This window comes from Arthrobacter sp. M2012083, from assembly GCF_000281065.1.
Taxonomy (GTDB): domain Bacteria; phylum Actinomycetota; class Actinomycetes; order Actinomycetales; family Micrococcaceae; genus Arthrobacter.
Map to the genome: position 1 here is coordinate 57,672 of NZ_AKKK01000011.1, position 57,671 is coordinate 115,342.

The 57,671-nt window shown below is 62.6% G+C and carries 49 protein-coding genes, 1 tRNA gene, 1 other RNA gene and 1 pseudogene (1 of these 52 only partly in view); 27 read left to right on the plus strand and 25 right to left on the minus strand.

Going from position 1 to position 57,671, the window contains the following annotated elements; translation table 11 throughout:
- Positions 1-28: 28 nt before the first annotated feature.
- The 4 genes from A477_RS0107140 to A477_RS0107155 all read right to left on the minus strand — a co-directional run bounded on the left by A477_RS0107140 (position 29) and on the right by A477_RS0107155 (position 4,634).
- Positions 29-1,363 (minus strand): extracellular solute-binding protein, encoded by a 1,335-nt coding sequence (locus tag A477_RS0107140; protein ID WP_017198334.1) that lies wholly within the window; start codon positions 1,361-1,363, stop codon positions 29-31.
- A gap of 202 nt (positions 1,364-1,565) precedes the next feature.
- The gene (locus A477_RS0107145) at positions 1,566-2,567 is read right to left on the minus strand and encodes a LacI family DNA-binding transcriptional regulator (RefSeq protein ID WP_026005418.1); all 1,002 of its coding nucleotides are present in this window, start codon (positions 2,565-2,567) and stop codon (positions 1,566-1,568) included.
- Between the two features lie 157 nt (positions 2,568-2,724).
- Positions 2,725-3,516, minus strand: coding sequence for a TIM barrel protein (locus tag A477_RS0107150; protein ID WP_017198336.1), 792 nt, complete (start codon positions 3,514-3,516; stop codon positions 2,725-2,727).
- Complete coding sequence (locus A477_RS0107155) at positions 3,513-4,634, minus strand: Gfo/Idh/MocA family oxidoreductase (RefSeq protein ID WP_017198337.1); 1,122 nt, start codon at positions 4,632-4,634, stop codon at positions 3,513-3,515. The genes A477_RS0107150 and A477_RS0107155 overlap by 4 nt, the downstream gene beginning before the upstream one ends.
- 111 nt (positions 4,635-4,745) lie before the next feature.
- Between A477_RS0107155 and A477_RS0107160 the strand changes: the two genes are divergently transcribed.
- Together A477_RS0107160 and A477_RS0107165 are read left to right on the plus strand one after the other, a co-directional pair.
- Positions 4,746-5,753 (plus strand): LacI family DNA-binding transcriptional regulator, encoded by a 1,008-nt coding sequence (locus A477_RS0107160; RefSeq protein ID WP_017198338.1) that lies wholly within the window; start codon positions 4,746-4,748, stop codon positions 5,751-5,753.
- 25 nt (positions 5,754-5,778) lie between these two features.
- Positions 5,779-6,501: a TetR/AcrR family transcriptional regulator gene (locus tag A477_RS0107165; RefSeq protein ID WP_017198339.1), complete on the plus strand. Its 723-nt coding sequence runs from the start codon at positions 5,779-5,781 to the stop codon at positions 6,499-6,501.
- Here the strand turns inward: A477_RS0107165 and A477_RS0107170 are convergent, their stop codons facing one another.
- Both A477_RS0107170 and A477_RS0107175 read right to left on the minus strand, forming a co-directional pair.
- Positions 6,502-7,149, minus strand: a complete 648-nt coding sequence (locus A477_RS0107170; protein WP_026005419.1) for a LytR C-terminal domain-containing protein — start codon at positions 7,147-7,149, stop codon at positions 6,502-6,504.
- Positions 7,150-7,171: 22 nt separating this feature from the next.
- Entirely contained in the window at positions 7,172-7,471 is a 300-nt protein-coding gene (locus A477_RS0107175) for a type II toxin-antitoxin system VapB family antitoxin (RefSeq protein ID WP_011773432.1), read from the minus strand.
- A gap of 146 nt (positions 7,472-7,617) precedes the next feature.
- Here A477_RS0107175 and A477_RS0107180 point away from each other — a divergent pair, with 146 nt between their 5' ends.
- Together A477_RS0107180 and A477_RS0107185 are read left to right on the plus strand one after the other, a co-directional pair.
- On the plus strand, positions 7,618-8,538 hold the full coding sequence (locus A477_RS0107180) for a Cof-type HAD-IIB family hydrolase (protein ID WP_017198341.1): 921 nt from the start codon (positions 7,618-7,620) through the stop codon (positions 8,536-8,538).
- A gap of 67 nt (positions 8,539-8,605) precedes the next feature.
- Positions 8,606-10,195 carry a stealth family protein gene (locus A477_RS0107185; protein ID WP_502685502.1) on the plus strand — a complete coding sequence of 530 codons (1,590 nt, stop codon included), beginning with the start codon at positions 8,606-8,608 and terminating at the stop codon, positions 10,193-10,195.
- Here A477_RS0107185 and A477_RS0107190 read toward each other — a convergent pair.
- From A477_RS0107190 to A477_RS0107205, 4 genes are all read right to left on the minus strand, one after another.
- Positions 10,173-11,174: a phosphodiesterase gene (locus A477_RS0107190; protein ID WP_017198343.1), complete on the minus strand. Its 1,002-nt coding sequence runs from the start codon at positions 11,172-11,174 to the stop codon at positions 10,173-10,175. The two genes, A477_RS0107185 and A477_RS0107190, sit on opposite strands and share 23 nt — an antisense overlap.
- Before the next feature lie 141 nt (positions 11,175-11,315).
- A complete protein-coding gene (locus A477_RS0107195; protein WP_017198344.1) occupies positions 11,316-11,798 on the minus strand; it encodes a glutathione peroxidase in 483 nt (160 codons plus the stop codon).
- Positions 11,799-11,920: 122 nt separating this feature from the next.
- Positions 11,921-13,525: a M23 family metallopeptidase gene (locus tag A477_RS23850; RefSeq protein WP_017198345.1), complete on the minus strand. Its 1,605-nt coding sequence runs from the start codon at positions 13,523-13,525 to the stop codon at positions 11,921-11,923.
- Between the two features lie 155 nt (positions 13,526-13,680).
- Entirely contained in the window at positions 13,681-14,076 is a 396-nt protein-coding gene (locus A477_RS0107205; protein ID WP_011773425.1) for a MarR family winged helix-turn-helix transcriptional regulator, read from the minus strand.
- A 97-nt stretch (positions 14,077-14,173) separates the two neighbouring features.
- On the opposite strand from A477_RS0107205, the gene A477_RS0107210 reads away from it, so the two are divergent.
- On the plus strand, positions 14,174-15,616 hold the full coding sequence (locus A477_RS0107210) for an MFS transporter (RefSeq protein ID WP_017198346.1): 1,443 nt from the start codon (positions 14,174-14,176) through the stop codon (positions 15,614-15,616).
- Positions 15,617-15,659: 43 nt separating this feature from the next.
- On the plus strand, positions 15,660-16,580 hold the full coding sequence (locus A477_RS0107215) for an oxygenase MpaB family protein (RefSeq protein WP_017198347.1): 921 nt from the start codon (positions 15,660-15,662) through the stop codon (positions 16,578-16,580).
- Between the two features lie 712 nt (positions 16,581-17,292).
- Here the strand turns inward: A477_RS0107215 and A477_RS22755 are convergent.
- From A477_RS22755 to A477_RS22165, 3 genes are all read right to left on the minus strand, one after another.
- Positions 17,293-18,345 (minus strand): CU044_5270 family protein, encoded by a 1,053-nt coding sequence (locus A477_RS22755; RefSeq protein ID WP_017198348.1) that lies wholly within the window; start codon positions 18,343-18,345, stop codon positions 17,293-17,295.
- Positions 18,332-18,907 (minus strand): RNA polymerase sigma factor, encoded by a 576-nt coding sequence (locus tag A477_RS0107225; protein ID WP_044568479.1) that lies wholly within the window; start codon positions 18,905-18,907, stop codon positions 18,332-18,334. The genes A477_RS22755 and A477_RS0107225 overlap by 14 nt, the downstream gene beginning before the upstream one ends.
- A 911-nt stretch (positions 18,908-19,818) precedes the next feature.
- Positions 19,819-21,543, minus strand: coding sequence for an IS30 family transposase (locus A477_RS22165; protein WP_017198351.1), 1,725 nt, complete (start codon positions 21,541-21,543; stop codon positions 19,819-19,821).
- Positions 21,544-21,617: 74 nt separating this feature from the next.
- Between A477_RS22165 and A477_RS22170 the strand changes: the two are divergent.
- A pseudogene (locus A477_RS22170) lies at positions 21,618-22,194 on the plus strand (recombinase family protein).
- 407 nt (positions 22,195-22,601) lie between these two features.
- On the opposite strand, the gene A477_RS0107245 reads toward A477_RS22170, so the two are convergent.
- Positions 22,602-26,075 carry a bifunctional proline dehydrogenase/L-glutamate gamma-semialdehyde dehydrogenase gene (locus A477_RS0107245; RefSeq protein ID WP_017198352.1) on the minus strand — a complete coding sequence of 1,158 codons (3,474 nt, stop codon included), beginning with the start codon at positions 26,073-26,075 and terminating at the stop codon, positions 22,602-22,604.
- Between the two features lie 123 nt (positions 26,076-26,198).
- Between A477_RS0107245 and A477_RS0107250 the strand changes: the two genes are divergently transcribed.
- The gene (locus A477_RS0107250; RefSeq protein WP_017198353.1) at positions 26,199-27,128 is read left to right on the plus strand and encodes a LysR family transcriptional regulator; all 930 of its coding nucleotides are present in this window, start codon (positions 26,199-26,201) and stop codon (positions 27,126-27,128) included.
- Between the two features lie 46 nt (positions 27,129-27,174).
- On the opposite strand, the gene A477_RS0107255 is transcribed toward A477_RS0107250, so the two are convergent.
- Positions 27,175-27,259: transfer RNA gene (locus tag A477_RS0107255), tRNA-Ser, on the minus strand.
- Positions 27,260-27,565: 306 nt separating this feature from the next.
- Here A477_RS0107255 and A477_RS0107260 point away from each other — a divergent pair.
- From A477_RS0107260 to A477_RS0107275, 5 genes are all read left to right on the plus strand, one after another.
- The gene (locus tag A477_RS0107260) at positions 27,566-27,889 is read left to right on the plus strand and encodes a YqfO family protein (protein ID WP_017198354.1); all 324 of its coding nucleotides are present in this window, start codon (positions 27,566-27,568) and stop codon (positions 27,887-27,889) included.
- Positions 27,890-27,977: 88 nt separating this feature from the next.
- An RNA gene (ffs, locus tag A477_RS22945) (signal recognition particle sRNA small type) lies at positions 27,978-28,074 on the plus strand.
- Between the two features lie 33 nt (positions 28,075-28,107).
- A complete protein-coding gene (locus tag A477_RS0107265; RefSeq protein WP_083848031.1) occupies positions 28,108-31,227 on the plus strand; it encodes a DNA polymerase III subunit gamma and tau in 3,120 nt (1,039 codons plus the stop codon).
- A 33-nt stretch (positions 31,228-31,260) separates the two neighbouring features.
- Positions 31,261-31,860, plus strand: a complete 600-nt coding sequence (recR, locus tag A477_RS0107270) for a recombination mediator RecR (protein ID WP_017198356.1) — start codon at positions 31,261-31,263, stop codon at positions 31,858-31,860.
- A gap of 36 nt (positions 31,861-31,896) precedes the next feature.
- The gene (locus A477_RS0107275) at positions 31,897-32,502 is read left to right on the plus strand and encodes a dihydrofolate reductase family protein (RefSeq protein ID WP_026005422.1); all 606 of its coding nucleotides are present in this window, start codon (positions 31,897-31,899) and stop codon (positions 32,500-32,502) included.
- Here the strand turns inward: A477_RS0107275 and A477_RS0107280 are convergent.
- Both A477_RS0107280 and A477_RS23275 read right to left on the minus strand, forming a co-directional pair.
- On the minus strand, positions 32,417-33,568 hold the full coding sequence (locus A477_RS0107280; RefSeq protein WP_017198357.1) for a hypothetical protein: 1,152 nt from the start codon (positions 33,566-33,568) through the stop codon (positions 32,417-32,419). The genes A477_RS0107275 and A477_RS0107280 overlap by 86 nt on opposite strands.
- Positions 33,569-33,739: 171 nt before the next feature.
- Entirely contained in the window at positions 33,740-33,907 is a 168-nt protein-coding gene (locus A477_RS23275) for a hypothetical protein (protein WP_017198358.1), read from the minus strand.
- A 71-nt stretch (positions 33,908-33,978) separates the two neighbouring features.
- Here A477_RS23275 and A477_RS0107290 point away from each other — a divergent pair, with 71 nt between their 5' ends.
- Together A477_RS0107290 and A477_RS0107295 are read left to right on the plus strand one after the other, a co-directional pair.
- Positions 33,979-34,497: a DUF427 domain-containing protein gene (locus A477_RS0107290; RefSeq protein WP_026005423.1), complete on the plus strand. Its 519-nt coding sequence runs from the start codon at positions 33,979-33,981 to the stop codon at positions 34,495-34,497.
- Between the two features lie 145 nt (positions 34,498-34,642).
- The gene (locus tag A477_RS0107295) at positions 34,643-35,989 is read left to right on the plus strand and encodes an aspartate kinase (RefSeq protein ID WP_026005424.1); all 1,347 of its coding nucleotides are present in this window, start codon (positions 34,643-34,645) and stop codon (positions 35,987-35,989) included.
- A gap of 69 nt (positions 35,990-36,058) precedes the next feature.
- On the opposite strand, the gene A477_RS0107300 is transcribed toward A477_RS0107295, so the two are convergent.
- A complete protein-coding gene (locus A477_RS0107300) occupies positions 36,059-36,658 on the minus strand; it encodes a TetR/AcrR family transcriptional regulator (RefSeq protein ID WP_017198361.1) in 600 nt (199 codons plus the stop codon).
- Between the two features lie 136 nt (positions 36,659-36,794).
- Between A477_RS0107300 and A477_RS0107305 the strand changes: the two genes are divergently transcribed.
- The 3 genes from A477_RS0107305 to A477_RS0107315 all read left to right on the plus strand — a co-directional run bounded on the left by A477_RS0107305 (position 36,795) and on the right by A477_RS0107315 (position 41,026).
- Complete coding sequence (locus A477_RS0107305) at positions 36,795-38,075, plus strand: MFS transporter (RefSeq protein WP_044568482.1); 1,281 nt, start codon at positions 36,795-36,797, stop codon at positions 38,073-38,075.
- A complete protein-coding gene (locus A477_RS0107310; RefSeq protein ID WP_017198363.1) occupies positions 38,076-40,571 on the plus strand; it encodes a beta-glucosidase family protein in 2,496 nt (831 codons plus the stop codon).
- Positions 40,572-40,726: 155 nt separating this feature from the next.
- The gene (locus tag A477_RS0107315; protein WP_011773410.1) at positions 40,727-41,026 is read left to right on the plus strand and encodes a DUF4193 domain-containing protein; all 300 of its coding nucleotides are present in this window, start codon (positions 40,727-40,729) and stop codon (positions 41,024-41,026) included.
- 105 nt (positions 41,027-41,131) lie between these two features.
- Here A477_RS0107315 and A477_RS0107320 read toward each other — a convergent pair whose 3' ends face one another.
- The 3 genes from A477_RS0107320 to A477_RS0107330 form a co-directional block, all read right to left on the minus strand.
- Positions 41,132-41,527, minus strand: a complete 396-nt coding sequence (locus A477_RS0107320) for a LapA family protein (RefSeq protein ID WP_017198364.1) — start codon at positions 41,525-41,527, stop codon at positions 41,132-41,134.
- A gap of 189 nt (positions 41,528-41,716) precedes the next feature.
- Entirely contained in the window at positions 41,717-41,947 is a 231-nt protein-coding gene (locus A477_RS0107325; RefSeq protein WP_044568518.1) for a hypothetical protein, read from the minus strand.
- Positions 41,948-42,042: 95 nt separating this feature from the next.
- Positions 42,043-42,267 carry a hypothetical protein gene (locus A477_RS0107330; RefSeq protein WP_026005425.1) on the minus strand — a complete coding sequence of 75 codons (225 nt, stop codon included), beginning with the start codon at positions 42,265-42,267 and terminating at the stop codon, positions 42,043-42,045.
- Between the two features lie 116 nt (positions 42,268-42,383).
- Between A477_RS0107330 and A477_RS0107335 the strand changes: the two genes are divergently transcribed.
- The 4 genes from A477_RS0107335 (at position 42,384) to A477_RS0107350 (ending at position 44,820) form a co-directional block, all read left to right on the plus strand.
- Complete coding sequence (locus tag A477_RS0107335) at positions 42,384-42,863, plus strand: MarR family winged helix-turn-helix transcriptional regulator (RefSeq protein ID WP_017198367.1); 480 nt, start codon at positions 42,384-42,386, stop codon at positions 42,861-42,863.
- Between the two features lie 91 nt (positions 42,864-42,954).
- On the plus strand, positions 42,955-43,476 hold the full coding sequence (locus tag A477_RS0107340; protein ID WP_017198368.1) for an SSI family serine proteinase inhibitor: 522 nt from the start codon (positions 42,955-42,957) through the stop codon (positions 43,474-43,476).
- On the plus strand, positions 43,463-44,401 hold the full coding sequence (locus tag A477_RS0107345; protein ID WP_192811987.1) for a 3-methyladenine DNA glycosylase: 939 nt from the start codon (positions 43,463-43,465) through the stop codon (positions 44,399-44,401). Before A477_RS0107340 ends, A477_RS0107345 begins: the two co-directional genes overlap by 14 nt.
- Positions 44,402-44,430: 29 nt before the next feature.
- Positions 44,431-44,820 carry a hypothetical protein gene (locus tag A477_RS0107350; RefSeq protein ID WP_017198370.1) on the plus strand — a complete coding sequence of 130 codons (390 nt, stop codon included), beginning with the start codon at positions 44,431-44,433 and terminating at the stop codon, positions 44,818-44,820.
- 87 nt (positions 44,821-44,907) lie between these two features.
- Here the strand turns inward: A477_RS0107350 and A477_RS0107355 are convergent, their stop codons facing one another.
- Positions 44,908-48,084 carry a S8 family serine peptidase gene (locus A477_RS0107355; protein ID WP_502685501.1) on the minus strand — a complete coding sequence of 1,059 codons (3,177 nt, stop codon included), beginning with the start codon at positions 48,082-48,084 and terminating at the stop codon, positions 44,908-44,910.
- 274 nt (positions 48,085-48,358) lie between these two features.
- Positions 48,359-51,346, minus strand: a complete 2,988-nt coding sequence (locus A477_RS0107360) for an exo-alpha-sialidase (protein WP_017198372.1) — start codon at positions 51,344-51,346, stop codon at positions 48,359-48,361.
- Between the two features lie 196 nt (positions 51,347-51,542).
- Here A477_RS0107360 and A477_RS0107365 point away from each other — a divergent pair, with 196 nt between their 5' ends.
- Positions 51,543-52,481: a phosphoglycerate dehydrogenase gene (locus tag A477_RS0107365; RefSeq protein ID WP_017198373.1), complete on the plus strand. Its 939-nt coding sequence runs from the start codon at positions 51,543-51,545 to the stop codon at positions 52,479-52,481.
- A gap of 128 nt (positions 52,482-52,609) precedes the next feature.
- Positions 52,610-53,554, plus strand: coding sequence for a manganese catalase family protein (locus A477_RS0107370; RefSeq protein WP_017198374.1), 945 nt, complete (start codon positions 52,610-52,612; stop codon positions 53,552-53,554).
- A 69-nt stretch (positions 53,555-53,623) separates the two neighbouring features.
- Here the strand turns inward: A477_RS0107370 and A477_RS0107375 are convergent, their stop codons facing one another.
- On the minus strand, positions 53,624-53,914 hold the full coding sequence (locus A477_RS0107375) for a DUF1540 domain-containing protein (RefSeq protein ID WP_017198375.1): 291 nt from the start codon (positions 53,912-53,914) through the stop codon (positions 53,624-53,626).
- Between the two features lie 159 nt (positions 53,915-54,073).
- Positions 54,074-54,259, minus strand: coding sequence for a hypothetical protein (locus A477_RS0107380; protein ID WP_017198376.1), 186 nt, complete (start codon positions 54,257-54,259; stop codon positions 54,074-54,076).
- 278 nt (positions 54,260-54,537) lie between these two features.
- On the opposite strand from A477_RS0107380, the gene purS reads away from it, so the two are divergent.
- The 3 genes in view from purS to purL are tightly spaced (at most 1 nt apart) and all read left to right on the plus strand, a layout consistent with a single transcriptional unit that may run on beyond the window.
- On the plus strand, positions 54,538-54,789 hold the full coding sequence (gene purS / locus A477_RS0107385; RefSeq protein ID WP_011773385.1) for a phosphoribosylformylglycinamidine synthase subunit PurS: 252 nt from the start codon (positions 54,538-54,540) through the stop codon (positions 54,787-54,789).
- Between the two features lies 1 nt (position 54,790).
- Complete coding sequence (gene purQ / locus A477_RS0107390; RefSeq protein WP_017198377.1) at positions 54,791-55,573, plus strand: phosphoribosylformylglycinamidine synthase subunit PurQ; 783 nt, start codon at positions 54,791-54,793, stop codon at positions 55,571-55,573.
- Positions 55,570-57,671, plus strand: the 5' portion of a protein-coding gene (gene purL, locus A477_RS0107395; protein ID WP_017198378.1) for a phosphoribosylformylglycinamidine synthase subunit PurL. The gene runs 208 nt beyond the window's last position; the window shows 2,102 of its 2,310 coding nt (coding positions 1-2,102); its start codon is at positions 55,570-55,572; its stop codon lies off the right edge, out of view. The genes purQ and purL overlap by 4 nt, the downstream gene beginning before the upstream one ends.

Here is a 57,671-nt window from a genome sequence, read left to right on the forward strand (position 1 = left end):
CCTATGTCGCTCGGTGCTCTGGTGCCGGTCAGACCGGGTTGGGTCGGGATAGAAGATCGTTGGTGCGGGCCACAAAGCCATCCCAACCTGTGACTGCCTTATCGCGTCCCAGAAGCACGTTCTGGATGTGCTCGGCAAAGTAGGTCTGCCAGTCCGAGCCGGAGCCGCTGAACCAGGCCTCGGGATCATAGGCGATGATGTCCGCGGCGTTGGCGTAATGGACCTGCGGCGTGAGCTCGCGGTAAGCCGGCGATTGAATGACGGGTTGGAAGGCGGGGATGTGGCCTGCCTCGGCCCACAACAGCGAGCCCTTCAAGACGTCGCTAACAAACTTGTACGCATCCTTCCGTTGCTCTTCATCAACGGCGAGCTGTCGTGGAAGGACAAAGGAATGGGAATCGGCATAGGAAGCGGGCGTTCCGTAGAGAGTGGGGATGGTGACGGCGTCAACCGGCAAGTTGGCTTTCTTCATGGTGGGCAGTTCCCAGCCGCCGCTGAAGAGCATTCCCGAATCACCCCGGACAAACTCTGCGATGCCGGTATTGATATCACCGCTCTTGGCCGCGATGGTGTCGTCGAAGAGTGACGCCATGAACTCCAAGGACTCGATGGCGGCATCGCGGTCAGCCTCCATGGGCTTGCCGGGGGTCAGCACAATCTCCGCCCCGTGCTGCTTGTAGAGCGTGTAGAACAGCCGCCACATCTGCGACCCCAGATTCAGGTAGCCGAAAGACAATCCGTGGGCCTTGGTGATCTTTTGCATCTCCAGTGCCATGGCCTTGAACTCTTCAGGGGAGCTCACCTCCTGCAACCGGCCGTTGCTTTCCAAAAGCCCGGCCTTGCCGGCTACATCAGTGTTGTAGAACATGATGAACGGGTGCGAGTCCAAGGCCAGGGAGAAGACCTTCCCACCCTGCTGTCCCTTTTCCCAGATGCGCGGGGCGAAGTTCTCCGGGGTGATGCCGTTCTCCGCCAGCAATCCCAGGTCCCACGGCTCAATGAGGCCGCCCGGGGCATATCCGGGGACCCTGCTGGCGTGCATGATGGCAACCTCTGGTGGCCGTCCGCCTGCAGATGCCATGGCGAGTTTGGTGTAGTAGGGCGGTCCCCACGCCAGCACGGTGGGATGGACCTTGAAACCCGCGTTGGCTTGATTGGCGTTCGCGATCATGGCCTGCATCTTGGTGCCGTCACCTCCGGAGAGGAGATGCCAAAAGTTGATGGTCTGCCTTGATGCGGCTCCGGCGGGTCCGCCACAACCGGTGAGGCCCGCGGTCAGAAGGCCGCCGCCAAGTAGCGCTGATCCTGTCAATAGCTGTCTCCGGGACAAACTTTTCCCGGTCAAAGATTCAAACTGCTTCACCCGTCACTCCTTTGGATGGGTCCGCTGAAAGGTCACTGCTTCACTGCAAAGTCCGGTTCCGGTGCATCTCCACGCTCGGGTAAAGGTTGGCCCTGGGGTGACGCGAGTCTCACATTACATCGTTGTAATAGGGAGGGCAAGAGAAATTGTTAGCGCACACAATTTAGGTGCAAGCTCAGGATCCAGTCCTCCGGTGCTGTGTTCAGGCTCTGCTGCTGTCCCGCTCCACGATGGTGTACTCAATTTCAACCAACCGTTGCCCATGGGCCCTGTCGGACATGCGCTCGGTCAACAGGCGCATGGCCTCCGTGGCAATTGCACGCTTATCGAAGGAAACAGTGGTTAGCGAAGGTACCGCAAACCGTCCGTCGATCACGTCGTCGAAACCGGCCACTGCGATGTCATCCGGAACGTGCACGCCCCTCTTCCACAAGGTATTCAGGGCGCCGATAGCCATGGAGTCGGTGAAACAGAACAGCGCCTCAGGTAAGGGGTTGGCGTCCAGATACTCTGCCAGCGATACGGCGGCAGAAGCGGGCGTCCAACTGTCGCAGGAAATCAGCAACGACTCATCCTGGGCAATTCCCAGCATCTGGAGTGCGGCCTTATAGCCGTCCGCGCGTTGGATCGCCGTGGCGGATTGCCTTCCGCGATTGACACCCAGAACTGCGATGCGCCGACGACCGGGCCTGGCCAAAGCGAGGGTCATGTCCCGCGCCGCCGCGAAGCTGTCCACAAAGACGCGGTCGGCCAGCCGCTGCGTGACTTCGCCCAGGAGAACCACCGGAGGCAGCGCGACGCCCACCTGCACGGCACTCTCCTTGAGCACCACGGGATTGAGAATCAGTCCGTCGATCAGGTTGGCCCGCGCCCGTGTCATCAACTCATGCTCACGGTGCGGGTCGGAGCCGGTTTCCTCGATCTGCACGCTGAAGCCTTGCTCATGGGCAACTTCCACAATGCTTTGGGCAATCTCCGCAGAGAAGGGAGTCGCCAGATCCGGTAGCGCCAGTCCAATAACACCCGAACGGCCGTTGCGCAGTCCGCGCGCCGAGAGGTTGGGGACATAATCCAGCTCCGCCATGGCCTGCTCAACCCTGAGCCGCGTGGGGCCGCTCACCGGTACGATCCCATTCATAACGTTCGATACCGTTTTAGGTGAGACCCCTGCACGGCGCGCTACGTCCTTGACCGTTGCGCGCAAGACGCCCCCTAGCTGCTGTTGACCCGGCGCTGCCGGTTGACCGGGTTTCCTTGATGCTACGCGAGTTTTCGTCCTTGGACGCAGCCCACCCGTGCCCCCTGCGGTCAACGCAAAAGCTCATGGCACCAGCCCGGGAAAGCATGCCTACCGCTCGTGGCTAGCTGTCAAAGGCCGCACGAAAAGCAGCCAGCGCGGCGTCCCCTGCTTCCAGGCCGGCTCCTCCGGCGGCCTGCGCTTCGAGACCGACCACCCCCTGGTATCCGGCCGCCTTAAGCGCAGTCGCGATACCTCGGTAGTTGATTTCCCCTGTACCGGGTTCGCACCGGCCGGGGACGTCGGCCACTTGTATTTCCCCTATCCAAGGCAACGCGGTACGGATAAGTTCGATCAGGTTGCCCTCGCCAATTTGGGCGTGATAGAGGTCCAGCATCATCCTGACGTTGGGGTGGCTTACCGCGGACACCAGCGCCAAGGTGTCCTTTGCACGTGCCACAGGGATGCCGGAGTGGTCCAGCACAGTGTTCAAGTTCTCCAACGCGAAGACCACTCCGTACTTCTCGCCCAATGCCGCCAGGCGTTCGAGCGTGCGCCGACCGGTCAGCCACATGTCGCCGGTGGATCGGTAAACGGGGCGGACGGCGCGGCCGCCTTCCCCGAGCTCTGCAGGGTGGACCACCATACGCTCGATTCCAAGTTCAAGCGCGACAGGAATCAGTTTCTCCGCCGACGCCAGTACCTCATCGGCACTGCCGGGATCGGTAAGGCTACCGCCGAAATAGCCGCTCATCGACGAGAACCGGGCTCCTGTTGCTGCCAGGGCCGCGATGTCCCGATTTCGGGTGTCCCACAACTCCACCTCGAAGCCTTGCTCATGGATCCTCTTCACGCGCTCCATCAAGGGCAATTCGCCGTAGAGCATTTCAGCGCAGGCAGCCAAGCGGAAGCTCATGCTTCATCACCTACGGTGTGCAATGCGGGTTCGGCTGGGCGCAGTGCGGCAATACTTGCCACATCAATCGGCAGCCCGGATTGAACTGAACGGGAGGCGGCAAGGGCCACGGCCAAGGCGTTCCGCGCGTCGGTTCCACCGGCGGCTTGGGCGGCGGGGGCCTGGGTACCGTCACGGTCGGCCATCACGGAGTCCACAAAGTGGGCGAGTTCAGCCGTATAGGCATCGTGAAAGAGGTCCACGTTCAGGCGGACGGTGGACGCATTGATGCCGGCGGCGGTATAGCTCATGGCCGTACTGGCCTGCGGGCCTCCCGCCGTCACCATTCCGGCAGAGCCAAAAACTTCTCCCCGCACGTCGTAGCCGTAGAGCGCGTTGAAATTGGCCTCAGCAACAGCGATAGCTCCGTTGCTGTAGGTCACAGTGACCACAGCGGTATCCAACAGCCCACCGTCTTTTGCTTCAGGAGCCACCAGCGCGTCAGCCACAGCATGAACACGAACGGGGACAGCCCCGGGGTTCAGCCAGTTCAAGGTGTCGAAGTCGTGAATGAGGGTCTCCACAAAGATGGTGCCCGGCGGAATCCGCTCCGGATTGGCAATCCCGTCCGCAGTGCCGGGATCGCGGGTCAGGGACCGCAGCAACTGCGGGGTTCCTATGGCACCGTCATCAATGAGCCTGCGGGCGGCGGCAAAGTCGCTTGAGTAGCGGCGGTTGAAGCCGAACTGGACGATCACGCCCGCGGCCCCTGCTGCGTCCAGTGCCTCATCAAGTTCTTCCACGGTGCGGCCGCCCGGTTTCTCGCAGAAAGCGTGCTTACCCGCCCGCGCAGCCGCGGCGACCAGCCCGGCATGAAAGCGCGCAGGCGCGGCGATAAGAACAGCATCCACATCAGGATCATTCACCACATCTGCCGGGTCACTGCTGATCTTGGCAACGCCGAGGCGGCCGGCAAGTGCCTCGACCGCTGGAAGGGCAGGATCGGCGATCGCCTCAAGCCGGGCATTGGGGATACGGTGCGCAACGGACTCAGCGTGGAAACTTCCGATCCACCCCGCTCCGATCAGTCCGATACGAACCGGCCGGTCTTCGGTGACCGGGCGCTGAAGGTAACCCATGGCAGCTCCTGAGATAGTTCTTCTTCTAGATCGTTCTAGTCGCACTATCCTGACATGTCGTTCGGGCTGCGTCTAGATCGTTCTATAGACTGTTTGGACCCAGGAGGAAATATGACGGAATTGCAGCGCCGCCCCACCTTGATGGACGTAGCCGAGGCCGCCGGCGTCTCCCGCGCCTTGGTTTCCATCGTTATGCGGGGTGCACCGGGCGCCGCGGAATCAACGCGGCAAAGAGTTTTGGAGGCCGCCCGCCAACTCGGATATAGGGCAGACTCCCGGGCAAGGCTACTGCGGAGCAGCAGGACCAAGCTCCTGGGTCTCATCTTTTCCACCTCACACCCCTTTCACGCGGAAATAGTGGATGCGGCGTACGCTGAAGCCTCCGCCAGGGGCTATGAAATAGCCCTGAGCGCGGTAGCGAACGGCAGGCCCGAGGCCCGCGCCATAGAAACCTTGTTGGATGTCGGCGCCGAGGCATTGATCATCATTGCCCCCACCCTCAGCGTGGATGACCTCGCACTGCACGCCCGCCAGGTGCCGGTGGTGAGCCTCCTTCGCGACAACGTGGGAGACCTCGTGGATTCAGTCAGCAGTGACGATGACGCAGGCATCGCGATAGCCGTTGACCACCTGGTGGGTCTCGGTCATCGCCGGATCGTCCACGTCGACGGCGGCGCTGCCGTCTCGTCGGACAGGCGCCGGGAGACCTACCGCTCGGAAATGATCCGGCACGGGCTCCAAGCTGTGGTTGTTCCTGGTGGTCCTGGAGAAGAGGACGGCATGGGAGCAGGGCGGATTCTTCAGGCGAATCTGCCCACGGCTGTTATCGCCTTCAACGACAGGTCGGCCCTCGGCATCATGGAAAGCTTCAGGGCCGCCGGAATCAGCATTCCCGCAGATGTATCGGTACTCGGCTATGACGACAGCCACTTCGCCAAGCTCAGCTTCGTCCAATTATCCTCCGTCAGCCAGGACGCTCCGCTCCTTGCCGCCGCCGCCGTTGGCCGTGCCGTGGACCGAATCGAAGGGGAAAAGCTGCCGGGCAGCGTGGTCCGAACGCCGCATTTGGTCCTCCGCAAAACCACAGCCCGGGCACCTGCAGAAACTCGCACCTCTTAGTGACAGATCACTGTAAAGTGTCTATATGCCAAGGATCACGGCCGCCACGAATGCTGCCCAACGCGCCGAGACCCAACGTCGGATTTTGACCGCTTTTGGAGAGCTCCTCTTCACCCATGGCCTCCCGGGACTCACCATGACGGATGTCGCCCGGCACGCCGGCGTGGGACGTACCGCGGTCTACAACTATTACGCGGATATGGAGCAACTGCTCATCGCGTACGCCTTGGACGAGACAGAGCGTTTCATCGTGGACCTCCGCGATTCATTGGCTGCCCTGGAAAACCCCGTTGACAGGCTTGCCCTCTATGTCCGGGCCCAGGTGGAGGATCTCAGCCGCCGCCACTTGCCGCCAGGACCGGCCATGGCCGCCGTCCTCTCCCCAGGTTCCTTCGCCAAGCTCGCCGACCATGTGGGCGACCTGAACGTCCTGCTTCAGGACATCCTCCAGGACGGCGTGGAGCAGGGCTACCTTCCGGACACCGACGTCGCCCAGTTGGCGCGGCTCATTCACGGAACGCTTTCCGCCAGCGCCGCACGACGCAACCGAACGCCCGACGGCGAGACTCCCCCGCCGCCGGCCTCCGACGACGTCGAGCTTCACAGCGCCTCCGAACTTCACTCAGCCCTCCAAGTTCACACGGCGCAAACGGTGCGGTTCATCCAACTGGGCGCGGGAGCCCGCTTCGACGAAGCCGGCAAGCCGATGCGCCTGGAATCGCCGGCCCACGACGTCCTCGCCAGCTAGCTACTGATCCGCGGGTAGCGTGGGAATGATCGGCCACTTGGAGTTGTCCGCAATGCGCAGGTCCTCACGCGGGCACTGCAGCGTGCCCGGGGTCTGGTCCACCAACTGGGGTTCCACCAAGCCTTCGAAACCGGGCGTCAGGATGACATCCACGGACTCGTCCTCACGGTTGTCTTCGAAGTAGTCCGTTCCGGCAAGGTTTCGCTGGACGTTGAACGCCGCGGCTTGGCCCTTGACCCCGGAGACCACCACGCCAATGCCTGAGTAAGCGGTGTCGCTGTTGTCCACGGAAGCCACCTTGTAGCCACGCGCCGTGAACTGATCAGCAACCGTACCGGCCAGCCCGGCGCGCGAGGTGGCATTAAAAACGTTGAGGGTGACGGTCTCGTTCGGGACGTAGTCGAACGTGGTGGCGGGGCAGAGGCTGGTGGGCGCTTTGCTGGCAATCGAGCTTGGAACTTTGACTACCCCGTTCATGATCGCCCAGGCACCCACGGCTCCGGCCGCTATGACGCCAACCAGCAGTACCAGGACTATTCCGTGGAACAGCCGCCGCCGGAAGCGGCCCTTGTGCGCCTGGGCGTCCTCGGCAAAGGTTGCCCGAAGCTCCGGGCCCGTCACTACATGATGGCCGTGGAGCTGCGTCACATCTTTGGGACGCCTGCGCTTGCTAGCCATCGATCACCAATACACGTGCGTGAATGGCCGTCCGCTGGTGGAGTGCCGTGCGGACGGCCCTGTGAAGCCCGTCCTCGAGGTACATAACGCCTTGATACTGGACGACGTGCGGGAACAAATCACCGAAGAAGGTTGAGTCCTCAGCCAACAGTGCCTCCAGGTCCAGGGTCCGTTTGGTGGTAACGAGTTCATCGAGGCGGATAGGACGCGGGGGCAGGGCAGCCCAGTCCCGCGGCGCAGAGTATCCATGGTCAGGGTACGGGCGTCCCTCGCCCACAGCTTTGAAGATCACTCTGCAAGCCTATGGAAGAAGCCGCGCTAACGGAACTTGTGACCGGCAGCACAGGCACGTTGTAGCCAAAAGGTGACTAACGTGCGTTTGGGTGTCACAGACGTCATAGCTGTGTTGGGAACCGCCCGGACTGACAGAATGGGGTCATGACTCAACCGTTCCAAGGTACTGACCGGACCGCTGCCCGCGCCACGCCCGCTTTGGCGCTGCTGCTGGATGTCGATGGCCCTATCGCCAGTCCCGTAACGCGCGACGTCAAACCGGACATCATCGCGGACATGGTTGCCCTGGCTTCGGCCGGGATCCCCGTCATCTTCAACACGGGCCGCTCTGACGCCTTCATCAGCGAGCAAGTCATGGAACCAATGATTGCCGCGGGCATGCCGGCGGACACTGTCATCCACGCTATTTGCGAGAAGGGCGCCGTGTGGTTCAGCTACACAGCCGAAGGCCCTGGCCCCATCCACGTGGACCACGAACTCGCAGTTCCCAAGGCCTACGGCGACGATATCCGCAGGCTTGTTGCTGAAGACTATTCGACGCACATGTTCTTCGATGAGACCAAGCGCGCCATGGTTTCCGTGGAGCAGCACCTGGATGTGGCCAGCGAGGACTACTTGGCCGAGCAGAAACTCTTCGACGCCGATGCCCTGGACATCATGGGACGCCACGGCCTCAACGCGGCCATTCTGGACCACCACGCACCCGGGTCCGATGACACCGCGGATTATCGATTGGACCCCACCATCATCTCCACGGACATCGAATCGGTCCGGTTGGGCAAGGACCTCGGAGCCAGTCGCGCAGTGGAACTCCTTGCAGCCCAAGGCATCACTCCGCTCTCCTGGCGGACGGTGGGTGATTCACGCACGGACTACGCCATGGCAGACTGGCTTCACCACAACGATCACGATGTGAAGCACGTGGACGTCCGGCCCGCAGACGGCGTACCGGTGAAGCCCTACACCATTTTGACGGCAGCCGACCTTGAACTGGCGGATGACGTGATCCACGACGACGCCGGCGGCGCTTTCCTTCGCAGCTGGCGCGAAGCCCTTTCGATCTAAGTACCAGCGCATCATAGTTTTACAGTCTTAAAGCACCCTGCACCGCAACGATTCCGGAGATACAGCCATCACACAAGCACAGGTCGATCCGATTTACCACGGCAGCCCGTCCATCGAAGAGGACACGATTGCTGAGGCGATCTCGCCTGCCGTCGTCGCGCATCTTAGGCACAGGTCCGACGTCGTCCGTCACCGTGGGCGGTACGCCCTGGTCAACGGCGACCTGACTCCGCAACAGGCCATGGTGTCCGATCTTCTGGCTGTCAGGGCCGCTTTGGACGCTGCTGGTATCGATTTCATCCTGGTGCGCGGCAATGATGAGCGGCCCGTTATCGCCGTTGACTGGGAGTCACGCAAGGAGGTTCGCGAGGCACTGGTCACGGCCTTCCGGAATGAGCCTTTCTATTCCATGACCGTGGACGCCAAGAAGAAAACCTCCATGTTGGTGGCGGACGGCGATCTCACGGCTAACCGAAAAGCCCGCATCTTCCGCTTGTACCGGCCGCGCGTCGAGATCGGCGGCGGCCTCTGGTACGGCCCGGCCTTGGGCGTGCAGCTTGAGCTGTGGCGGTTCGAGGGCGATCATTTGGAACTCCCCGTGGAGAACTCCCTGACCCGCCGCACCATGCTGCGGCAAGACGCGGTGCGCGGCACAGTCCAGCGGCATGGCCTCTCCTGGCCCACCATCGAGAACATGTTCGCTGACCATGCCAGCGACATCGACTTCGATATCGACATCGTCTTCTCGTGGGTGGATGGCAGCGACCCCGAATACATCGCCAGGAGGCGCGCCCAGCAGGCCGAGGCTGTCCTCGGCGAGGGCGACGACCATGAGGCACGCTTCCGGCAGATCAACGAGCTGAAGTACGCGCTGCGCTCGGTGCACATGTTCGCTCCCTGGATCCGGCGGATCTTCATCGCCACGGACTCCCCCGCACCGGAATGGCTGGCCGACCACCCGTCGGTGACCATTGTCCGCAGCGAGGAGTTCTTTGCCGACCCCTCCGTGCTGCCCACCCACAATTCGCAGGCCGTGGAGTGCCAGTTGCACCACATCAAGGGCCTTTCAGAGCACTTCCTGTACTCCAATGACGACATGTTCTTTGGCCGCCCTGTGGGCCCTGACATGTTCTTCACGCCCGGTGGCATTACCAAGTTCATCGAAGCTGACACCCGCATTGGGTTGGGCGAGAATGACGCCGAACGCAGCGGTTTTGAGAACGCAGCCCGTGTGAACCGCAAGCTGCTGTGGGAGCGCTTCGGCCGGATCACCACCCGTCACCTTGAGCACACGGCCGCCCCGCTGCGCCGCAGCGTGGTGGCGCAAATGGAGAAGGAATTCCCGGCCGAGTTCGCAAAGACTGCCGGCAGTCGTTTCCGTGCCGCGGACAACATCTCGGTGACCAACTCGTTCTACCACTACTACGCCCTGCTTACCGGTCGCGCGGTCACGCAGACCAGCGCCAAAGTCAGGTATGTGGACTCCACCATGTGGGCCGGACTGCACTACCTGCCAAAGCTCCTGGCCAAGCGCCACATGGACTTCTTCTGCCTGAACGACGGCAGCTTCCCTGAAGTCGAGGCAAATGAACGAGCCGACCTGGTGACCGACTTCCTGGAGAAGTACTTCCCCGTCAAGGCACCCTGGGAGAAATAAGGCCGCCTGGAGAAGCAGCACCACCGGGAGAAACGAGCGGGAGCGACGAGGTGTGCGTGCCCGGCGAAGTGTGGGCCCCCACCCGGGACTCGTGCGGAATGCGGATGCCGGCCGCCGCCAGGCGCCGCTGAACCTCGGCTGCATCCAAGGGCTCGCCAACCGTGACGCCACCGGACATCGGAACCACGGAGTGCACGATCGTGTGCTCGTATACGTGGATCATGTTGTAGGACTGGGCTCCGTCCCGGCCGCGCTGCCCGCCGGCGCGCACCGCCAAGTCCTGCGTGTAACAGGTAGCAGAGGCGACCGATACCGGGATGCCGGCGAAGCTCGCCGTCGTGGAGTAGTGCAGGTGGCCACCCAGGATGGTGCGGACGTCTGTGTTACGGACGACGGCGGCCAGTGCGGCTTGGCCGCGCAGCTCCACCAACACGGCCAGGTCCTGCACGCACGGGACAGGCGGGTGATGCAGGGCAAGGATGGTGCCGTCCGGGGCCGGCGTGGCCAGTTCAGAGGCCAGCCACTCCAGCTGGGATTCTGATAGTTCGCCGTGGTGGTGGCCGGGGACCGTAGTGTCCAGGGTGATGATGCGGAGTCCGTTGACAAAGTAGCTACGGTCCACAGGGTCTTGTGGCTTGCTGGCCGCGGAGGCATCGGCGAATGCTGAACGGAAGTTTGCCCGGTTGTCATGGTTGCCCATGGCCCAGATGGCTTTGGCTCCCAGTGACGCGCACAGGGGTTCAATCATCTCGCGGAGTTGCTTGTAGGCTTCCAACTCGCCCTTGTCGGCGAGGTCTCCGGTGAAAATGATGGCCTCGGGCCTGATCCTGGAGGCGATGATTTGCTCGCAGATCTCGTGGAGCCTGGCTGCACTGTCCACCGAGCCGTGGAGCGTGCCCGGACCACCCACCAGGTGAAGATCGCTCAGGTGCAAAAGCACATGACCTGGTTTGGGGTATTCGGCCTCGATGAGCTCCATAGCTTCGCCTTAGCGTTTGGTGGGAGACGGCGCCTCCCGTGTCAATCCAGTAGTCCCAATCCAACCAGACAACAAGCCAACAACTGGCTAACTTCCGGCGGAATGTTGGAAAATTACTTTCTCCTTTCGGGATCGGTGGCCTTATGCCAGTGCTTCTTCCACTGCTTTTACAAGGTCTTCGGAGTCAGGCTCCACTGCGAATGGGAACCGTGCCACGAGTTCGCCCCCGCGATTTATGACGAACTTCTCGAAGTTCCATTTCACCTTGGCCGGCTGCCCGTCCTCGTCCCGGGCCAGCTCCGCGAACAGGGGATGCTGTTGCTTGCCAAGGACGTTGGCTTTGCTGGTCAGCGGGAAGGACACACCGAAGTTACGTTCACAGAACTCGGCGATTTCCTGGTCAGCGCCGGGCTCCTGCCCACCAAACTGGTTGCAGGGCACGCCGAGGATTTCCAAGCCTTGCGCGCGATACTTGCCGTAGAGCTCTTCCAAGCCAGCATATTGGCGCGTGTAGCCGCATTCTGAGGCGACGTTCACCACCAGGACCGCTTTGCCCTCGAACCGGCCGAAGTCGGCTTCGGTGCCATCGTTGAAGGTGAGGGGAATGCTGTAAAGGCTGGACATGGGATTCGCTTCCTGACGACGTCGTCTGGCGGGTTTGCCGCCATCGAGCTTACGGGAGCTGGCTTGGGGCCGCGAAATGCAGGGTTATCCGGCGTTTCACGTGCCTTGGGCGTGTATCCGGCTTAGGGTGCCGGGAGGATCAGCGTGGACAACGGCACGATCACACCATCCGGCCGCTGGACCAGGTCCGGTGCGATCAGGATGTATCCGGGCGGAAGCACCACCATCGGGAGCGACGTCGGAAGGACGGCCACCGGGGCAGGCGCAGGGGCCACGGGAGGTGCAGGAGCCGGCGTAACGGGCGCTGGTGCCACTGCAACTGGTGCAGGTTCCACAATTGCCGGCGCCGGAGCCGGAGCAACTGGCGCCGGTTCAACGACTGCCGGCGCCGGAGCGGGAACAACCGGAGCCTGCACGAGCGGAGCTGGCTCGACAACCACGGGCTCGACCGGAGCCGGTTCAACAGCTGCCGGCGGCGGGGCAATGGCCGACTGAAGGGTCGGTGCCACCGGGGCCGTCGTCAGCGTCGGCGGGACGGTACTGGTTTCCGGGGTACTTGTCGACGGCGATGGCGTGGCGGTGCCAGTCGGCGTCGGCGTCGGAGTCACAGTGGTGGTCGGCGTGGGTGTCGGCGTAGCAGTGGTTGTCGGCGTTGGCGTCGGCGTGGCCGTCACGGAAGGTGAGGGCGTCGGCGTCGTGCTTGGAACCGGCGTCGAGGTGGCTGGCGGGGTGATGTAAGTTCCCCCAGGGTTGCTCGGCGTAGTGGTGACGGGAGGAGTGGTGCCGGACGGGGCCGGCGGTGGAACAGGAAGCGGTTCGTCGTGTTCGTGCTCTCCACCAATGACAGCCCGGTTGGTTCCATCCGATACAGGGACGGCCCATTGGGGGGTTCCCGAAGCGCCGTTTCCAACACCGGGCTGGTAGTTCACCATGGCGATGGTCTGCAGCGGATCAGTCTGCCGAATGGACAGCAGTGTCCAGTTCGCGGGGTCGGTATGGAGACCGTTGACGATCGTCTCGAAGTGAAGGTGGCATCCTGTGGACCAGCCCGTGGTCCCAACCTCTGCGATGACCTCTCCCACCCGCACCGATTGGCCCTGCGTGACGCCGATTGCCTGGAGATGGTTGTACGTGGTGACCAAGCCGTTGCCATGCTCGATTTCAACCCGGTTGCCACCGCCCCACACATGCCATCCCACAGCCCGCACCACGCCGGCGTCTGCGGCGTAGACCCGCGTACCGCAGGCGGCTGCGTAGTCCTGGCCCCAGTGGAACTCTCCTGCCAGGCCCGTCAAGGGACTGTAGCGGTAGCCGTAGGACGAGCTCTTATTAAGGACCTCAAGCGGTGAATAAAGACTGCCGGCAGGCGGCCGGGACAGGCCTGCTGAGGCAACGGTAAGGCCTGTGGAACCGTCCTTGCTGACGGTTCTTACGAGGGCTCGGTCGAAGTAGACCATAGGCGTGCCGGGGATCTGCTCGGGGGGCTCCGGCATAGAGTCGATGACCAAGGTCTCGGCATCCGGCGGCACCAAGGTGCCTAGCGCCGTTGGTTCCACCACCCCCTGCGCCAGCGCTCCGCCAACGGAGCTGCTGGAGACGGAATTCAAGGGTTGGAAGCCAAACGCAAAGAAAGCCAGGACGGCGAGGCTTCCCGCGATGAGTACGCGATGAAAGCCGACGGCGCGGATCAAATCTACTGCCCGGTCTGATTCATGATGCTTGCCCACAAAACACTCCCCAAAGCCAGCGGCACCAAACCCCAGCCTGGCGTGCAAGCACCATTGTTGCGGGAATCTTGGGAGAAATAAAGGCTTCCCGGGTGCCATCTACCGAAAGGTTGGCTCAGTTTTGCCTCAAGAATCTTGAGCTTTGTTTTCGGGGGCTAGGAGCCCAGGTTTTCCTTCAGCAGGGCACGGTGTTCGACGGCGGCATTGGCGTGGAGTGCACGGCCCGCCTCAGTCAGTTCCAGGAAAAGGGAACGGCGGTCGTCTGCGCAGGTTTCGCGGGACACCAGGCCGGCCTTTTCCAGCCGGTCCACCACCTTTGAGACAGCACTCTGGGTCATGGGGGTCCGCTCCCCCAAAGCCTTCATCCGGCACGCAGACTCTTCGCTTTCGGCAACGAGGTCCAGGATTTCAAACTCGTTGAGGCCAATGTCGAACTTCGCTTCGAGGGCGCGGTCAATTGCTCCTGCGGTACGGAAGTAGGAGTTCTGGATGCTGCGCCACTGTTCCACCAATTGGCGGTCGTGCAGTTGACGGTCACGCGTCGTTGCCATGTCCCGATTCTAGTTCATGACGGCGTTAGAATCCACGTCATAATATTCTGCATCATATTCCTTGTCATTGAATGACGTGTCATGTAGATTCACATCCATGACATCACCCACCACCCTCAAAACCTCAACTGAGCCGCCTTTGGTTTCAGCCGTTCACTGGACGCGTGCCCAGTGGCTGCTGCTCATGGTTGTGTGCACCGTCCTGGCTTTGGACGGGTTGGACGTCTCCATGGTCGGCGTTGCCTTGCCGTCCATCGGACAGGAACTCAATCTGGGTACCGACTCCCTGCAGTGGATCGTTTCCGCCTACGTCCTGGGCTACGGAAGCCTCCTGCTCCTCGGTGGCCGTCTCGCCGATCTGTTGGGCCGGCGTCGAATCTTCCTCATTGCGCTGACCGTATTCGCCGCGGCGTCCCTCCTTGGCGGGCTGGTGGACGATCCCGCCATCCTGATCGCCACGCGCTTCATCAAGGGACTTGCCGCTGCCTTCACCGCACCCACAGGGTTCTCCATCATCACCACCAACTTCGCCGAAGGCCGCGAGCGCAACAAGGCGCTGTCCATCTTCACCACTTTCGGCGCCAGCGGCTTCTCGCTGGGCCTGGTGGTGGGCGGCCTGATGACCAGCCTCAGCTGGCGTTGGACGTTCCTGGTCTCGGTGCCCATCGCCGTCGTGGTTGTCCTCCTGGGCATGAAGTTCATCCCGAAGGACAAGCCGTCTGCGGAGAACAGCGGGCACGATATCTGGGGTGCCGTGACCCTGGCGCTGGGCATGCTCGGCCTTGTGTACACCTTGGTTTCAGCACCGGAGCAGGGCTGGGGATCTGTGGCAACAATCGCCGGATTCGCAGTTTCCATCGCCGTGCTGGCAGCCTTTGCCGTGATCGAGAACAAGGTCAAGCATCCGCTGATCCGCTTCAGCATCCTCAAGGAGGGCTGGGTGGCCAGGGCCAATCTCAGCGCGGTGGGATTGTTCGGCTCCTACCTCAGCTTCCAGTTCATCGTCACCATGTACCTGCAGTCCGTGCTGGGTTGGACGCCGCTGGGAATGGCGCTGGCCCTGCTGCCGGCAGGTCTGTTGGTGGCTACGAGTGCGCCGTTTGCGGACCGTCTCATTGAAAAGTTCGGGGCCACGCAACTGATTCTCACCGGGCTCACGGCCCTTGGCCTGGGCTACGTCCTGTTCCTCCGGGTGGGCACCACACCGAACTACGTGCTGGACATCCTGCCGTCCGTGGTCCTCCTGGGCATCGGGTTCGCGCTGGCTTTCCCGTCCATCAACGTCCAGGCGACTGCCGGGATCAAGGACTCGGAGCAGGGGCTGGCCGCCGGTTTGATCCAGACAAGCACCCAAGTGGGCGCCGCCCTGGTTTTGGCGGTCACCACAGCGCTGGTCAGCGGCCACGGTCAAGCTGCCGGGACCGTAAGCGCCCAAGCCATGCTGGAACAGTACCGTCCGGGCCTCATCCTGAGTGCCGCCGTCGCCATCGCCGCCTTGCTGGTTGCGGCAGCACCGTCGCGGCGCCGCGTCCGTTCCTAACCCCGCGTTTTTCCCCTGTACACAGGCGCAATTGCGAGGTCTCATGGGATCTATGAGGAACTACCTCACGGAGTACAGGCATGAACTGCAGCGCACCTTCACGGGAACGTCGGGCACGCCTCCGGAGTGGGTGCCGCGCCTCGCAGAAGGAAACGACGCCGGATACCACCTGCCGGGGTCGGCGGTCTGGGCGGTGCACGGCCATGTAGCCACCATCGTGGCCGGGATCCGGGTCCTGCTGATGCAGGCCCTGCATCCCGGCGCGCTGGCCGGAGTTTACGAGCACTCAGGCTTCCAAAAGGACCCTCTTGGACGGTTGGCGAACACGGTCCGATGGATTTTCACGGTGACCTACGGATCCACGGAGGCCGCCGCGTCGGCAACTGCCGTGGTCCGCAAGATCCACGAGCGCGTCCGGGGAACCTACGTGGACGGAAGCGGTGTCCTGCGGGAGTACGCCGCCAATGATCCCGAACTCCTCCGTTGGGTCCACGTCACCTACGCGGACTCCTTCCTTACCGCCAATCGCATCTGGGGCCGACCCATTCCGGGTGGGCCGGACGCCTACGTTCGCGAGTGGGCAGCTGCCGGGCGGCTTATGGGAGTTGAGGATCCACCGCTCACGGAGGCCCAGGTCCGGGAAGAACTGGAAGCCTGGTACGCCTCGGGGGTACTTCGGGCTGATGAACGGCTTGCCGAAACAGTGTCCTTCATCCGGCATCCCCCACTGAGCCCGCTCCTCAAGCCCGGCTACACCATCCTGTTCGCGGCCGCCGTCGCCAGCCTTGAACCCAAGTACCGCGAGATGCTCGGTATTCGCCGAGCCGCGATTGGTCCGGTTCCCCTACCTGTCATCACCGCTGCCCGGGCTGTGCTGGGGATGGTCCGGTTTGCGCTGGGTTCGCACGGGCCAAGCGAACAAGCCGCGCGAAGGCGGCTGCGAAGGCTGGGTTACGCGGCCTGATACCCCCTGCCGCCCGGCTTCTGGATGAACCCATGGCCCTCGGTGTGTCCGGGTGCAGGAAACGCTTCGGGACGTCAGGTCATCCGTTGCCTGAGGGCACGGGCTACCTCATTCGCGGGTGCACGGATCTCAGGCGTAGGCAGCTGAAAGAGTGCGTCGGTGATGAAATCGTGCCCACGGGAATCCACCCCAATGTCTTCGCGCCCTTGCACTTCCCCGCCTATTCTCACTGCCGCTGATGGTGTGGAGCTTATCCGGGACTAGTGGGAATCCTCGGGAGACGGTGGCTGACTAAGCGCGTTTGCTAGCTCGTACAACCAAAATGAGATGTCCTCTTGCTTACGCCTTTTGCGCTATCAAGAGGACATCTCATTTTTACACTCTCAATTCGCAGCGGAGATTTGGGAGGCTGATTGATGTTTGCCTGGTTCAGATAAGTTGCATCGGGAGACTCTGATAGCGCGGCTGCTGCTACAACGGCAACGTCAAATGGCGTCAGGGAGAGATGGAGGGTTTGCTTACTCCTATCGGATTTTCGCAGGGCCGGTCTCTGTTGGTGGTTCGCAGAGTAACCATATTCGGGCAGCCCCTGTCCCCGGTGGCAATAGATGGGCATCGATCCTACTGAAGGGACTGTTCGCCTCAGTCCCTCCAAGTGGTGCGGTCATCCCCCAATGGCGACCGCTGCGATGTGCGGCCAGCTGGCGCGAGCCTAGGGAGCGACGTCCACTACGGAGGTCCTCAGCGAGGTCCACGTCGTGAGGGTCCCAGCAGGATATCCGGGGTAGTCCTTGAAGAGCACGGTTTGTTCCCCGATAACCAGACCCGAAGCGGGATCGATGACAATGTTCGCTCCAGTTACCCCGCCTGATGATGCGATACCGATGGCGATGCCGGTGCGGCCGTCGATCATTGCGTGCCTGTCGGTAACCGTAACGCCCTGGATTAGAGCAGCTGCTTTGTACAGCGCAGCGCGCAAGTCCGCCGGAACGACTCCTGTCTGCAGTCCATCCGCGATTGCCGTGAAAGCCTCACTGTCGGGGGACTTCCCGGTGCCTTTGGTTCGTTCGTAGATCAAGTCCAGGAGAGCCCGTGGATCCCTAGGGAGACTCGCGGCCTCCTTTAGCGGCGTGCCGACGATGACGGTCGGCTCTTTCCCGTAGAAGACACCTCCCGGGGAGCGCAGAATCCCGACGAACTCAGGTTGACCATCCGACTCGGCTCCCTGAGCCTTGACGATCTCGTCCGGCAGAGCTTTGGCTTCCTCGTTCATCGAATCCAGAATCATGCCTGGTTCCCGGTTCCAGACCCATACGTCTGACTTGTCGGCTGGCACATACATCTGACTGGTCGAGGTCTCTTGCCATCTCACCTGGCTTAGATCGGCAGCCTGCCCGCCCGTTCCAGAGACCGTCTTCGTTGCGATCTTCAAATACTGGCCAGGTCCCACCACAGGGTCGGACGTTTGAATGGTTGCAGCAGCGGCGTTGTTCAGCACCTCGGCCGCCTCAGCTGTGGCTCCAGGACCTCCAGGCCTGATGACATCGACCAAGACGATTCCGCCGACCAACAGCGCGGCAGCGGCAGATGCGAAAAGGGCCCGGCGCCGGAACCGGATAGGCGAAACGGTGGCTTTCCGCTGAGGTGCTGAAGCGACGGACGCTTGCACTTTGGCCATGACTTTCTCCCTGCCTCGGGCCAAGGCGGCTGCCGGCGCTGAGCCGACATCGCTACGCATCTCGCGGAGCAGCTCAAGGTCGTCCATAGTGATTCTCCGTTTCAGTAAGTCTTTCAAGGTTGAACTGGGCTCGAATTATTTGCCGCGCACGGTTCAAGCGGGAACGAACTGTCCCCACCGGAACGCCGGTTGCCTGGGCTATACCTTCGTAAGTCAGGTCAGCCCATGCGTAGAGCAACAATGTTTCCCTGTCGATCGCAGCCATATCCCGGAGGACTTGCGCAATTTGTCCGGTGGCGATCTTGGCATCGACCTCAGCAGCGATTCGGTCAGAGTCATCGGCTATGGCCTCACGTGACGTCGATTTTGCAGCTGTTCTGAGGACTTTGGCTTCTGCCCGATGATGCTCTCGAAGCAAGTTGGTAGCTATTCCAAATAGCCATGGCCGAGCATCGTCCCGGCTAGTGTCGTAGCTGTCCAGATGCTCCCAAGCGACCAGGAACGTTTCCGCAGTGACATCTTCCGCGGCGAAGTCGCCAGCTCTTCTGGCCGCATATCTATAAATGGCCGTGGCATGCCGATCGTATAGTTCCCCGAAAACCGCGGGGCTGTCCCGGGACCGCCTGATGATCTCGCTGTCTGTGCTCACACTATGTATTGACCGTTGGCTGCAAAAGAGTTCACGCAGCGGCCCATCTCCCCCTCGACCACAGCGTATCTGCACCTCTGGCACTGGCATCCTTGGCATCCTTGGCATCCGATGAGGCTACCCGTGGCACGCCCGTAAGCCGGTCGATCACCGTGCTGCCAAAGCCTGTCGCCACGCTCTGCGCCATTGCTGGCTTGGGCCATGTACGTAAGACACGATGAAATGCACGGTGATGGGGGGGCGGATTCAAGTGGTCGACGCAACAGCGGGCTACTTTCGGGCTCTGTCGCCCTGTGGTTGAAGTCTACGAGGGTACGAAGGAGAGCTATAGAACGGCCCCTGGAGAGGCTGCGCAAAGAGGTTATCCCTTATTAGAAAGATCCCCTGTAAATTCGGTACCGGGACGTCCAAAGACCACGTCCTGCCGCATTGAAGGGGGCTTTGTCGTGGGCGTTGATGGTTTCAAGGGAAAACCAATTGTGGAGATAACTGAGCACTGGCGATCACCCTTAGGTGCCAACGCCGCCATCGAAGCCATTGCGAGATCATCCGCTAAGTCACGCGCGAAGGTTGAAATCGACGGCGGAGCGGTACGTATCCGTGCTGGCTCTAATTGGGTTTATAGGATCCTCGGAAACCTCCTTTCAGGCGAAAATGTCCTTCCAGTTGCCCTGGAGGTTACGGCGACAGCAATCGATGACGGGTGCAAGCTTCAGGCACGCGCTTTTGACACTTTCGGGTGGCGTTTGACGGACCGAACTTTTTTCGGCGCAGAACAGTCTTTTAGGAATCGCCTTGAAGATTTACTGAAGAGTGCTGCCACTGCAGCCCACGTTGTGAACCGGAGAATGGGCGCAGACTGACGGAACGCGAGAGAGGCGTCGGCAGCTGGAGGCTCCTGGTCTGGGAGCCTATCCATCCGTCGAGAATTGGAAGATTGCTGCCGGGGTGCGGTAGCCGAGGCTTTTGCGTGGCCTGCTGTTCAGCTCGGCGCAGACCTGTTTGACGTGGTCCTCTGAATGGACGGAGAGATCCGTGCCTTTAGGGAAGTATTGGCGCGCGAGTCCATTGAAGTTTTCATTCGCGCCGCGTTGCCAAGGGCTGGACCGCTCCGCGAAATAGATCCGAAGTCCGGTGGCGGCAGCTAGTTCCTGGTGACGGGCCATTTCCACGCCTTGGTCCCAGGTCAGTGTCTGCTTCAGGTGAGCCGGTAAGGCTGAAAAGGCAGTGACGATCGCTTGGTTGGTCTGGGCCGCGGTGTGTCCGTTTGGGAGGTTGACGATGATTCCGTAGTGGGTCTTGCGTTCGCGTAAGGTGACCATAGCGGATGCGGAACCAACCCCCACGATGAGATCACCTTCCCAGTGGCCGGCCTCTATTTTGGTCTCGACCTCTGGCGGTCTTTCGTGAATCATCGTCATGGTCTTCACGACGGAACCATGGCCCGATCCTGTCCGCCAGCGGTGCTTACGGATCTTTCGCCCTGTGCGCAGGCGTGGCTTGCCGGCCGTGCTTAGCCCGCCATGATCGCCGAATAATAGTGCTTGGTAGATCGTCTCCGGACAGAGCCGCAGCGCTGGTTCAGCGGCAAATTCCAGTGCTAGCCACCCGCAGATCTGCTCTGGGGACCAGTGACTGGTTAGCTTTGTTTGTACCAGTGCGTGCAAGCGCGGATTAGCCTGCAATTTCCGCTCCCTCGGCCGACGCCGCTGGCTGCGCGCATCGTGATCGGCTGTATGCGGCAAGTAGCGCCCCCGGGGATCACGGTGCCGGTCAAGCTCCCGTTTGATGGTCGACGCATGCCTCCCCAGCTCCCTGCCAATCTGACGCAGGGAACATCCCATGCGGAGCAGATCTGCCATTTGAAGCCTTTCGCGCAGGCACAAGTACCTGCCCGACGGAGGTTTAAGGCGAGCCCGTGGCTGTTGCGCCCTCTGATTCCGAAGCCTTGTCCCGATATTCCTGCTCACGCCCAACATCCTGCAGGCGGCAGCATTGGAAGCACCGGAGCCCACCAACTCCCAATATCGTGTCTCCCGTAACGCGCGTCGCTTTTGTGCTGGAGACATAGGAGCTGCAACCCTCTCGGCAACGATCCTCGCGGTCCGAATCGCGTCCCGCTCGGCTTTCAGCAGGCGTGCTTTCTCGACTTCCAGTTCTCTTTTCCGCTGGGATTCCCACCTGAGGGAGGTCCTCGGCGACAGTTGTAAAAGGTTTACAACCTCCGCCAGAGGCAGCCGGCTTCGCAAGATGATGAAACGACGGTAGACCCACCGGTACCCAGTCGTATGCTTTACGCCTGCCGATCCGGCAGCAGCCAATACGCTCATGCCGGAGGAATAGCAGGACCAGAACGCCTCCTCAACGACTGCATCGACTTGGAAGTGATGGCGCCCGGAGCCTCTCAGGAAGAGTTCATTCCATTTCTCGGCATTGCGCGAGATGAACCCCAGTTCTGTCTGGGCAGCTACGTGGTCGAGGCCTTCGCTGCGGAATCGGAGGTACTCATCACGCAACCACCGGTAACCGGTCTCCTTACCGACTCCGGCCACCCGTACTGACTCTCTGAAACTCTTGCCTTCCTTGATGAAGGCAAGAAACCTAACACCGGTAGGCGAATCGAAGTGTTGATACATCGAAGGAACTCCCTTGATTGGGTGTTGCTTCGATCAACAGAATCCGAGGGGGGATTACTGCAACCATGTTCCTTATGACTGGAATGAAGATCGGTTATGCACGGGTCTCGACGAACGACCAGGACCTCACAGCCCAACGCAATGCCCTCGTTGCTTTGGGTGTGGAAGAGATCTAGATCTTCGTTGATCAACGGACTCACGGGAGCGAATCGTGTGCGCCCAGGTCTCCGTGAAGCAATGGCGGCCTGCCGGGCCGGCGATACGCTCGTGGTGACCAAGCTCGACCGGCTGGCGCGCTCTCTATCTGATGCCAGCGACATTGCCGATGAGCTGACGGCTAAGGGCGTTGTGCTTAGTCTCGGTGGAAGCACCCACGACCCAACTGACCCGGTAGGCCGTCTGCTGTTCAACGTCCTGGGAATGGTGGCCGAGTTTGAGGCGGATCTGATCCGGATGCGCACCCGCGAGGGCATGGCGGTAGCAAGAGCCAAGGGGCGGCTAAAAGGCAAGCAGCCAAAGTTGTCCAAGACACAGCGGAAGCACCTTCTGACACTGCATGACGCCGGCGAGCATACGCAGGCCGAACTGGCAGGGCTGTTCCGGGTGTCACGGACCACGGTGTACCGCGAGCTCCAAAGGCGCACCATCTGAAGACCGGCGCGGCGCCTACTGCTAGGAACGCGCCAAATAGCGCCGCAAAAAGACCGCCATTTAGCGCCGAAAGTCACAGACCTGTCCGGACCCAGCGCTTAGTTGTCTCGTTAAGCTTTAGGATTTCAAGACGTCATCCCGCTGACCCCATACCGATCCGGTGGTCCCGGTTGAGCGGGGCTAGCCAGCTCAAGTGGTGTTTCCCCGCATGCATCCTCCGGCTCTTCTCCTGCCGCCATCGAACGGGCCGTCCAAGCCCGGCTCTTCCACGCCGGACGTCGGTGCAAGCGCGGCTGGTGTGACGGCCTCCACCAACCTTGGCGCCACGCTGACATACAAAACAGCCGGGCAGGGACGGAATGAATCCGTCCCTGCCCGGCTGTTTTTCATGCCTCGGCGCACATGGCCTAGATCAGGTGATCCGACAGGTGGTTCGGCGTGCCGAAGCGGTGGGCGGTGATGGACACGGCCTGCTCGCGGAGGAACGGCAGCATCTCGATCCGGCCGGCCTGGGTCACAGCACCGTGGTAGACCGCGACGTCCGGACGGCCACCCATTGCCGCGCTTAGTGCGGCGAAGTCGCCACCGATCAGGCGGATCCGGCCAGCGTCGAACTTGGCCGCACGGGCCAGCCACGCGGCGTCGTCCTCGATCCGGACGCTGACGCCCAGGTTCGCGAACACGGTCACCACGGCGTCGGGAAGTACGACGGCGGAGCTCACCGTGAGCTTCGAACCCGCCACTGCACCGGCTGCTACAACACGGAGCAGCTCAGCGGGTCGCTCGCCTTCGGAGAGGCGGATGGTGACGGGGAGGGAGCGGTAGCGGAAGACGTTGCGCTCTGCGGACAGGGCGGAGACATCCTTGCGCGTGCCGAACTCGGATTCCCAGGCCGCTGCGTCACTGAAGAGTGACTGTTGGAGGGTCTGGAGTTCTTCAGCGGACACGTCCGCGGACTTTGCGGCCGAGAGAATCTGTGCGGCAGCACCCTGGAGCATCGTGCCGCGCTTGGCCTTGGCCTCGGCGGGGAGCCAGCTGCCCAGGCCGATGAGGTAGTTCGGTCCACCGGCCTTGGTTCCGGCGCCGACTGCGGACTTCTTCCATCCACCGAACGGCTGGCGCTGGACGATCGCACCGGTGATGCCACGGTTGACGTATAGGTTTCCGGCCTGGATGGTGTCCAACCAGACGCCCATTTCCGCGGAGTCCAGGGAGTGGAGGCCGGCGGTGAGGCCGTACTCGATCTCGTTCTGGATGGCGATGGCTTCCTCGAGGGTCTCTGCGGTCATCACGCCCAGGACCGGACCGAAGAACTCCGTCAGGTGGAAGTAGGAGCCCCGCTTGACGCCGGAACGGATGCCCGGGGACCACAAGCGGCCGGTTTCGTCGAGGCGCTCGGGCTTGATGGCCCAGGTCTCGCCGTCGCCCAGGGTGGTGAGGGCGTTGAGGAGCTTTCCGTTGGCCGGCTCGATGATCGGCCCCATCTGCGTGGTGGCGTTCTCCGGGTAGCCAACCGTCAGGGAGCGTGCGGCATCGATCAGCTGGTTGTGGAAGCGGGCGCTCTTCGCCACGGAGCCCACGAGGATCACCAGAGAAGCAGCGGAGCACTTCTGGCCGGCGTGGCCGAATGCCGAGTACACAACGTCCTTGGCAGCGAGGTCCAGGTCGGCACTGGGGGTGACGATGATGGCGTTCTTGCCGGACGTTTCCGCGAGCAGCGGCAGGTCCTGGCGGAAGGAACGGAACAGTTCAGCGGTTTCGTAGCCACCGGTGAGGATGACGCGGTCAACGCTCGGGTGCGAAACCAGCTGGGTGCCGAGTTCGCGCTCTTCGAGCTGCACCAGTGCCAGCACTTCACGCGGCACGCCGGCTTCCCAGAGTGCATCCACCATGACGGAACCGGAGCGGCGGGCCTGCTTTGCAGGCTTGATCACGACGGCGGACCCTGAGGCGAGCGCTGCGAGCGTCGAGCCTGCGGGGATCGCCACCGGGAAGTTCCACGGCGGGGTCACAACGGTGAGGTTCGCGGGAACGAACGTGGCGCCGTCGACCGTTTCCAGGTCCTTGGCGCGCTCGGCGTAGTAGTGCGCGAAGTCGATTGCTTCGCTGACCTCGGGATCGCCTTGGTCGATGGTCTTGCCGGTTTCGGAAGCCATAACCTCAAGAAGCTCCGCACGGCGCGCCTCGAGGATGTCGCCGGCGCGGTGCAGGATGGCTGCACGCTCGGCTGCCGGGCGGGCACCCCAGGCCTTGCCGTGGTCCACGGCGGTGGCGATGATGCGATCCAGTTCGGCAGCGTCGGAGACCTTGGTGGACTCCACGATCTTGTTGCCCGCGGTGGAGCCGGGGATGCGCTTGAGGATGTCGCGGCCCCAGGCGCGGTTGGCAGGGAGTGCCGGGTCGGTGTCCGGGGTGTTGCTGAAGCCCTCGAGCGGTGCCGGATCCGCGGGGAGGCGGCGGTCCTGCTGGCGGTTGGGTCCAGGAACTTCGTCCGTCATTCCGGCGAGGGAATCAAGGAAGCGCTGCTGTTCGCGCTTGAAGAGGGCTTCATTCTCGCTCAGCTCAAAGACTGCGGACATGAAGTTTTCCTGGCTGGCACCCTCTTCGAGGCGGCGGATCAAGTAGGCGATGGCGACGTCGAACTCGCCCGGGTGGACTACCGGTGTGTAGAGCAGGAGGCTGCCGACGTCCTGACGGACTGCTGTGGCCTGGCCCGTTGCCATGCCCAGAAGCATCTCGAATTCGATGGCTTTCGGGCCCTGCTGGGCAATGCCGCGTTCTTTGGCCAGCAGCCACGCGAAGGCGACGTCGAACAGGTTGTGGCCCGCGACGCCGATGCGGACGGCGTCAATGCGTTCCGGGGTGAGGGCGTAGTTGATGACGTTTTTGTAGCTGGTGTCGGAGTCCTGCTTGGTTCCCCAGGTAGCCAGCGGCCAGTCGTGCAGGGAAGCTTCAACCTGCTCCATGGGAAGGTTGGCTCCCTTGACCACGCGGACCTTGATGGGAGCGCCACCCTGTGCGCGGCGTGCGGTGGCCCATTCCTGCAGCTCCTGCATGGCGCCAAGGGCGTCCGGGAGGTAGGCCTGGAGGACGATGCCGGCTTCAAGGTTCTTGAACTCGGGCATGTCCAGGATGCGCTTGAACACCGCGATGGTCATGCTGAGGTCTTTGTATTCCTCCATGTCCAGGTTGATGAACTTGGGCTTGGGGAAGGACGCAGCCAGGCGATACAGCGGGGTGAGCTTCTCCACCACGTGGTCCACGGCTTCGTCGAAGGCCCACGGGGAGTGCGGTGCCACGGTGGAGGATTCCTTGATGGAAACGTAGTCCACGTCTTCGCGGGCAAGGAGCTTCAGCGTTCCATCCAGTCGGCGCTGCGCTTCGTGTTCGCCCAAGACTGCTTCGCCGAGCAGGTTCACGTTCAGGTGAACGCCGTCCTGACGGATCTTGGCAATGGCCGGGCCGAGCTTGGCGTCCGTGGCGTCCACGATCAGGTGGCCCACCATTTCGCGGAGCACGCGGCGGGCGATCGGGATGACTACCTGCGGGACGATCGGAGCCATGACGCCACCCACGCGGACAGCGCTGCGCATGTACCACGGGAGGAACTTGGGCACCTTCGGGGCCAGCTCGGCGAGTTTGCGGCCGGCGACCGACAGGTCCTCGGGGCGGATGACGCCGTCGACGAATCCCACAGTGAAGTCAAGGCCGTTCGGGTCCTTCAGGACGCCCGCGAGGCGCTGCGCTGACACATCGACGGGGACCTTGCTGGCTTCGGTAAGCCAGTGGCGGACCAAGGCGATGGCTTCCTGAGCCAAAGCATCGAACTGCCCGGAATCCTGGGTGCGCGGGGCGGTGGCATCCGGGAGGGTGCTGGTCATGGGGGCTCCTTCTGAGGCGGAGAAGTTTGTTTGTTTCCATCAGTATGGATCTACAATCACGTTAGGAAAAGCGATCTTTTCTGACGAATATTCATTACCCATTCCGAACCTTTGGAGGCCGCCTTGCTGGACGTCCGCAGGCTGCGTTTACTGCACGAATTGAAGATCCGCGGAACCCTCGCGGAAGTGGCCGACGCAATGCAGTACAGCCCTTCATCGGTGTCCCAGCAGCTGACCTTGCTGGAGAAGGAAGCGGGCGTGGAACTGCTGCGCAAAGCCGGGCGGCGGGTGCAGTTGACCCCTCAGGCGGAGATCCTCGTGGCTCACACCGCGGCACTGCTGGAAACCTTGGAGCGGGCGGAGACCGAGCTCGCAGCCTCGCTTTCCATGGTCACAGGCACCGTCCGGCTCGCCGTCTTCCAGTCCGCCGCGCTGGCGTTGCTTCCGGATTTCCTCAGCATCATGCGCCAGGAGTATCCCGAGGTCCGCGTCGAGATGACGCAACGCGAGCCTGAGACCGCACTTGACGAGACCTGGGCGCGGGACTTCGATCTCGTGGTGGCGGAGCAATACCCGGGCCACGCCGCCCCGCATCACAGCGGCTTGGACCGCGTGATCCTCACCAGCGACGCCATCCGCCTGGCCACTCCACCGGTGGGACTGGGTGGGGAAACTGTTTCTTCGCTTGCGGATACCGCTTCAATGCCGTGGGTCATGGAGCCTCGCGGCGCCGCTTCCAGGCATTGGGCCGAGCAGGCGTGCCGCTCGGCGGGCTTCGAACCGGATGTCCGCTACGAAACGGCCGACCTCCAAGCCCAGATCCGCCTCATTGAATCCGGGAATGCCGTGGCCCTCATGCCGGACCTCGTCTGGACCGGGAGGACCCGCACTGTCCAACTCCTGGACCTCCCCGGCCTTCCGAAGCGAACCGTCTTTACGTCCACCAGGACGGCCGGCCGCATTCATCCCGCAACCGCAGCCTGCCGCGAAGTGCTGGAGAGGGTCGCGGCAAAACAGCAGCAGGATGCCGAGCAGCATGCGGACGCCGACTAACTTCCGGGAACGCAAAAGGCCCCGGTCCGAAGACCGGGGCCAAACGCGGAGAATGGGGGATTTGAACCCCCGAGGGCGTTAACCCAACACGCGTTCCAGGCGTGCGCCATAGGCCGCTAGGCGAATTCTCCTTGCTTCCGATTCGAAAGCAGATACTACTGTACCTGAGAATTTCGGCATCGTGTAATCGGCCTGAAGCGCCCCCTTCCGGGGGACCTCCGGGAATCGCTCCTTAACGGAAAAATGGACGCCCCCAACGCGCCCATTCTTGCGGTATCACCGTTGAGCTGCCGGGTCCGGCCCCTCGCTCCCAGGCCCCGCAGCTCACAACCTTGAGATTGCCCCAATCGGTGTACATACCCATCGTCCGCTGCGGTCCCGCGTTTTGCAATGGCTGAGACCTGTTTGTAGCCGAAGTTTATTGACAGGATGTGCTTATGGATCAACTCCACACCCTGGTTGCCTACGTTCCTGAGACGCATATCGAGGAAGTCCTCCTGGCCATGGGCGATGCGGGCGCCGGGCGAATCGGCGACTACTCCCACTGCGCCTTTACTTCACCCGGCACTGGCCGCTTCACGCCGCTGCCGGGTGCGCGCCCCTTTGTTGGTGAGGTGGGGATCGAGGAACAGGTGCCCGAAACCCGGGTTGAGTGCCTTGTTCAGGAGGACATGCTCGACGGCGTGGTGCGGGCTTTGCGGATGGCGCACCCCTACGAGGAGCCGGCTTTCATGACGTGGCCGGTGAAGAGCTGGCGATAAGTCGCGCAGCCCAGCCACCCGCCGTCGAGCCTTATCCACAGGCCTTCCAGCCGATTCGAACCCCAACCCAAGTTCGGGTAAGCTTGTCGACGGCCCCTCATGTGGCGTCATCCTGTTGAACTCCCCCAGGACCGGAAGGTAGCAAGGGTAGATGGGCTCTGGCGGGTGCATGAGGGGTCACTTATTTAAATGTCAGTCTCTATAGGTAGGTTTCACTTGTGACTGTTACAACTGCCCTGTATCGAAGGTATCGCCCGGACTCTTTCGCGGACGTTATCGGGCAGGAACACGTCACGGAGCCGCTGATGACGGCGCTCCGCAAGAACCGCGTGAACCACGCCTACCTCTTCTCCGGCCCCCGCGGTTGCGGCAAGACCACGTCCGCGCGCATCCTTGCACGCTGCCTCAATTGCGCCGAAGGTCCCACTGACACTCCCTGTGGAAAGTGCCCCAGTTGCGTCGAACTCGCACGCGGCGGCTCCGGCTCGCTGGATGTCATCGAGATTGACGCCGCCAGCCACGGTGGCGTGGACGACGCCCGCGATCTCCGCGAGCGCGCAACCTTCGCCCCCGTCCGCGACCGCTACAAGATCTTCATCATTGACGAGGCCCACATGGTCACGTCGGCAGGCTTCAATGCGCTTCTCAAGATCGTTGAAGAGCCGCCGGAGCACATCAAGTTCATCTTCGCCACCACGGAGCCGGACAAGGTTATCGGGACCATCCGATCCCGTACACACCACTACCCGTTCCGTTTGGTGCCGCCCGAGCCGCTCATGCAGTACCTCGAGCTCCTTTGCCAGCAGGAGAACGTTCCTGTGGCTCCCGGTGTTCTCTCGCTCGTCATCCGTGCAGGTGGTGGCTCCGTTCGTGACACCTTGTCCGTCCTGGACCAGCTCATGGCCGGCGCCGGTCCCAACGGCCTGGACTACGAGCTCGCTGTGGCGCTGCTCGGCTACACCCACGCTTCGTTGCTCGATGACATTGTGGATGCTGTTGCAGCGTCCGACGCCGCGGTGGTTTTCAAAGCCGTGGACCGCGTCATCCAGACCGGCCACGATCCCCGGCGTTTCGTCGAGGACCTCTTGGAACGATTCCGCGACCTCATCATCGTCCAGGCAATGCCCGAGAGCGCACAGGCCATTCTTCGCGGCATGCCGGCAGACCAGATTGCCCGCATGCGCAATCAGGCAACCAACCTGGGCGCGGCCGAGCTGTCCCGGGCTGCGGATGTCACCAACACGGCGCTGACTGAGATGACCGGTGCCACGTCGCCGCGCCTGCACCTTGAACTGCTGTGCGCACGCATCCTCCTGCCCAGCGCCGAGCAGACCGAGCGTGGCATCGCTGCCCGCATCGACCGCGTTGAACGTCGCCTGAATTACACGGCCGACGGCGGCGGCCCGGCTGTGGCTGCTGCCCCACCGGCCCCCGCGGCTACATCGCAGGAGGCTGCGCCGGTCGCCTCGACACCCCCGGCGCCCACCGCAGCTCCTGCGGCCGCTGTTGTTGAAACGGCCGCTGCCCAGCCCGCGGCGGCTTCGGTACCCGCCGTTCCCGAGCCCTCAGGCGAAGCCCGATCGCGGGATGCCATCACAGCACCTCGGGTGTCCACCAAAGATTGGCCCGTTGAGGACCGTCCGGCTGCTGATAGGCCTTCCCCGGCTGCTCCGGCTCAAGCCGCTCCCGTTTCGGCGCCAGCACAGCAGACCCAAGCGGCCCAGGCGCCGACGCCTTCCCCGGCGCAGGCAGCACCCCAGACACCTGCTGCAGCTCCGCAGCCGGCTGCTGCTCCGGTTCCCGCTCCCGGAGGCACCGGTGATGTGGAAGCACTGCGCCGAGCCTGGCCGGATGTCCTGCAGACGCTGACCAAGATCAAGCGCAGCACTTGGGCGTTGGTTGAACCGAATGCCCAAGTAGCCCAGTTTGATGGACAGGTACTGACGCTCGCGTTCACAACAGGTGGCCTCGCGGGTGCGTTCGGACGTGCGGATCACTCCGAGAATCTTCGGCAGGCGATTCATAAGACCATCGGCATCGACTGCCAGATCGTCGCAGTGGCCGGCGGCAACAGCTCAGCGAGCTCTGAGCCAAACCCAAAAGCACCTACTAGCCGGGAAACTCCGGCTGCTGCAGCGTCCGTGGGCGCCCCTGCGTCGTCTGGCAGTGGGTCCCCCAGGGCGACAGCCACAGGTGTCACGTCGGCGCCTGCGGAAACAGCTTCGGCGCCGGCACCAGTGTCAGCTGTCGACTCCGCTTGGGGTCTTGCGCCCGCTTCCGCGCCAGTAGCTTCCCCCGCTCCTGCACCGGCCGCATCCGCGCCAGCAGAAGCACCCGAGCCATCGGTGTCCACACCCGCGCGAGCAGAGCCCACCGCGACCGCAGCCGCTCCCGCAGCCGCTCCAGCACCAGCCGCCTCAACTCCCGCCGCTCCCCGCGCGGCCGAGCCTTCCGGCGACTACTCGTACCCCGACGATGATTGGGGTCCGCCGCTCGACGAGGACGCCCCGCCGCTGGATGAAGAGCCTCCGGCGGATTGGGAGCCACCGGCGGGCTACGGCCACGCGAGTTCCCAACCGGCTGCCTCAGTGTCGGCAAGCCCAACGGCGTCGGCACCCGCAATACCGTCCACCCCCCGCGCAGCAGCAACACCGCCCCAGGCCTCCACAACAGCACCCCCGGCCGCACCCACAACGTCACGCGCTTCGAGTACCACCGCGTCAGACGATCCTTGGTCGCGGGCAGTCGAGCAGGCGCCGGGAACCTGGGTTGTAGGCACGGAATCCAACGTGGGCACGCAACCCGCGCGGGACATCGAAGAAAGCACGCCCGCAAACTCGCCGGACTACGAACCGGCCGCGGCGCAAGCACCGGCGCCGGCAACAACGTCCGGAACCTACGGTCACCCCACCAACGCTGAGGAGAACCCGAGCTCCAGCTGGGACGTCGCACCGGCGTCGAGCTGGCCCGCAGCGCAATCCATGCCTGCCCCGGCAACCAGCAACGCCCCGGCGACCTGGCCGTCGTTGGCGACTCAACCCGAGGAAGCGCACGGCTCCGTTGCGACGCTCGAGGAGGCTGCGCCGTCGGGCAGTCCAACTGGCCGTCAAAGCCTCTATCAGCGGTTAACGAACAGCCCCGAAGCCCAAGCGGGCCGTGTCCAGGCGCCGGTGAGGACCCAAGCGAAGCCAGAATCGGTCGCGGAGGACATTCCCAGCCCGGAAGACGAAACCATCGAGGAATCCCGGGTATTTGGGCGCGCCGCGGTGGAGCGTATTCTGGGCGGAAAGCTGATTGAAGAGCGCGCCTTGGACGGTTCTCCCCTACAACCCCGCTGACTCCAGCATTGATTTCAACCTAACGAGGACATTGTGTACGAAGGTGCAGTTCAAGAGCTGATTGATGAGCTCGGCCGGCTTCCCGGTGTGGGCCCCAAATCGGCGCAGCGCCTGGCTTTCCACATCCTTGAGGCGGACCCCGAGGACATGAAGCGCCTGGTCACGGCCATCACCACGGTCAAGGAACGCGTGAAGTTCTGCAGTGTGTGCTTCAACGTGACCGAGCAGGAGACGTGCAACATCTGCCGCGACCAGCGCCGCGACCCGTCGGTCATCTGCGTCGTTGAGGAGTCCAAGGACGTCCTGGCCGTGGAACGCACGCGGTCCTTCCGCGGCCGCTATCACGTGCTGGGTGGTGCCATTAACCCCATCGCGGGCATCGGCCCGGAGCAGTTGCGCATCCGTGAGCTCCTCACACGCCTCAACGACGGCGCCATCCAGGAAATCATCATCGCCACAGACCCCAACCTCGAGGGTGAGGCTACGGCTACTTACCTTGCCCGCATGCTCAAGTCGATCGGAATCACCGTAACGCGACTGGCTTCGGGCCTGCCCGTGGGTGGAGACCTTGAATACGCCGATGAGGTCACTTTGGGCCGCGCGTTCGAGGGCAGGCGCAACGCCTTGCTGTAATCTCGCAATCACAACATCAGCCGCGATGGGGGTCCCGTGCGAGAACTTGTCTACTACGTTGCCGTAAGCCTGGATGGTTACATTGCGGGCCCCGGAGGCGAGTTCGATGCCTTCCCAGTGGAGGGCGACCACATGGCCGCACAGAATCAACGCTTCCCTGACGCCATTCCTACCGTGATCGCGGACGCCATGGGCATCCAACGGAACGGGACGATGTTCGACACGGTGGTGATGGGTTGGAATACCTACGCCGTGGGCCTTCCGGCGGGCATGACCAGCCCGTATCAGCACCTCGAACAAATAGTGTTTAGCCGGACGCGCACCGAGGCGGACATTCCGGGCGAGCACCCGAATTTGACGCTTACCGACGAAGGCCCCGTAGACGTTGTACGCCGGTTGAAGTCAAAGCCCGGGAAGGCGATTTGGCTTTGTGGCGGCGGGCAACTCGCAACGCAGCTCGCCGGTGAAATCGACCGGCTTGTGCTTAAACGCAGCCCGCTGCTCTTTGGTGACGGGATCCCGCTCTTCGCGCCCGGGGCCTACCAGCCCAGCGCCTTCAGCGAGGTGTCGACGACTGCCTTCGGCTCAGGCGTCGTGATTTCCGAGTATGTGCGCCAGCCGGTGACCCGGGCTCCGAACTAGCCTCCGCCCGCCGGGCCGCCTGCCAGCGTCCCGCAACAAGCACCAGCGCAGCCAGCAGCCCCTGCAGAGCCAAGCCGGTCAGAGCGACGGGGATCGAAGGCGCAAGGCCAGCACTTGATATCCCGCCGAGGCACGGGACTTCGCGTGAGGGACCGTCGGCAGCCCATTGCAGTCCGGACAACATCCACCCAACCGGGTTGTCCGTAGCTGCCAGTTCACCGCCCACGCTTCCCAGGAGCAGGACAGGGTTGGACGTGGCCAGCCAGGCAATCCGATCCGTGTGCGCCACCTCAACGGGACGAAGACTGCCTACGCATTCGTACGCGATGACTCTTCCGGAGTCATCGCGCTCGACGTTGACGGGCACGGAAACCTGGGCTGTTCCCGCGGTCGTGGGAATCAGCAGGAGCGTGACCACCACATTGCCTATGCACAAGAAAGCCACCAGCACCGCAGCCAAAGCCGCACCGGGAGCTGTCTTGGCGAAGCATCTCCGCGAACCGGCACCGATCAGCCCGAACAGCGCTACTTCAAGAACTATGACGACGACGGCGGCACCGGCCAGCGCCGTTGGTCCGCCGAAGCTGAGGCCCACCAGGAGCAATGCACCGCATCCCGTCGCAGCCAACGCCACACCCCTCATGGCTCCTGACAGCAGCAGAACAGGGATGCTCCCCTGCGTATGCCGGAAGCCCCAAGCAGCACCCAGCATGGCAGCCGCCAGTGCTAGGAATGCCGCCATCAGCAAATACACGGCGCCTGCAACCTCGGTCTCGAACCAGCCGTTGGCCTCTCCCCAAACAATGAGTGCGGCGGCCATCCCCCACGCGAGCGCAATCCCCAGTGCGCAAGCCAACCAGAACCACCACGATGTGAAGGATTTCCGGGTGTTCTTCCATGCCTCGCCCGCAGTCATCTTGTAGGTTCCGGATGCGCGGGGCCGCCCCGAATCCAACTTCCGGGCAGTGCTGGAAGGATGATCGTCGATGACGCCGCCGATCACTTCGTATTCGGGTTCATCCCAGCCCGGATCCGAGCCGTCCTCCTGGTCACGAACGCCGGACATCGCCGCTCACAAACCTCATGAAGTGGATGGTACGCCGGTCGATCGTGCGCCCTCTAGATCGAGTGGGCTAGTTCCCTGCGGTGTTGTCCGTTAGTTGCCGGAGTTTGGAAGTACTCCAGGGTCATGTGGATGTGAGGCGATGGGTGGGCCAAGAACCATTCATAGGCGTGGTCATCGGACGCTTTCCACCATCAGGCAGAACAGCGCAACCGGCGCCATGAGGATGGTCAGCGCCAGGCTGAAGTAGAAGGAGCGGATCAGGTTGTAGTCGCCACCGCCGGAACTCGCACCGATGCCCCATTCTTCCTTCGTGTACGCAAAGATGGTCTTAGCTCTCATGGCGTACCCGGAGTATGCCCCGATTTCACGAATTCAAGGCGAGATCCCAGCCGAGCGTGCCACCATGGCTCATGGTCTCCAGCAACGGCGTCTTTCGGCGCCCCCGTCCCATCAAACCAGCTCCCGGTCAGGAATCGGTGTGGGACTATCCGCGCCCGCCCCGGGTGGAGCCGAGATCCGAAAGGGTTGTGGTGCGGCTTGGCGGTCAGCTGATTGTTGACACCACCAATGCTGTGCGGGTCCTGGAGACCAGCCATCCGCCTGTCTACTACGTGCCGTTGGATGCCTTCCGGAGCGGCGTGCTGGTCCCTGTTGGGGGCACCACTTTCTGCGAGTTCAAGGGAGAAGCAAGCTATTTCGACGTCGTTGCCGGAGGCATGGTTGTTGAGCGTGGCGGCTGGACGTACCCACAACCGGCCCTGGGTTTCGAGGCCCTCAGCAGCCGGGTGGCCCTTTACCCGGAGCACATGGATTCCTGCGAGATCGACGGCGAGCAGGTGGCCTTCCAGGAAGGCAACTTCTACGGCGGCTGGATTACCCGGCAGATTGTAGGTCCGTTCAAGGGCGGCCCGGGCACTGCCGGGTGGTAGGGAGAGCACGTGGCCGCTATGTGGTCACAATTCCTACCAGCCCTGCACGCGGCGATAAACTGGGCAAATAAGCTACGCAGGCGTGCTCCAATTTGGAATTCAGCATGCCGCGTTCGAACCCTATTGATGCAGTGAGGGTGCGCGCATGACTATGCCCACTACCGAAGTGAAGATCGAAGAGCTCTCCAACGAGGCTGCCATTACCAAGCAGCTGATCGTTCAAAAGTTCGGCGGTTCCTCGGTTGCCGATGCTGATGGCATCAAGCGGGTCGCACAGCGCGTCGTGGATGCGCAGAAGGCCGGCAACGAGGTTGTGGTTGTTGTCTCCGCAATGGGTGACACCACAGACGAACTCCTGGATCTCGCAAGCCAGGTCACGGACTCAGCTCCCGCCCGCGAAATGGACATGCTGTTGTCCGCAGGCGAGCGGATTTCCATGGCCCTGCTCGCCATGGCCATCAACAAATTCGGCGCTTCCGCACAGTCCTTCACCGGATCCCAGGCCGGCATGATTACCGACGGCATCCACGGCAAGGCCCGGATTATCGACGTCGACCCCCACCGGATCCGCACGGCCCTTGACAAGGGACATATAGCGATCGTGGCTGGCTTCCAGGGCATGAGCCGCAGCACTAACGAAATCACTACTTTGGGCCGCGGCGGCTCGGACACTACCGCTGTTGCTTTGGCCGCCGCGCTTGAAGCTGACGTCTGCGAAATTTACACAGACGTGGACGGCATCTACACAGCCGATCCCCGCGTTGTGAGCTCCGCCCAGAAGATCGACCGTATCTCCAGCGAAGAAATGCTGGAATTGGCCGCGTCCGGCGCAAAGATCCTGCACCTGCGGTGCGTGGAGTACGCACGCCGTTTCGGCGTGCCGCTGCACGTCCGCTCGTCATTCAGCCAGAACGAAGGCACCTGGGTCATCCCCGGGGCCGACGAAAAGTTCACTATTCAAGAGGGAGTTGCCTTGGAGCAGCCAATCATCTCCGGCGTTGCACACGACCGGTCCGAAGCCAAGGTCACAGTAGTGGGCGTACCGGACATCCCCGGCAAGGCAGCTGCAATTTTCCAGGTGATCGCAGACGCACACTCGAACATCGACATGATCGTCCAGAACGTATCCACCCACGGCACCGGCCGCACGGACATTTCGTTCACCCTGCCCATCGTCGAAGGCGCTGACGCCCTTGCCGCCCTCCGAGCAGCTGAGGGCCAGATCGGCTTCGAAAGCATCGAATACAACGAGCACGTTGGCAAGCTTTCCCTCATCGGCGCCGGCATGCGTTCGCACCCCGGCGTTTCGGCCACTTTCTTCAAGGCCCTCTCCGACGCCGGCATTAACATCGATATGATCTCCACCTCGGAAATCCGCATCTCCGTAGTTACCAGCGCTGACGCTCTGGACGACGCCGTGCGCGCCATCCACAATGCGTTCGAGCTCGACGGCGACGCTGAGGCTACCGTCTACGGCGGCACCGGCCGCTAGAGTCACCAAGCCCGAGAAAGGAAGGACCGGAGCCGACGCTCCGGTCCTTCCGCTGTTAAGTCGTTGTTTTCAGGCGCTATGCCCGGCCCTGGGCGCCAGCAGAACGTCGATCAGCTCCCGGAGCCCGTCAGCCATGTCCACGGATTTGTCGTAGAGCCACTGCAACTGCAAACCATCGAAAGCAGCCACCACCAGCCTCGCGAGTGCTTCAGCCCCGACGTCGGTCCGTACCTCGCCTGCCTTCTGTCGCCGCTCGATGTCCACGGCGACGTCCCGCACTACGGTCTCGTAGCGGTCCTTGAAGTAGGCGTGCGAGGCATGCCCGGGGTCGTTGGCAGTGGCGGAGGCCACCGCGTAAAGCGTGGTCAGGCCGGGCTCGTTGCGGTTCCGCTCGGCGATGCCGGGCATGTGGCTCAAGCCCACACCGGATTCGCCACCAACTGCGAGTGCCCGACGATCCCTTTCGGCCAGGACTGCGGTCAGTAGTTCCTGCTTGCCCTTGAAATAGTGGAACAGGGTTGCTTCCTTGACGCCTACCAGCTCGGCGACGCGTTTGAGAGCAGTACCTTCAAAGCCCTCCGTGGCAAAGACGTCCGTAGCTGTCTGGATGATCTGTTCGCGGCGTTCGGCGCCCTTGGCGTATTGGCCGCGGGCCCTGGGTGTTGACATCCGTTCAGTCTATTTGAAGGTCTGAAAATCGAGTATCACTCGACTTTTTTCCCCAAAACCTAGTCATACTAGATTTTTGTCGCTAGAGTCTTCCATCAAGACCCAACGGTGGGTCACCCGTTCACCAGGAGGCAATGTGGCCCTCAATCTCAATCAGCAGGTAACAGGCGCGGACACCGCTAGCCGGGCGCTTGAAAGCACCCCACCCAAAACCGCTTCACGCGCCTACGTCATCGGCATGCCCATCGCGAGCGCCGGACTCTGGATGGCCGTCCTCGCCCCGGCACTGGTAGTCCTCGCTATCAAGGTTTCAGAGATCACCACCCCGGATACTCGCGCCGGTGCGCTCAGCCTCGTGGCCGGCGTCGGAGCTGCCGTCGCCTTGCTCGCCAACCCGTTCTTCGGTCGGCTCAGTGACCGCACCATGTCCCGCTTCGGCATGCGCAAACCTTGGATTGTCGGTGGATCACTCCTCGGCCTTGCAGCACTCTTCCTGTTGGGTTCGGCCACGGAAGTCGGTGTGGTTCTGATCGCTTGGGTTGTAGCACAGCTGGGCTTCAACGCCGCCCTGGCCGCTCTGGTCGCAACCCTTCCCGACCAAGCCGGACCCACGGAGCGCGGACGCCTATCCGGCCTTATCGGCATGACGTTGCCCATTGGCCTTGTGGCAGCGGCTTTCTTCGCGCAGATGTTCGAAACCGCCTTGCAGATGGCGGTAGTCCCGGGGATTGTAGGCACGGCGATAGCCATTGCCTTTGCCTTCACCTTCAAGGACCGCGTCCTTACCGAGAAACCGGCGCCGCTGAACTTCAAGGAGATTTTGGGTTCCTTCTACTTCAACCCCAAGGATTACCCGGGCCTGGGGTGGGCTTGGGTCACCAAATTCCTGGTCTACGTGGGCTACTGCGCCGGCCTTCTCTACCTGCCGTACTTCTTCACGGACCACCTCCACGTCGCTGAAACGCAGGTTACCAGCTTGGTGTTCCAAGCAACCTTGGTGAGCTCAGCCGGCACCGTGGTCACCAGCCTCGCAGGTGGCCGGATCAGCGACCGCCTTGGTAAGCGCAAAAGCATGGTGATCATCTCCGCCCTGATCATGATGGGCGGCCTGGTGGTCATCGCTACCAGCACCAACACAGGTCAGGTGCTGGTGGGCCAAGGGATCCTGGGCTTGGGCCTCGGCGTCTTCAGCGCCGTGGACGTAGCCCTCATTACGGACCTGCTCCCCAGCGACCAGTCAGAAAATGCCAAGACCTTCGGCGTCTTCAACATCGCCCAGGCTCTCCCCCAATCCCTGGTGCCTGCTATCGCCTTCCCTGTCATCGCCCTGGGTGGCTACCCCGCGTTGTTCCTCGGTGGTGCCGTTGTCGGCATTGTCGGAGCCCTCCTCGTCACACGTATCAAAGGAGTCAAGTAAATGAATCCCACACTCTCGGCCGCCGTTACAGCCCCTCAAGCAGGAACTCAGGATGCGGAAGCCAGGATCCTCGAACTGGCCCGGAGCCTGACGCTCGAGCAGCAGGTCAAGCTACTCACCGGCGCGGACGTTTGGTCCACGCATGCCATCCCGGAGATCGGCCTGTCCCGCGTGGTCATGTCCGACGGTCCGGCAGGGGTCCGAGGTGAAGACTTTGATGAGCGCCACGACTCAGTCTCCTTGCCGTCGTCGTCGGCTTTGTCCGCGACCTGGAGCGTCGAGACGGCGCGCCGGTACGGGCAGGTCCTGGGCCAGGAGGCCCGCCGCAAGGGTGTCCACGCCGTCCTGGGCCCCACCATCAACCTGCACCGCTCCCCGCTGGGCGGCCGCCACTTCGAGTGCATGAGTGAGGACCCACGGCTCACCGCAACCATGGCCGCCGGGTATGTCGCAGGAGTCCAGTCCATGGGCGTTGGTGCGACCCCCAAGCACTATCTGGCCAACGAGGCTGAAACCGAGCGTTTCACCGCGGACTCTGTGGTGGACGAACGCCCCTTGCGCGAGCTCTACTTGGCAGCCTTCGAGGACGCCATCACCGAGGCCCGGGCGTGGCTGGTGATGAGCTCATACAACTCCATCAACGGCACAACCGCCAGCGAGAACAAGCTCCTGGAAACGCCGCTGTCCACCGAATGGGGCTTCGACGGCGTGGTCGTCTCCGACTGGACGGGCGTCCGCTCGGTGGAAGCTGCCAACGCCCGCCAGGACCTGGAAATGCCGGGCCCTGTAGGCCACTGGGGACCCAAGCTTCTCACTGCCGTCAACGAAGGCCGCGTTAGCCGCGAGGCGATCCTGGAAAAGGTCACCCGCATCCTGCGGCTCGCCGCACGTGTCGGCTCCCTCGAAGGCTTCGAGCCTGCCGTCACCGAGCTCCCGACGCAACTGGACGGGGCCGCCGTCGCACGTGAAGTCGCTGTCCGCGGCGCAGTGCTGGTCCGTAACAACGGCATCCTGCCGCTGGACGCCAAGGCGCTGAGCCGTGTGGCTGTGGTCGGCCACAATGCCGACGAGGCCCGCACCCAGGGCGGCGGCAGCGCCACCGTGATGCCCAAGTACACCGTCTCGCCGCTGGAAGGCCTGCGGAAGGCGCTGCCCGACGACGTCACCGTCACTTACGCGCGTGGCGCCAAGGTAGCCGAGGGCATCCAGCCGTTCCCCCGGGCGTCGCTCCATAATCCCGTCTCCGATGTCCCCGGAATCCGCGTAACCTTCCTGGCGGAAGATGGCACGGAAATCTCCGGCGAAGACCGCCTGGCCTCGCACCTTATCTGGTTTGGCATCGGAATTCCCGACGGCGCGGCCTCCATCCGCATGGAAACGGTCTGGACAGCCGAAACAGAAGGCGTCCACCACCTTGGCGTTGGCACCGTGGGCCGCATCCGTTTCGTCCTGGACGGAGCGGAAGTCTTCGACAGCGAGCTCGAGGACGGCACGGAAGTCCTGGGCGCCGCCCTGTTCGATCCTCCCAAGACCGTCCACGCAATCGAAACCGCGGCCGGTCAGAATGTTCGCATCGAAGCGGAGTACCGGCTGCCCGAGCAACAGGTCATTCCGTTCACGGCCATCCTGCTGGGCGAGGAAACGGTGGTCGCGGACCCGCGAACTGAGATTGACGCCGCAGTGGAAGCTGCCCGGAACTCCGACATAACAGTGGTGGTTGTGGGCACCAACGCCGCTATTGAATCCGAAGGCTTCGATCGCAAGGATCTTCACCTGCCCGGATACCAAAACCAGCTCGTGGAAGCCGTAGCCGCGGCCAACCCGCGCACAGTGGTTGTGGTGAACTCCGGGTCGCCGGTCCTCATGCCGTGGCTCAACAAGGTGAGCGCAGTACTGCTGGGCTGGTTCGGCGGCCAGGAATTCGGCAACGCCATCGCCGACATCCTGCTCGGCACCGAAGAACCCGGCGGTCGCCTCCCCACCACTTGGCCCGCCGCCCTGGAAGACGTTCCCGTCCTGAACACCACACCCGTTGACGGCAAGGTGGTCTACTCCGAGGGAATCCATATCGGCTACCGCGCCTGGCTCAAGCAGGAAGCCGAAGGCGGCGCTGCCCCGGCACTGCCGTTCGGTTATGGCCTTGGATACACAAGCTTTGAACTGGGCAAGGCCCACGCCCCACAGGTGGTCACTGCCGGGAACGATGTTATGGTGCACGTGCCGGTCCGAAACACCGGCTCACGCACGGGGCGGGAAGTTGTCCAGGTTTACTTGGAGCGTAGCGATTCCACCGTGGAGCGACCCGTTCGCTGGCTTGCTGGCTACGCCGGGACACATCTGGCTCCAGCCGGCACGGAGAGCGTGGAAATACGCATCCCGGCCAAGGCCTTTGCATATTACGACGGCGGCTGGCAGTTTGAGCAGGGCACGTTCCGCCTGTTGGTGGGTCGCCACGCGTCCGACGACTTCCAGGCCCTGGAGATTGAACTTCGGTAATACAGGGGCGAAATGACGGTGGGTGGCGGGTTTTTTTGCCTGTCACCCACGTGGTTTTCGCCACAAGCTGTAGAACTGGGGTATGGTATGGAATTTTCGTGGCATGCTGTACGTTGCATACCCGGTAACCCCCTAACACGAAGAGGCATTAAAAAGTGGCAGCCGATTACGACGAACTCCGTACCGATGTAAAAGAGAACCAGGAGCAGTCCCTCCAGGCTCTCCAGTCCGCCAGCGCTCCCACGGCCAAGAGTGTCGTGCTTGAACTGGACGAAACCGATGGCCTCGATGCCAACGGCCCCGGCGGCGAAATCGTCGCCGAAGAACTGGTCATCCAGGTCATACCGCAGGCCAACGACGAGTTCACTTGTCACTCCTGCTTCCTGGTTCGCCACCGCTCGCAGATCGCACGCGAAAAAGATGGCGTCGCCTACTGCACTGACTGCGAAGGCTAAAACCGCCCACCACCCCGGCGGACTTAACATCGTCAGGGAGTGCCGCCGTCGGGATTAAATTGCGGAAGGACCGGAGCAAAGGCTCCGGTCCTTCCGCAGTTAAAGCTAGTAGCCGCCTCCCGGTCCGCCAACGCCCTTCTTGCGGCGATGATTGGCGATTCTGAGTTGGAGGATTCGGGCCCCGCCTGCAAGGGCCACCAGGACCCCGCCGCCCACGGCGGCTATGAAGAGCGTGGTGCCGAGCGCGAGGGTCCCCTCCAGCCCGAAGAACCGGACGGTGATCATGTCCTGGTTCTGGACGAAGAAAACGATCAGCATCACCAGAACCACCAAGCCCACAGCCACCGCCACCCACAAAGCAGCCGTGCGGGTCGGCCGGTCGTGTCCCGAAGCCGGCGGGATCACGCTCTCCCGTTGTTCCGAGCTACCCTTGTTCGCGCTTCCCCGGTCCGGGCGCGAGGAACCACCCGGAATCCTTGCTGCATCATCCTGGAAACTCATTGACGGCCCCCTCTGTAGACCAGCATTTACCGCACCATCCATACGATAAGCATGCTGATTAGTTGCTCAACAGTGGCACGGTGAACTGATCAAGGTCAAGATGGCGAACCGGCCGGCGCGTAAGGCCGGCGGGCACGCAAGGAAGGGTCGGCGTTCGCGGTCCGACCCTTCGGCTCCTCACGCATCTCCTTAGAGGCTGTAGTCGGTGCTGGTCGGGCCGGGATCGTTGTTCCGGACCGCGTAGTGATGGCCCTCAGAATCAGTCTCGACGTCGAAGTTCTTCAGATCCGCCTCGGAAGCGGTCTCGAAGTCATCGTGTTTGTGCACCACGGGGCTGTCCGTATCGCCGTGGGTTGCCGGTCCAAAAACGGACTGCAGCCGCTCGGTCACGTGGACGAAGCCTTCCATTCTGCGTCCCATGTTTTCCACCTCCCTTCCTACCGGAGAGAGAAAAGCGGCAGGGCTGGTGCGTGCCGTTCAGTGAGGCCAATTTTACGCGCGGGTGGTAGTGAACGCTACCGCAACGACTTGTCCTCCGGGTTGCGGGGCACCACGTAGGTGCTGCCGTCGGGTCGGCGGAGGGTTTCCCACTGTTGGGTCTCCGCCTGGCGCTGCGCGAGCAGCTTCTGGTTGGCTTCGGTCATCTCGTGATCGAGCGAGCTGCTGTGCGCAGGCCCGAAAATTACCCGGAACTTCCCTGTCGCGCGCATGAACTTCCGTGTGAAGGATTCCTTGGCCACGCGGATCGACTCCTCTTTTAGGCGGTTCAGTACGTCCATAGTACGCTAATCATTAGTGCACTAACTAATCAGCAAACATGCGCTAATAGTTCAGGCAGCAAGCACAGGAGGCAGCCATGACAACCCTTGACGAGTCCACCCGCGAGACCGACGATCTCCTTCTGGAGCGCCAACTGTGCTTCGCCCTCACCGTGGCCTCGCGCAGTGTTGTGGGTGTTTACAAGCCTGTGCTTGAGCGGCTCGGGCTTACCCATCCCCAATACCTGGTGATGCTTGCCCTCTGGGAACGGAGCCCCCGGACACTCAAGGACATCAGCGACAGCCTCCTGCACGAACCAGCCACTCTCTCCCCGCTACTCAGGCGACTGGAGGAAGCCGAGTTGATTACCCGCGAGCGAGTGCCCGGCAATGAACGCGCATTGGCGGTCAAGTTGACGGACAAAGGTGCCGCCCTTCGAGAGCAGGCCACCGCCGTTCCGGGGGAGATTCGCGAGCGCCTGCAGCTAAGCCGCGAAGAGGTAGCCGAACTCCACCAGGCCATGACCGGACTGATCGCGGCCACGCAACAGCAGAAGCCCATCAGCGCAACTCCCTAGCCAAGCACACTCCCCCGGTGGTCTTCTTGAAGCGAACACAGAAGCGGGCACCAAAAGTGCCGCGTAAAATGGATGCAACCTAGGAGACTTAATGCGCATGCGATTTGTTCGGCCCTTGCTGGCAGTATTGGCCATCGCCGGCCTCGCCGCATGCTCAGGCACCCCCACCCCGGGTTCCACCAACAGCCCGACGGAAGCGCCGTCGTCGTCGGCCACTTCAAGCAGCAGCCCCAGCAAAACCGCAACTCCCAGCGCGTCAACAGCCACCGGCGCAGGCAATGCCGAACTCTCCATCACGCTCCTTGAAACTCCGGAGTCCGCTCCCCAGTCGTTCACACTCGTCTGCACGAATGGTGTGCCCGCCGCCGAAAGCAGCCACCCGTCGGCAGCCGAGGCCTGCACTTCACTCAAGAACGGCCCCTCCGTCCTGAGCCCCGCCCCGATGCGAACGGACCAAGCCTGCACCATGCAGTACGGGGGCCCGGCAACAGCCAAGGTGACCGGTTCAGTGGACGGCAAGGAAGTCAGCGCTTCCTTCAACCGAACGGATGGCTGCCAAATCGCCCTGTGGGACGCCGCGAAGAGCGTCCTCGGATCAGATGGCGGCCTCTAGGCTGCGGCACCTCCCCCAAGAGCGATGGCTCGGGCTGGAGGCAGCCCACCATGCACGCGTCGCGCGTTATGCAGATCCCTATCTGGCGCGTCGTTCAGCCGGTAAGAAGCACCCCGTAGAGGACTTCCTCTTCACCTACTACACGCAGAAGCCGGGCCAGTTGCAGCGTTGGCATCCCGGCGACGGCGTAGTCCTCAGCGGCGAGCGCGCCTTGGAGCGCGTCTCCTGGAAGTTCTACAGAGCGGCCGACGACGCCGAACTCGCCTCTGTCGGGCTTCCAGCGGGAACGCCGGCAGTCACCTTTGAGCGGGCCGGCTTCCTTGCCGACCGCACCGAAGCTGTCCGCTTCGCCGGAATCATCCTCGCGGGCACGGCCAAGCGACCGGCACAGTTTGGGTGCTTTGGCCTGCACGAGTGGGCCATGGTGTATCGGCAGGAAAAGTTTGAGCTGCGGCATGAGTACCTCAAGCTGAGGCTTGGCGGCGACGGTACGGACACCGTGGTGGAAGAGAACCGCATCCGCTGCTCGCACTTTGATGCCTTCCGCTTCTACACGCCTGACGCCACCTCGCTGAATGAACTTACGCCTACCCGCGAGAACCAGCGCACCATGGAGCAGCCGGGTTGCTTGCACGCCAACATGGACCTTTATAAGTGGGCCTACAAGCTAACGCCTGCCCTGCCGAGCGAGCTGGTGATGGACTGCTTCGAGTTGTCATGGCGGATCCGCACGATGGACATGCAGGCGTCTCCCTACGATCTTCAAGAATGGGGCTACCCGCCCATCAGGATTGAGACACCGCAGGGCAAGGCCGAGTACGTTGAATACCAGCGGGCTTTCGCGACCGAATCCCAGGAGTTGCGGGCCCGCGTGCTCCAGGCAGTAGGGCCGCTCTTGGATGAGCTGAGCGGTTTGGCTGCCTGAGCACCCGCCGCCACCAGCGAAAGGTAACCATGGTTTCCGAAAAGAACAGCGAGTACGACGTCGACCTCACAGTAAGACTGACGGAGGCGCCTGGCGCTGACAGCCGGGAGTTCCACCTCCGGTCCGCTGCCGGGATCATGTCTGCAGACCCGGACTCGCTGGACTCAAATTTGCCCGACGCGCCTGCGGCGCTTGCCGCCGTCGAGCAATTCGGGGAAGAAATCTTCTTTCCCGAGCCCAGGCCGGACCGGATCTGCACTCAGCAATACGGTGGCCCGCAAGTTGCTGTAGTCACCGGATGGTTCCGTGGACGCAAGGTCCATAGCCAATTCAGCCGCACCGACGGATGCGAGATCGCACGTTGGAAAACCTTGGCGGCGTTGTTGGGCAATACCGGAGGCTCCACGGGCGCTGCCTAGGACACCGATTCCGTCCCATGACACGCAAATGGGCTGGGGACGCCCGGATTCAGGTGTCCTCAGCCCATTTGCGTGTCCTGCAGGAATTTAGCCGGCGTTGTTGCTCTGTGTCGGCTCGTCAGCGCGGATCTTGCCACCGTGCTTCTTGTCCTTCTTGTCCTTCTTCGGGTCTTCCTCGTCCGGAACCACGACGGTTCCGCCCGGGTTGACCAGGACGGTGACGAAGCTCGGCTCGCTGGTACCTGCGAAGGTCAGGCGACCAATGTAGGAGCCGGGTTCCAGGTTCTTCCAGTTCAGCGAGATCTGGCCCGTCTTGCCATTGGCGAGGCGGATTGGATTCGGCGTCACGGTCGCGTTGCCTTGGTTGGCGCCCAGGACGGCGGCATCAACAGTGGCCTTTGTGGGCTGGTTGTTGGGGCTCGCATAGAGGTTGGCGAAAACGTAGTAGTCGCCCGGCGCCGGGTTGGGAACGGACAAGGTTTCGCTTGCCGAGGCCGTCGCGGCCGGCAACTGCTGACCGGACGGAGTGAGCACCAGCATGTCGAAGTCCGCGGCCTCGTTGGAAGAGATCACCGAGAACTTGGCAAGCGCACTGCCCTCACCAACTGTCACCTTCTTCACGTAGTTGGAAGCATTGGTCTCACCCGCGAACGGGCCGGGAACCAGCTCGACTGCCGAGGAATCTGCTTTGGAAAGACCATCAACGGTGACGCCTACCGGCAGGTTGGTGCCTGAGGTGATGTTGATGGTGGCGGAGCCGTTAGGTCCCGTTCCCGTGAAAGCCAGGGCCTTGTCCGCGATGACGGACTGCGGCCGGACGGCGATCGGCGAGGTGACGGTCTTGTTGGCACCCTGCCAGTTCAGCGAACCCATGGCAAACTTGCCCAGGTCGGCGTTCTTGTTTTCGAACTGGACCTTGAACGTCTTCTTCTCGCCGGGGGCACCGAATGTGAGCACGGACGGCGTGACCTTGACGTTGACGCCCGGCACATTGACCGATGCCCGGTACGTGCCCGGGGTCAATGCGGTGAGGGTACGGGTGACCTCGATCTTGCCCGCGAGGTTGCCGAGCGCGAAAGAGGGAACGTTCATGTCGCGGGGTGCCGTGGTGCCCAGCCCCTCCATGCCCAGGTCCATGCCTGTGCCCTGGATGAACTTCAGGTAGTCCTCGGTTGTGGCGTCGTATACCAGGCCCGGTGAGAGGACCTTGGCCGGATCTACCTGCCCGGCGCCCGTGGCGAAGACATCCTTGTTGATGGCGCCGTTGGCCAGCTTGACCGGACCAGCGGTGGTCATCATGGCGGACTTCACCGTGGCCGGGGACCACTGCGGGTTCTTGGACAGGATCAGGGCGCCGAACCCGGCAACGTGTGGAGACGCCATGGACGTTCCTGAGAGGAAGCCGAAGTTGTCTCCACCAGTTCCGATCGGTGAAACGCCGGCGAGGATAGCGACGCCGGGAGCGGACACGTCAGGCTTCAACAGGTCCGAGTCGGTAGCAAGAAGCGGACCGCGCGAGGAGAATCCTGCGATCTGCGGCTGTGCTTCAGCGGGCAGGCCGGTGGTGTCGCGATTCAGGAGGGACACGGTGATGGCCGGGTTGGCCGTGACCTTGTCCTTGATGGTCTGAGTGGCGGGCGGGTTCACGTGGACGGTGGGGATGACGTGCTTGTCGGTGTCCAGGGACGAATCGGTCAGGTTCACCAGGATCATGCCGACGCCACCGCCGCGAAGGACCTCAGCGCTCTTGGCGGTACGGTCGACAACACCACGGTCGCAAACAACGACCTTGCCGGCTACCTTGGCCGGGTCCAGGGAGCCGGGAGCACAGAGCGCAGCGTTGCCTTCACCGCTTGCAGCGTTGGTGGAAAGCACGACGCCGGCCCCGCTCACCTCGCGGTTCATGATGCTCGCTCCGCGGAACTTGCTGCCATCGGAGAACTCAACAGTGCCCTGAAGCTCCTGCGAGAAGGACGTCGCGGCAACCGTGGTCAGCCAGGGTGCTCCGTGGTTGACGGTGCTGGCGGTCGGTCCGGAGTTGCCTGCCGAGGTTGCCACGAAGATGCCTGCGGAAGCTGCCGACAGGAAGGCCAGCGAGACGGGATCGGTGGTGGACGTGGTTGAACCGGAGATGGAGTAGTTCAGCACATCCACACCGTCCAGAATGGCCTGCTCGATCGCGTCCACAGACGCGGAGCCGTAGCAACCACCCGTGGCTGGGTCTGTGTCCTCCCAGCAGACTTTGTAGACGGCGAGCTTGGCGGCGGGTGCGATGCCGCTGGTGATTCCGAAGCTGCGGCCGTCCACTACGGCGTCAACGTTGGCGTTGCCCGCTGCTGTGCTGGCTGTATGGGTGCCGTGGCTGTCCACGTCGACGGGAGAAATGACTTCTTCCGGAGCGCGGTTTTCCGGCGGAACAGTCTCCAGGAAGGCGTCAGCGAAGTAGTGGGTGCTGAGAACCTTGGAGTTGCAGGCACTGCCGTCGTAGTCGGCACCCGTGTCGGTACCTGGCTGGCATTCACCAACGAAAGTATCGCCGTCGGCCTTCAGCATGGCGATCTTGCCGTCAGCAGTGCGGTACGGAACGCCTACCTGGGCGTTGCCCACCAACGGGCCAACAGGCTCACCGGAGAAGAACGGGTTGGACGGGGTGTAGCCGGTGTCGATCACGCCAACAACGGTGCCCTTGCCGGCGTTGTCCAGTCCGCCGTACTGGGTAGCCCAGGTTCCGTTGGGGCCGCTGAGCTTGAGGAAGTCGGTGGTGGAGTAGTCCGGGGCGTACTGCGTGTCCGGTGCCACCATGAGGACCTTGGGGTCCTTGGCAAGGTTGATCGCCTGGTCAGCTGTCAGGTTGGCACTGAAGCCGTTGACGGCGGTGGTGAAGTCACGCTCGATGGTGACGTTTTCCTGCTGGGCAATCTCCTGCTGCCGGCCCTGCAGGTGCTGCTGGTATTCCTTCACCTCGGCGCTGTCGGCGTCGAGCTTCTTGCCTTCTTCCGGCTTGGTGGGAGCAAGCCCGGCCGTGCCGCCGTCGTACGTCGCTGCAGGCTTTTCGGCCAGGACCACCATGTATCGGCCGTCCTTGTAGGCGCTGGGGTCAAGGTTCTTCTTGGCCACGCCTGCAACGTTCCCTGGCGTCTCCGGGGCGGGAGCGGCCTGGGCCGGCATCGCCATCGACGAGAGCAGCAACGGCAGGCCAACGGCAAGCACCGCAGCCTTTCGAAGTCCCCCGCTTCTGACGAAGCTCTTTCCTTGTGATTTCACGAGTGGTTGCACCTTTCACTGAGGGAGGACCGGGCTCCATCGCCCATGCCCTGTCAACTTTTAGTTGGTTGAACCTTTGACAGTTCTTGTCAAAGCCGCGCAACCAGCCGAGTCACAGAGTACCTAGTGAGAGCCAAATATGACATACAGCACATTTCAAGTTTTTTGTCTTGTCATAGAGCCGGTGATTCCTCACGAAATGACAAACGACGGACCGCAGGAAATGTCCTGCGGTCCGTCGCATAATTTCGCAGCATATTGCGGACAAAAGGTGCTAGCCCTTGGGCGTCACGTGCAGTCGGTCAAAGGATACCTGCAACCCGTCCTTATCCAGGACCACCACGTCATCCCGGCCATTCTTCACGTCCGAGGGGAGAATGAACTCAACGGTGGCATCCGTGCCGGGAAAGGTCCACCCAACGCGGTACCCCGTCTTGTTCAAATACACGTAGTACCAGTTCCCATAGTCCAGGCCCTTGAGCTCTACCCTCTGGCCTGTGCTGTACTTATCCGCCGTGCCAAGGTCAGTGGGCGGTGTGCCCAACTCCTGGACGGTCAGCACAGGCTCAAAGTCCGGCCGTTCGGGCTGGACCGTGAGCACCAGCGGGTCAGCTTCGGCAGCAGCGGCAACGTCCCGGTCACCATTGCTTGCACTTGCCTCAAACGAAAGCGCGCCCAAGCTGCCTGCAGCAACATCCCCGGCAGTCAGGACGTGCTGCCGCGTGGAAGTCACAGTGGCTCCGACGGCAAAAGTGGCTTCGGAAATACCGGCCTCCGGCGCCTCCAACCCGGTCACTGCCACGTTGCCGGCGTTTCCCACGGTGTAGGTGTAGATGACGGGATCTCCGGCACTGGCGAAGCGGTCGCCGTCGGCGTCTTCCCACACTGCCGAGACGGTCGCCTCAAGCTTCGGTTCACGGACCTTAAGATCTACTTCGCCGCCGTCCACGGCCATGTTGTTGGTGCTTTGACCCGCCGCGCTGACTTCCCACGTGGTCTTCGGATTGAAGAATCCCTGCTCAGCTTCTTCAGCGGTGACAGTGTGGCGCGGAGTGGAGCACTGGTAGCTCTGACCGACCGGCAGGACGCTGTAGCGGCAATTGCCTGGCCCTTCCGGAAGGAACGGACTGAAGTTGCCAGCCGTCGGGACTACCTTTTCCACCAGCGGGCTCGTGTTCTTGACGGTGAAGGTGTACGGGACCAGGTCGCCTGCCGCGTACGGCTGGGTGGCGAGGTCACGCCCGACGTCGGCGCGCGCCCCGCTGATGTCGGCCGTCAGGAGACCGTCGCGCAAAGCGACCGCGGCGCCAATGAACGGCACAGTCACGGTGAGCGACGGCGTCGAACTTGCCGTGATGCTGAAGCTCGCCTCCGGCACGAAATAGCCGCGCTGGACGTCGGCCGCGGTGATCACATGCTTGGCGGTGGTGCAGTTGTAACTGGCGCCGGCGGCCAGATTGTTGAACCTGCAATTGGGGGCCGACGGTGGCAGGAAGCCTGAGTCGAACGTCCCGGAAACAGGCACCACATTGGCAGTGACGTTGGCAGTGCTCTTGACGTTCAACGAATAGCTGAGGACCTCACCCGCTTGGTAGGGGTTTGCAACGACGTCCCGGGCTGGAGCCGTTCCCGTGATGGTGAGCCCCACCCGCGGAGGGGCCGGCACAGTGGCGGTGAAGGCGGACTGCGAAACCTTGCCAGCCGTCGTCGTGAATGCTGCGTTAAGGTTCTGCGGACCGCTGGCGTTTGCTGGCGCGGTCAGGGCAACGTTGACCGTGGCCGAGGCGCCGGGGGCGACGTCGGGAACAGGTACCGTGGTGGCCGACCAGCCAGTGGGCGTGTAAATAGTGGCATTCGCCCCGGACAGGACGCCGGCTTCCTGATTGGTGACGGTCACGGGCACCTGCTGTGTAGCGCCCGGGGCAGTGGTGACAGCCGGGACCGAGAGCGGGGCGCAGACGTAGTTCAGCCAGGCGTCATCGAACTTTGCGAACGGCATATTGTCTGTGTAATTGCCCTCATAGAGCACGCCAAATGTGTCGGCTTCCAGGCGGGTCACCGTGGAGTACGCGGAGAAGCCGGAACGGATGGTGCGGACGCCTGGCCACGTGGCGCCGTCGTCGCAGGAGACGCGGGCCGAGACATTTTCGCGGCCGGTCTTGGAGTTGGCGTTGGTGAAAATGAGCTTCTTGGCGTCAGCTGAGCCCTGCTCCGCATCCGGGAACATGCGTGCGATGGCACCGTTGTTGGCGGGGTCCGGAAGCTCTGTGTCTTGAGTGACCGGACCGTAAGTAGCTCCGCCGTCCGTTGAGATGGCCACTTTTCGGTAGCCCTGGTTGGCGTTGTCCCGCGAATTGAGGAGTACCCGGCCGTCGGAAAGTTCTACCGTCTTGTTCTCGTCCATCCGGTCCCCGACGTTGGCGCCCTTGTGCCAAGTGGCGCCGTGGTCGTCGGAATAGACGCTGTAGGCCTGGATCTTGTTGGTGCCATCCGCCTGCCGGACGTCCCCGGCATACTGCTGGATCAGGCGGCCCTTGTACGGGCCGTATTTGAGCTGGATTCCCTCGCCGGAGGACGCGAAGTTGGAACGGACATCGCCGGCCATGGGGCTTGCCTTACTGGTTCCGGGCTTGGTGACATTGGTGATGAGGCGTGGTTGGCTCCATGTAGCGCCGGCATCCGACGACTCAATGACGGCCGAGGAAATCACTGTCCGGTCGGCGTCGTTGTTGCCGAACTGGCTACCGCCGAAGCCTTGGTCCTTGGAGTACACAAAGAAGGCAAAAACTTTGCCGGCCTCGGCATCGTAAATGTAGGAGGGGTCGCTGTACCCGTACTTGGGTCCGCTGGCATCGCCCACGTGGCCGGCGGCAATGACCGAGACGGGCCCCCACGTCCGGCCGCCGTCGGTGCTGCGACGCTGCACGATCGAGTTGGGGTTGGGCGCGTCCGCCGCTGAATCCGGACGTCCGTCCCACGCAGCGAGCACCACGTTGTTGCCCGGATAGGTCAGAGCTGGGATGCGGTAGAAGAAGTTCGCGGCAGTGCGGTCGGCGCCGATGTTGGCCTCAGTAAAAGTGCCTGGCGCAATTGCCGGGTTGTTGGGTGGAAAGGGTGCGGCGGTTGCCGGAAGCCCGGGACCTGCCAGGAGGCCCAGGCTCAATGCGCCGGCGGCTGCGACGCGGGCGAGCAATGGCACAGGGGGTGTGGATTTCAAATCCAGTGTCCTTTCGAATCGGCTCCGAGTCGGCACCTCCCCCATATTTGGCTCCGGGATTGGTAGAGGTGCGATCTCGAGTGGGCGTTCATGTCACGTGATACGTGCCACGTCGAACGTCCTACAACCATAAGGTGCTCGGCGTCACATTGCTAGGTATAAAAGCTATTAGCCTTCAAGGACCTGCAAAGCGGTAGCGTCGTGTGCGTACCGCCAAGACACTTCAAGCAACGGAGCCGCTGTGAAAATCCTTGTCCCCGACACCATCAAGTTGGACCTCTCCGCACTGGAGGACGAGGTCTTCGTGTATCAAGTGGACAAGCCCGTTCCCAGCGAGCACCGCGACGCGGAAGTCCTGGTGGTTTGGCGGAACACCTCGGACAACCTGGCCGATGCCGCCAAGGAAATGCGCCAACTGAGGCTGGTCCAGACGCTCGCCGCTGGTCCGGATTCTGTGCTGGCAGCAGGCTTCGGGAATAAGGTAGCCGTCACTTCCGGCCGCTCCCTTCACGATGGCCCCGTGGCCGAACATGCTCTGGCCCTGATTTTGGCTGCAGTTCGCCGCATGGACCAGTTGATGGAGTCCCAGAAGGGCTCCACCTGGAACCAGCCATACAACGCCGCCCAGTCCGCACCCGACACGGAGCAGCTCTACACGCTCGACGGCGCCAACGTCACCGTTTGGGGCTTCGGTTCCATCGCGGGGACGCTGGCTCCCCTCCTGGCCGCTTTGGGCGCGAACGTCACCGGCGTCGCCAGTTCCAAAGGTGAGCGATACGGTTTTCCCGTGGTGGCGGACGACGAATTCCCGGAAGTCCTGCGCACCACCGATGTCCTGGTCTCGATCCTGCCGGCTACCCCGGAAACCGCGGATGCCCTGAACGAAGACGTCCTGCGGGCCCTACCGAACACGGCCATCTTTGTAAACGTCGGCCGCGGCGCAACGGTGGACGAAGACGCCCTGCTTGCAGCGTTGCAGGAAGGCCGGCTGCGCGTCGCCGCCCTCGACGTCACCAAGGAAGAACCGCTGCCCGTCGACTCCAAATTGTGGAGCGCACCGAACCTGATCATCACCCCGCACGTGGCCGGCAACCGCCCTAAGGGCGCCGCCAAGCTCGTGCTGGCAAACATCACGGCACTCAAGGAAGGGTCAGCACTGGCTAATCAGGTTGCGGGCTAACGACTGGCAATCAAATCGATATTTTCATTGCCTCCAAATAGTAAGCATGCTTATGGTAAGTGGGTCCGGGGTGGCCAGCAGAGGGTTTCCATCCCAAACACGCAGCATGAACAACGTGAGGAATCGCAATGTACCTGCACACCCAACTTCTCATCAACGAAATCGCCGCTGACGAGCCCGATCCCGCCGCAGCAAACGCCCTCCAGGAAGGCCTCGGCGGACAATTCGGTGAGATGCGCACCATGATGCAATACCTGTTCCAGAGTATGAACTTCCGCGGCGACCCGGCTTCCAAGCCCTACAAGGACCTCCTTCAGGGCATCGGAACCGAAGAAATCAGCCACGTGGAACTTATTGGAACCACCATTTCCCAGCTCCTTGACGGCTCACCGCGCTACCAAGGCAAGAAGACCGACCCCGTGGACGAGCCAGGAGCAAAAGGGGCCACTCCCCTGAACATCGCCTTGGACCACAGCAACATCCACCACTATCTGGTGGGCGCACAGGGTGCGCTGCCGGTGGATGCCGCGGGCAACCCGTGGAGTGGTTCCTACGTCTACAACAGCGGCAATCTGGTCCTGGACCTGCTGTACAACCTGATGCTCGAATCCACAGGCCGGCTCCAGAAGTGCCGCATTTACGAAATGACGGAGAACAAGACAGCCCGCTCCACCATCGCGTACCTGATCGTGCGGGACCAGGCCCACGAGAATGCCTATGCCAAAGCGCTGGAAAGCCTGGGCGTGAACTGGGGCAAGGTACTTCCCATCCCGAAGACCAACGCTGAGCAGTTCCCGGAAGTCAAGAAGCTTTTGGACAAGGGTCTGCAGAGCATCCAGTACACCTTCAGCGCGGACAACCTCAGCGAAGCCGGCAAGCTCTTCCGTGGAGCTTCACCGTCCAACGATGGCACCGAGCTAACCACCGACGTCATGCCTGACGGATACCCGATCACCATTTCTCCGGAACGCAAGGAAGAATTCGCGCCGGGACTGGACCCGGAGCTCCTGGCCCTGATCCAGGCTGTGGCCGAGCAGGAATTGCAGGACGCGAACAACCCCAAGGGCGGCTAGCACAGCGCTAAGCGCAATAAAAAGCGGGCCTGGCCTCCATGGAGGTCAGGCCCGCTTTTGCGGGAACGATCAGGCGTGCTCGTACGTCAGGCAATCGGCGGCTTCGCGGCCGGGTCCAACCTTGACGTCGTGTGCCTCGCACATGAGGTTGTTGTTGTGGACGCACTCGGAGCGCTGGCAGGCACCTACGTGGGCGAGGACCTTGGGAAGGCCGCCCATGGCATTGGTGTCAATGAACGTTGCGCAGGAAGCGTGGTCCTGGCTGCCACCGATGGTGATTCCGAATGCGGTGCAACCGTTGTGGTTGAATCCGCACGTGCCAACGCTACAGGCGGATACTTCGGCAATGTGTTCGGTCATTGTTCCTCCTGGTTTGGATTCTGAAAGGTACTGGGGCTGAACCCCGGTGTCCTTCCAAACTACGCCGGAATCACAACATTTAACCGCTTTGAATAGCGCATTTGTATGTGCCCTAATCCGCGCCATTCCGCCGAATATCGGCCCTTCGGCGGTTAGGTCCTACTTACTTGGAGTGCGTAGGGCGTCACTGATCCTGGCCCGCGTTTCCTTGTCCAAAGGCGCGGTGACACGATGCTCCCGCGCGGCCCGGTCCGCCATGATTTTCTGGATGACCATCCGGCCCAGACCTGCAAAAACGGCTGCGGCCACTACGCCCAGCACCATCGATTTCGGTTTCTCAGCCATGCCGCAATCTTAGTGACGGCGAACTACCGCGGCCAGCGATTTCTGCCATCACGGCGGGGTGCCCTCGCGCAATCCGGCTGAATAGGGTATGTGCCTTGATCCCGGTAGAATAGGTGTGCAAGCTCGCGGAGCGCCCCCCATGCCGTTCAAACATTGCAGTTCACAACGTGTTTAGCCCTGTGCTAAAACGCTGTTTGGATGCGGCTGAACGGCGTGAGACGGCACCTCCGCGGCAGCCTTATTTAAGGTTCACCCAACTCACGCACAGGAGTTACCGGATGCCCCGGATCGTCGTTGACGTCATGCCCAAGCCCGAGATTCTGGACCCCCAGGGGAAGGCCATCGTGGGTGCTCTGCCCCGCCTCGGCTTCAACAGCTTCAGCGCAGTCCGCCAGGGCAAGCGCTTCGAACTGACCGTCGACGGCGAGGTGACCGACGCTATCCTGGCCCAGGCCCGCGAAGCTGCCGAAACCCTCCTGTCCAACCCGGTGATCGAGGATGTAGTCAACGTCGAGGTCGTCGAGGCCTGACATGACTTCAATTCCCCTGATTGGCGAGGCAGTGGCCGTCGCCGCGGAGCCCCGCTTGGCTGGCGCCAAGATCGGCGTCGTGACCTTCCCCGGCACCCTTGACGACCGCGACGCCGCCCGTGCGGTGCGGCTTGCAGGTGGCACAGCGGTTTCCCTGTGGCATGCAGATACCGAACTAGGCGACGTTGACGCTGTCATCATCCCCGGCGGTTTCTCCTACGGTGACTACCTCCGCGCCGGCGCTATTTCGCGCTTCGCGCCGCTGATGTCCAAGATCATCGACGCCGCGAACTCCGAGGCAAAGCTACCGGTCCTGGGCATTTGCAACGGTTTCCAGATCTTGACCGAGTCGCACCTGCTGCCCGGTTCCATGATCAAGAACGACCACCTGAAGTTCATCTGCCGCGACCAGACACTGCGCGTGGAGAATGCCAACACTGCCTGGACCGTGGACTACACGGACGGCCAGGAAATCATTGTGCCGTTGAAGAACCAGGACGGCCAGTACATCGCTGACGGGAAGACCCTGGATGCCCTTGAGGCTGAGGGCCGCGTGGTGTTCCGCTACGTGGGCTTCAACCCGAACGGCTCCCGCCGTGACATCGCGGGTATCTCCAACGCAGCCGGCAACGTGGTGGGCCTCATGCCGCACCCCGAGCACGCTGTGGAGACCGGCTTCGGCCCGGAGGTTGGCTTGTCCGGCTCCGCCGGTGCACCCCGCGACACCGACGGCCTCGGTTTCTTCACCTCCGTTTTGACCAAGATTGTGGGAGGCGACAAGTGACCACGGAAACCACCAAGAAGTTCAACATCGACACCGTTGAGCACGCTGCCAAGACCCCGGACACGGAACTGCCTTGGGCTGAGCTGGGCCTGAAGCAGAACGAGTTCGACGAGATCGTCAAAGTCCTGGGCCGCCGCCCCACCGGCGCCGAGCTGGCCATGTACTCCGTGATGTGGAGCGAGCACTGCTCGTACAAGTCCTCCAAGAACCACCTTCGCCAGTTCGGCGAGAAGGTCACCGAGGAAATGAAGAAGGACATGCTGGTGGGCATCGGCGAGAACGCCGGCGTCACCAACCTGGGCGACGGTTGGGCCGTGACGTTCAAGATCGAGTCCCACAATTCGCCGTCGTTCGTTGAGCCTTACCAGGGTGCCGCTACCGGCATCGGCGGCATCGTCCGCGACATCATCTCCATGGGCGCCCGCCCGGTTGCCGTGATGGACCCGTTGCGTTTCGGCGCGATCGACCACCCGGATACCGCCCGCGTCATGCACGGTGCCGTTGCCGGCATCGGTGGCTACGGCAACTGCCTCGGCCTGCCGAACATCGGCGGCGAAATGGTCTTCGACTCCGTCTACCAGGGCAACCCGCTGGTGAACGCACTGGCCGTGGGTGTCATGCGCCACGAGGACATCCGCCTGGCCAACGCCTCCGGCAAGGGCAACAAGGTTGTCCTGTTCGGTGCGCGCACCGGCGGCGACGGCATTGGCGGCGCTTCGGTACTGGCATCGGAGTCCTTCGATGACACCAAGCCCTCCAAGCGTCCGGCTGTACAGGTGGGTGACCCCTTCGCTGAGAAGGTCCTGATCGAGTGCTGCCTGGAGCTCTTCAAGGGCTCCCTGGTTGAAGGCATCCAGGACCTTGGCGCTGCAGGTATTTCCTGCGCCACGTCCGAACTCGCGTCCAACGGAGACGGCGGCATGGAGGTGGAGTTGACCTCGGTCCTGCTGCGCGATCCCACGCTGACCCCGGGCGAGATCCTCATGTCCGAGTCGCAGGAACGCATGATGGCCGTTGTCACGCCGGAGAACATCGCAGCCTTCGAAGCTGTTATGGACAAATGGGCCGTGGAGTACTCCTGGTTGGGTGAGGTTACCGATACTGGTCGCCTCATCATCACCTGGGAAGGCGAAGTAATCGTCGACGTCGATCCCCGCACCGTTGCGCACGACGGCCCGGTCTACGACCGTCCGTTCGCCCGCCCGGAGTGGCAGGACTCGGTCCAGGCCAACTCCTTCACCGGATCTGTTGAGGACGCCGGCCGTCCGTCCGCTCCCTCGGAGTTGGCTGCTGCCGTCACAGAACTCGTGGCATCACCGAACATGTGCAGCAAGGACTGGATCACCAAGCAGTACGACCGCTACGTTGGCGGCAACACTGCCATGGCGTACCCGGACGATGCCGGCGTGGTCCGCGTTGACGAAGAAACAGGCTTGGGCGTTGCCCTGGCCACCGACGCCAACGGCCGCTACACCTACCTGGAGCCGTACCAGGGTGCCCAGCTCGCGTTGGCTGAGGCCTACCGCAACGTTGCCACCTCGGGCGCTGTTCCGATGGCCGTCAGCGACTGCCTGAACTTCGGTTCCCCCGAGGACCCGGATGTCATGTGGCAGCTGGCCGAAGCCATCCGTGGTTTGTCCGACGCCTGCATGGAACTCGGCATCCCGGTCACCGGCGGCAACGTCTCGCTCTACAACCAGACCGGCACAACGCCGATCCACCCCTCCCCCGTGGTGGCAGTCCTGGGCAAGCTCGACGACGTCGCCCGCCGTACGCCGTCGGGCTGGCGCGAGGACGGCCAGGCCATCTACCTGCTGGGCACCACCGCAGCAGAGCTGGACGGATCCGAATGGTCCAACCTCCGCGGACACCTTGGCGGTTTGCCCCCGAAGGTCGACCTCGCAGCAGAGCGGGCATTGGGTGAAATCCTGATCAACGCTTCACGTGACGGCATGGTTGATGCAGCACACGATCTCTCCGAAGGTGGCCTCGCGGCCGCACTGGTGGAGTCCTCGCTGCGTTACGGCGTCGGCGCCCGCATCGCCCTTGAAGAACTCATGGAGCGCGACGGCGTGGACCTGTTCACCGCCCTCTTCTC

What these genes read in the sequence shown, in the direction of transcription:
- A477_RS0107375 (WP_017198375.1), bottom strand. Translation starts at nt 53,914, where the DNA reads ATGACCGAACACATTGCCGAAGTATCCGCCTGTAGCGTTGGCACGTGC.
- A477_RS0107380 (WP_017198376.1), bottom strand. Translation starts at nt 54,259, where the DNA reads ATGGCTGAGAAACCGAAATCGATGGTGCTGGGCGTAGTGGCCGCAGCC.
- A477_RS0107260 (WP_017198354.1), top strand. Translation starts at nt 27,566, where the DNA reads ATGGATCAACTCCACACCCTGGTTGCCTACGTTCCTGAGACGCATATC.
- A477_RS0107210 (WP_017198346.1), top strand. Translation starts at nt 14,174, where the DNA reads ATGACATCACCCACCACCCTCAAAACCTCAACTGAGCCGCCTTTGGTT.
- A477_RS0107350 (WP_017198370.1), top strand. Translation starts at nt 44,431, where the DNA reads ATGGTTTCCGAAAAGAACAGCGAGTACGACGTCGACCTCACAGTAAGA.
- A477_RS0107320 (WP_017198364.1), bottom strand. Translation starts at nt 41,527, where the DNA reads ATGAGTTTCCAGGATGATGCAGCAAGGATTCCGGGTGGTTCCTCGCGC.
- A477_RS0107310 (WP_017198363.1), top strand. Translation starts at nt 38,076, where the DNA reads ATGAATCCCACACTCTCGGCCGCCGTTACAGCCCCTCAAGCAGGAACT.
- A477_RS0107180 (WP_017198341.1), top strand. Translation starts at nt 7,618, where the DNA reads ATGACTCAACCGTTCCAAGGTACTGACCGGACCGCTGCCCGCGCCACG.
- A477_RS0107295 (WP_026005424.1), top strand. Translation starts at nt 34,643, where the DNA reads ATGACTATGCCCACTACCGAAGTGAAGATCGAAGAGCTCTCCAACGAG.
- A477_RS0107155 (WP_017198337.1), bottom strand. Translation starts at nt 4,634, where the DNA reads ATGGGTTACCTTCAGCGCCCGGTCACCGAAGACCGGCCGGTTCGTATC.
- A477_RS0107205 (WP_011773425.1), bottom strand. Translation starts at nt 14,076, where the DNA reads ATGGCAACGACGCGTGACCGTCAACTGCACGACCGCCAATTGGTGGAA.
- A477_RS22165 (WP_017198351.1), bottom strand. Translation starts at nt 21,543, where the DNA reads ATGTATCAACACTTCGATTCGCCTACCGGTGTTAGGTTTCTTGCCTTC.
- purS (WP_011773385.1), top strand. Translation starts at nt 54,538, where the DNA reads ATGCCCCGGATCGTCGTTGACGTCATGCCCAAGCCCGAGATTCTGGAC.
- A477_RS0107345 (WP_192811987.1), top strand. Translation starts at nt 43,463, where the DNA reads ATGGCGGCCTCTAGGCTGCGGCACCTCCCCCAAGAGCGATGGCTCGGG.
- A477_RS0107280 (WP_017198357.1), bottom strand. Translation starts at nt 33,568, where the DNA reads ATGTCCGGCGTTCGTGACCAGGAGGACGGCTCGGATCCGGGCTGGGAT.
- A477_RS0107335 (WP_017198367.1), top strand. Translation starts at nt 42,384, where the DNA reads ATGACAACCCTTGACGAGTCCACCCGCGAGACCGACGATCTCCTTCTG.
- A477_RS0107360 (WP_017198372.1), bottom strand. Translation starts at nt 51,346, where the DNA reads ATGGGGGAGGTGCCGACTCGGAGCCGATTCGAAAGGACACTGGATTTG.
- A477_RS0107195 (WP_017198344.1), bottom strand. Translation starts at nt 11,798, where the DNA reads ATGTCCAGCCTTTACAGCATTCCCCTCACCTTCAACGATGGCACCGAA.
- A477_RS0107300 (WP_017198361.1), bottom strand. Translation starts at nt 36,658, where the DNA reads ATGTCAACACCCAGGGCCCGCGGCCAATACGCCAAGGGCGCCGAACGC.
- A477_RS0107245 (WP_017198352.1), bottom strand. Translation starts at nt 26,075, where the DNA reads ATGACCAGCACCCTCCCGGATGCCACCGCCCCGCGCACCCAGGATTCC.
- A477_RS0107160 (WP_017198338.1), top strand. Translation starts at nt 4,746, where the DNA reads ATGACGGAATTGCAGCGCCGCCCCACCTTGATGGACGTAGCCGAGGCC.
- A477_RS0107150 (WP_017198336.1), bottom strand. Translation starts at nt 3,516, where the DNA reads ATGAGCTTCCGCTTGGCTGCCTGCGCTGAAATGCTCTACGGCGAATTG.
- A477_RS0107325 (WP_044568518.1), bottom strand. Translation starts at nt 41,947, where the DNA reads ATGGGACGCAGAATGGAAGGCTTCGTCCACGTGACCGAGCGGCTGCAG.
- A477_RS0107165 (WP_017198339.1), top strand. Translation starts at nt 5,779, where the DNA reads ATGCCAAGGATCACGGCCGCCACGAATGCTGCCCAACGCGCCGAGACC.
- A477_RS0107190 (WP_017198343.1), bottom strand. Translation starts at nt 11,174, where the DNA reads ATGGAGCTCATCGAGGCCGAATACCCCAAACCAGGTCATGTGCTTTTG.
- A477_RS23275 (WP_017198358.1), bottom strand. Translation starts at nt 33,907, where the DNA reads ATGAGAGCTAAGACCATCTTTGCGTACACGAAGGAAGAATGGGGCATC.
- A477_RS22755 (WP_017198348.1), bottom strand. Translation starts at nt 18,345, where the DNA reads ATGGACGACCTTGAGCTGCTCCGCGAGATGCGTAGCGATGTCGGCTCA.
- A477_RS0107290 (WP_026005423.1), top strand. Translation starts at nt 33,979, where the DNA reads ATGGTCTCCAGCAACGGCGTCTTTCGGCGCCCCCGTCCCATCAAACCA.
- A477_RS0107215 (WP_017198347.1), top strand. Translation starts at nt 15,660, where the DNA reads ATGGGATCTATGAGGAACTACCTCACGGAGTACAGGCATGAACTGCAG.
- A477_RS0107340 (WP_017198368.1), top strand. Translation starts at nt 42,955, where the DNA reads ATGCGCATGCGATTTGTTCGGCCCTTGCTGGCAGTATTGGCCATCGCC.
- A477_RS0107370 (WP_017198374.1), top strand. Translation starts at nt 52,610, where the DNA reads ATGTACCTGCACACCCAACTTCTCATCAACGAAATCGCCGCTGACGAG.
- purQ (WP_017198377.1), top strand. Translation starts at nt 54,791, where the DNA reads ATGACTTCAATTCCCCTGATTGGCGAGGCAGTGGCCGTCGCCGCGGAG.